Origin of the sequence: Streptomyces sp., from assembly GCF_031181705.1 — a bacterium.
Classification (GTDB): Bacteria; Actinomycetota; Actinomycetes; order Streptomycetales; family Streptomycetaceae; genus Streptomyces.
In genome coordinates this window covers 1-57,261 of sequence record NZ_JAPSKN010000009.1, presented here as the reverse complement: position 1 = coordinate 57,261, position 57,261 = coordinate 1, and the positions used below count along the sequence as shown (strand labels likewise).

Below are 57,261 nucleotides of genomic sequence, written 5' to 3'. Positions count from 1 at the left end.
CAGCGAGCGGGCGTCCCGCAGCGCGTCGAGCAGCGGGCCCTGCGCGGTGTCCAGCGTGAACGGCGGCACCTCGTCGCTCTTCGCCCCCGTGGCCAGGGCGTGGATCCGCTCCCGGTAGGCGCCCGCGTACACCCGCACCAGCTCGGTGATCTGCTCGTCGCTGAGCGCCTTGGCGTACCCGATCAGCGCGATGGACGCGGCCAGGCGCGCCAGGTCCCATGTGAAGGGGCCCACGTAGGCCTCGTCGAAGTCGTTGACGTTGAAGATCAGGCGGCCGTTCGCGTCCATGTACGTGCCGAAGTTCTCCGCGTGCAGGTCGCCGTGGATCCACACGCGCGAGGTGCGCTCGTCCAGGTACGGGCCGCTCAGCAGGCCCTCGCGGTCGAGGTCGTGGTAGAAGAGGCACGCCGTGCCCCGGTAGAAGGCGAAGGCCGAGGCCGCCATCTTCCGGAACTTCACGCGGAACGCGGCCGGGTCGGCGGCCAGGAGCTCGCCGAAGGCGGTGTCGAAGACGGCGAGGATCTCCTCACCGCGGTGCTCGCCGTCGAGCTGCGGGAACGACATCGCTGGGTGCCTCCTGGTGCATGCGTCTCAGGGCGGCAGGTCCGCCCTCTGCCTAACGTGCGGGGGTACGCGCGAGTGCCCACGGCCCCCGCACGAAGGTACGCGGGTCAGGCCCCCGCGTGTCACTGCCGAGGCATAGACTTCGACGCTGTCCCCCAGACTGTCCGCAGCCTGTCGGACCCCATTCGACCCGTGTTCTTCCTGGAGGCCGCAGCCGTGTCAAAGCCGCCGTTCACGCACCTGCACGTCCACACCCAGTACTCGCTGCTGGACGGTGCCGCGCGGCTGAAGGACATGTTCGACGCGTGCAACGAGATGGGCATGACCCACATCGCCATGTCCGACCACGGCAACCTCCACGGGGCGTACGACTTCTACCACTCCGCGCAGAAGGCCGGGATCACCCCGATCATCGGGATCGAGGCCTATGTCGCGCCCGAGTCCCGCCGCAACAAGCGCAAGATCCAGTGGGGCCAGCCGCACCAGAAGCGGGACGACGTCTCCGGTTCCGGCGGTTACACGCACAAGACGATGTGGGCGGTGAACAAGACCGGTCTGCACAACCTCTTCCGGCTGTCCTCCGACGCCTACGCCGAGGGCTGGCTGCAGAAGTGGCCCCGGATGGACAAGGAGACCATCGCCAAGTGGTCCGAGGGCATCGTCGCCTCCACCGGCTGCCCCTCCGGCGAGGTCCAGACCCGGCTGCGCCTCGGCCATTTCGACGAGGCCCTCAAGGCCGCCGCCGACTACCAGGACATCTTCGGCAAGGACCGCTACTTCCTGGAGCTGATGGACCACGGCATCGAGATCGAGCACCGGGTCCGCGACGGCCTCCTGGAGATCGGCAGGAAGCTCGGCATCCCCCCGCTGGTCACCAACGACTCGCACTACACCTACGCGCACGAGGCGACCGCCCACGACGCGCTGCTGTGCATCCAGACCGGCAAGAACCTCTCCGACCCGGACCGCTTCAAGTTCGACGGCACCGGCTACTACCTGAAGTCCACGGACGAGATGTACGCCATCGACTCCTCGGACGCCTGGCAGGAGGGCTGCGCCAACACCCGGCTGATCGCCGAGATGGTCGACACCACGGGCATGTTCCAAAAGCGCGACCTCATGCCCAAGTTCGACATCCCCGAGGGGTACACGGAGGTCAGCTGGTTCCGCGAGGAGACCATGCGCGGCATGCACCGCCGCTTCCCGGACGGCATCCCGGACGACCGCATGAAGCAGGTCGAGTACGAGATGGACACCATCATCTCGATGGGCTTCCCGGGCTACTTCCTCGTGGTCGCCGACTTCATCATGTGGGCCAAGAAGCAGGGCATCGCGGTCGGCCCCGGCCGCGGCTCCGCGGCCGGCTCGATCGTCGCCTACGCCCTCGGCATCACCGACCTCGACCCCATCCCGCACGGCCTGATCTTCGAGCGGTTCCTCAACCCCGAGCGCATCTCCATGCCGGACGTCGACATCGACTTCGACGAGCGCCGGCGCGTCGAGGTGATCCGGTACGTGACGGAGAAGTACGGCGCCGACAAGGTCGCCATGATCGGCACGTACGGCACCATCAAGGCCAAGAACGCGATCAAGGACTCCGCGCGCGTGCTGGGCTACCCGTACGCGATGGGCGACCGCATCACCAAGGCCATGCCCGCCGACGTCCTCGGCAAGGGCATCAACCTGGACGGCATCACCGACCCGAACCACCCGCGCTACTCGGAGGCGGGCGAGGTCCGGGCGATGTACGAGAACGAACCGGACGTGAAGAAGGTCATCGACACCGCCAAGGGCGTCGAGGGCCTGGTGCGGCAGATGGGCGTGCACGCCGCCGGTGTGATCATGTCCAGCGAGACCATCACCGACCACGTGCCCGTCTGGGTCCGGCACACCGACGGCGTGACCATCACGCAGTGGGACTACCCGAGCTGTGAGTCGCTCGGCCTGCTGAAGATGGACTTCCTGGGCCTGCGCAACCTGACGATCATGGACGACGCCGTCAAGATGGTGAAGTCCAACAAGGGGATCGACATCGATCTCCTGAGCCTCCCGCTCGACGACCCGACGACCTTCGAACTGCTCCAGCGCGGAGACACCCTCGGCGTCTTCCAGTTCGACGGCGGGCCCATGCGCTCCCTGCTCCGGCTGATGAAGCCGGACAACTTCGAAGACATCTCCGCCGTGTCGGCCCTGTACCGCCCGGGCCCGATGGGCATGAACTCCCACACGAACTACGCGCTGCGCAAGAACGGCCAGCAGGAGATCACGCCCATCCACCCCGAGCTGGAGGAGCCGCTCAGGGAGGTCCTCGACGTCACCTACGGCCTGATCGTCTACCAGGAGCAGGTGCAGAAGGCCGCACAGATCATCGCCGGCTACTCGCTCGGCGAGGCCGACATCCTCCGCCGCGTGATGGGCAAGAAGAAGCCCGAGGAACTGGCGAAGAACTTCGTCCTCTTCCAGGAGGGCGCCCGCAAGAAGGGCTACAGCGACGAGGCCATCCAGGCCCTGTGGGACGTGCTGGTCCCCTTCGCCGGCTACGCCTTCAACAAGGCGCACTCCGCCGCGTACGGGCTCGTCTCGTACTGGACGGCCTACCTCAAGGCGAACCACCCCGCGGAGTACATGGCCGCGCTCCTGACGTCCGTGAAGGACGACAAGGACAAGTCGGCCGTCTACCTCAACGAGTGCCGCCGCATGGGCATCCGCGTGCTCCCGCCGAACGTCAACGAGTCGATGTCCAACTTCGCGGCCCAGGGCGACGACGTGATCCTCTTCGGCCTGTCCGCCGTCCGCAACGTCGGCACGAACGTGGTCGAGTCGATCATCCGCTGCCGCAAGGCCAAGGGGAAGTACACGTCCTTCCCGGACTACCTCGACAAGGTGGAGGCGGTGGTCTGCAACAAGCGCACCACCGAATCGCTGATCAAGGCCGGCGCCTTCGACTCCCTGGGTCACACCCGCAAGGGCCTCACCGCCCAGTACGAGCCGATGATCGACAACGTGGTCGCGGTCAAGCGCAAGGAGGCCGAGGGGCAGTTCGACCTCTTCGGCGGCATGGGCGAGGCCGAGACCAGCGAGCCGGGCTTCGGGCTCGACGTGGAGTTCTCCACCGACGAGTGGGACAAGACCTATCTGCTCGCCCAGGAGCGGGAGATGCTCGGTCTGTACGTCTCCGACCACCCGCTGTTCGGCCTGGAGCACATCCTGTCCGACAAGGCCGACGCGGGCATCTCCCAGCTGACCGGCGGTGAGCACGCGGACGGGGCGGTCGTCACCATCGGCGGCATCATCTCCGGCCTGCAGCGCAAGATGACCAAGCAGGGCAACGCCTGGGCCATCGCCACCGTCGAGGACCTCGCCGGCTCGATCGAGTGCATGTTCTTCCCCGCGACCTACCAGCTCGTCTCGACCCAACTCGTCGAGGACGCCGTGGTGTTCGTCAAGGGCCGCCTGGACAAGCGCGAGGACGTGCCGCGGCTGGTCGCGATGGAGCTGATGGTCCCGGACCTGTCCAACGCCGGCACCAACGCGCCCGTGGTCCTCACGATCCCGGCCACCCGGGTCACCCCGCCGCTGGTCAGCCGCCTCGGCGAGGTGCTCAGCCACCACAAGGGCGACAGCGAGGTCCGGATCAGGCTCCAGGGGCCGACCAAGACGACCGTGCTGCGCCTGGACCGGCACCGGGTCAAGCCCGACCCGGCGCTCTTCGGCGACCTGAAGGTGCTGCTCGGCCCGTCCTGCCTGGCGGGCTGACCGAGGCGCCGCGGACGGCTCTTGACGCGCGTGAGGGGCGTACCCGGTACCTGGTACGCCCCTCACGCATGTGCAGGGGTCCCAAAACCCGTCACACAGATGTCAGTTGTGGCCGAAGCTGCGCTTCCGCTTGCGGGAGGCCACATCGCCGGGGGTCAGCTCGACCTCGGTCTGGGGCTCCGCCTGAGCCGCGGGGCTGCGGTCCGCCCGCTGCCCGCGCTCGGTCGGACGCTGCTGCTTACGGTCACGGTTCTTGTTCTTGGCCATGGTGATGCCTCCTGTGGGGGATCTAGGGGCCAGGGCCGGGACCAGATTCACACAGGCCGACAACGATCGCATGTCGGACAATTACCCTGCGTGACAGGGGGAGTCGGAGCGGGGCGCGGCGAAACGCCACGCCGAAGATCGAGTTCCGGCCGTTAACCTCCGCGCCGTCGGGCAGACTCGAAGGAAGCCCGAAACGAACCTCCCGGGAAGAGGGTGAGTCGCGTGGACCGCTGCATCGTCCTGGTGGACGCCGGGTATCTGCTGGGAGCCGCGGCGAGTCTCCTCGCCGGGGAGCCCTCGCGGTCCCGCATCACGGTCGACCACACAGCCCTCATCCAGGGACTGCGTGAGCGTGCCGAATCCGACACACAGCAGCCGTTGCTGCGCATCTACTGGTTCGACGGCGCCCCCGACCGCGTGCCGCAGCCCGAACACCGCAGGTTGCGCGTGATGCCCCGGGTCACCGTCCGGCTCGGCGCGCTGACCCGCAGCGACGGCCGCTGGGCGCAGAAGGGCGTGGACGCCGCCATGCACGCCGAGCTGACCGAACTGGCCCGCAACCGCGCCTGCTCCGACGTCGTCCTGGTCACCGGCGACGGTGACCTGCTGCCGGGCATGATGGCCGCCAAGGAACACGGCGTCGCCGTCCACCTGTGGGCCGTCCAGGCCGCCGACGGCGACTACAACCAGTCCGAGGACCTGGTCGCCGAGGCCGACGAGCGCCGCGTCCTGGACCGCGCGTGGATCACCAAGGCCGTCCGCGCCAAGGACTACTCGGGGGTGTGCGCCCCGCAGCCCGCCCCCCGGCCCGAGATCGCCGCGATCCTCTCCGCGCCGCTGCCCGACTCCGCCCTCGCCGCCCCGGCCGAGCGGTCCGCCCCGCAGCCCCCGCACCCGGTGCCCGGGCCCGGCCAGAACGGCAGCGAGGAACGGGTGCCCGCCGCCAAAGGGGTCCCCACGCCCAAAGACCTGGCCGCCCTGCGCGCCCCCGGCACCCAGCCCGCCCAGCCCCCCGCCTCCGCCACCCTGCGCTGGTCCTCCGACAAAGGCTGGGTCGACCGGCCCGCGGCCGAGCCCCCCGAGGCCGCCTCGATGCCGACGCTCGCCCAGCTGACCACCGCCGAGCAGCGCTGGGCCGACCGCGAGGAGGACATCACCACGGTCGGCGGCGACCCCTTCGAGGTGGGCCAGGTCTTCGCCCGGCGCTGGGTGGAACGCCTCGGCGACCAGAGCCACCTGCAGAAACTGTCCGGGATGTACCCGCGCATCCCGCACCGGGTCGACGGCGAGCTGCTGCGCTACGCCGCCCGGTTCGGCCTGCTCGCCCACAAGGACGACCAGATCGACGAACGCGACCGTTACGCCATCCGGGCCGGCTTCTGGAAGGAGATCGGTGTGCGCACGGGTGTGGAGCACGCCCCGGCCGGCGACTGAGGCTCCGCCGGCGGATTTCCCGCTGCGGGCCGACCCGAGAGCGGACCGGGGCCGCCGACCCCGTAGTCTCGTCCCTTGTGAGTAAGCGCGCGGCACAGGCATTTCGGCACGATGGCGACATCGTGTGCGCGGTGCGCGGGCTGACCAAGACCTATCCGGCGGTCCGGGGCCGGCGCGGCGCGCCCGCGACCCCCGAGGTCCGGGCCACGGACGACGTACGGCTGGAGATCCGCCGCGGCGAGATCTTCGGCCTGCTCGGCCCGAACGGCGCCGGCAAGTCCACCCTCGTACGGCAGCTCACCGGGCTGATGCGGCCCGACACCGGCAGTGTGGAGATCCTCGGGCACGACATCGTGCGCCACCCGGAGCGGGCCGCGCGCATCCTCGCCTACCTCGGCCAGGAGTCGTCCGCCCTCGACGAACTGACCGTGTCGCTCGCCGCCGAGACCACCGGGCGGCTGCGCGGCCTGGATGTCCGGCGGGCGCGGGCCGAACGGGACGCCGTCCTCGACGAGCTCGGCCTCACGCCCCTCGCCGGACGCCCGCTGAAGAAACTCTCCGGCGGCCAGCGGCGGCTGGCGTGCTTCGCCGCGGCGCTGGTGGGGGAGCGGCCGCTGCTCGTGCTCGACGAGCCGACCACCGGCATGGACCCGGTGGCGCGGCGGGCCGTGTGGTCCGCGGTCGACCGGCGGCGGGCCGAGCACGGCACGACCGTGCTGCTCGTCACCCACAACGTCATCGAGGCCGAGACCGTGCTGGACCGGGTGGCCGTCCTGGACCGGGGGCGGGTGATCGCCTGCGACACGCCCGCCGGGCTCAAGGAACAGGTCGCCGGTGAGGTGCGGGTGGACCTGGTGTGGCGGGACAGGGCTCCGCTGCACGTGCCCGAGGTGGCCGCGCTGCGGGACCGGGCCGTGGAGTCGGGCCGCCGCTGGACGCTCCGGCTCGGGCCCGAGGAGGCCCGGACGGTCGTCGCGACCGTCACCGGAGGCGCCGCCTTCGCCGCCCTGGACGACTTCACGCTGGCCACGCCGAGCCTGGAGGACGTCTACCTGGCGCTGGGCGGTGCCGCGCAGCAGGGACTGGTGAAGGCGTGAGGGACGTGAGGAACACCGAGGCCCTGAGTGCGTGGGCCGCCGCGTACGTACCGAACAGGGCGACTGCCGCAGTGGACCCGACGAAGGGGAGCAGCGCGACGTGAGTGTCGTACCCGCCGATGTCCTGCCGGGCGGTGCCCTGGCCGTGGAGGAGCCCGCCGCGGGCGCGGCCGAGCTCGGGCCCCGGGCGCGGCTGTGGCCGTCGCTGGCCGCCGTGTACCGGGCGCAGCTCTCCCGGGCGAGGGTCGCGCGGATCCCGCTGCTGTTCGTGGCGACCTTCCAGTCGATCGGCATCATGATCCTGATGCGCGGGGTCGTGGACGACGCGGCCGAGGCGCAGGCGGTCGTCGCCGGCTCGTCGGTCCTCGTGGTCGCCTTCGTCGCGCTGAACCTGCTGGCGCAGTACTTCGGGCAGCTGCGCGCCAGCGGCGGGCTCGACCACTACGCGACCCTGCCGGTGCCGCCCGCGGCGGTGGTGCTCGGCGCGGCGGGCGCGTACGCGTCCTTCACCGTGCCCGGGACGGTCGTGACGGCGGTGTTCGGCTGTGTGCTGTTCGGGCTGCCGCTGGCCCATCTGTGGATCCTCATGGCCGTGATCCCGCTGGCGGGCGCCGCGCTCGCCGGGCTCGGGGCCGCGCTGGGGCTGCTCGCGCCGCGGCCGGAGCTGGCCACGCTGCTCGGGCAGCTGGGCATGTCGGCGGCGCTGCTGCTGGGCGTGCTGCCGGCGGACCGGATGCCCGGGGCCGTGCGCTTCGCGCGGGACCTGCTGCCGTCGACGTACGGCGTGGAGGCGTTCGCGCGCACGTTCGGGGCGGACCCCGACTGGGCGTTCGTGCTCGGTGACCTCGCCGTCTGCGGTGGGGTGGGTGTCGTCTCGCTGGCCGTGGCGACCTGGGCGTACCGGCGGGCGGCCGTCCGGTGAGCGGGGAGGGGTCGTCCGGTGACGCGGCGCACAGGCGGGCCTGGCACGATGGCAGGGTGACCGCACCACTGACTCCGCCACCGCCACCCCACGACCGTTCCGCTCAGGGACCGTGGCAGCCGCCGGCCGGGGCGTCCGGGGCGTCCGGAGCCCCGGCTCCCGGCGCTCAGCACGCCGAGTACGCCGAGTACACCGGGCACGGCTGGCACGGACAGGACGGCCCCGGGATGAGGACCGAAGTGCGCGAGGCCGGGCTGGTCGCCCTGACCGTGGCGCTCGGCGGGGTGCTGCTGGGCGTGCTGTGGTGGTGGCTCGCGCCGCACGTGCCGCTGGTCGGGGACGTGACGGACGGGACCTGGGTCGTCTACCTCAAGGACACCGAGGGGGAGCAGGCCGTCGGAGTGGACGGGACGTTCACGCTGCTCGGGCTGGGTTTCGGCCTCGTGAGCGCGCTGGCGGTGTTCCTGCTGCGGCGGCGCGGGGGTGTGCCGCTGGTGGTGGGCCTGGCCGTCGGCGGGCTGCTCGGGTCGCTGCTGGCCTGGCGGGTCGGGGTGTGGCTCGGACCCGCGGAGGACGTCGTCGCGCATGCGCGTGAGGTGGGGCGGGGCGTGACGTTCTCCGCGCCGCTGAAGCTGGGGGCGAAGGGGGCGCTGCTGGCGTGGCCGCTCGCCGCGCTGGTCGTCCATCTGGGACTCACGGCGTTGTTCGGGCCCCGCGACCCCGAGCCGGAGTTCGAGCACGGGGCTTATCCGCCGCAGTCGGCCGGCTAGTGCTCGGCGTGGTGCCGCGCTCGGGGGCGTTGCCGAGCCCGGCGTGGCGGGGCGCCCCCCCCCGCGCCCGGACCGACCGCGGGCTAGACGCGGCCGATCGGCGCCAGCACCGCGCCCGTCAGTTTCGCCAGGGTCTGCGGGGCCAGTTCCACCTCCAGGCCTCTCCGGCCCGCCGACACGCAGATGGTGGCGTGGGCCGACGCCGACGCGTCCAGGACCGTCGGGAGCTTCTTGCGCTGGCCCAGCGGTGAGATACCGCCCCGGACGTAGCCCGTCGTGCGTTCCGCCAGGGTCGGGTCGGCCATCGTCGCGCGTTTGCCGCCGACCGCCGCCGCCAGGGCCTTCAGGTCCAGCTGGCCCGCCACCGGCACCACGGCGACCGTCAGGGCGCCGTCGACGTCCGCGACCAGGGTCTTGAAGACGCGGTCGGGGGAGACGCCCATCGCCTCGGCCGCCTCCTCGCCGTAGGAGGGGTGCGCGGGGTCGTGGTCGTAGGAGTGGACCGTGTACTCCGCTCCCGCCGCCGTGAGGGCCACCGTCGCGGGGGTGCCGCCGGACTGCTGCTTCTTCGACTTCTTCGCCATCCCGGTCCGCTTCAGTTGAGACTCGTCGGGCTCCGCGTCAGGTCCGACGCGGGCAACGACGGCAGACTACGGATGATCGCCGTCTCGGAGCGAAGGAGTTTCAGCTCGTCGCGCAGCCGGGAGGCCGTGTCGGGGGCCTGGAGCAGGCGCTGCTTGGTCGGGGTGTCCAGCATCATCGCCGCCGCCACCAGGTACGACACCACGCCCGGCTCGTCGGGCAGGTCGGCGCCGGTCGTCAGGGAGCGTTCCCGCGCCCCGGCCAGTCGCTTCTGGTACTGGCGGAAGGACCGCAGCACCCCTTCCGCCAGGGGGGCCGCCTCGTCGCCGGGCTGCTCGGTGAGCGTCTCCAGCTCGGCCGTCAGGAACGGGCCGGACGCCTCGACCGACAGCAGCTTCACCCGGGTCGTGCCCGTCGCCAGCACCTCGAAGGAGCCGTCGGTGCGCTCCCGGATCGTCGCCGCGTCCGCGATGCAGCCCACCTTGTGGAAGGCATGGGCCGGGTCCGTGCCGAAGCCGGCCGCGGGTCCCCGCTCGGGCAGGGCCGTCGGGTCGGGCATGCCGGGCGCGCTCGGGGCCACCTCGTGGCCGTCGCGGATCGCCACGACGGCGAACCGGCGCGGCTCGTCCTCCGGGGTCTTCAGCAGTTCGCGCATCATGGCGCGGTACCGCTCCTCGAAGACGCTGAGCGGGAGCACGAGCCCCGGGAACAGTACCGAGTTCAGGGGGAAGAGGGGGAGCCGGACGGTGGTCACGACGCAAAAGCCTAATGGTCGCCGGTGCGGTCTCGTCCGCCGCGTTCACTCCGTGGATGCCCGGACGGCTGCCCGGCCGCCGCGGACCGGATCTCGTCCCGCACCGCCAGGAAGTGCCCGAGCGGGTCGTCCGACCCCTCCTCCCAGGGGAACGAGGTGGCGTACGGGCCGTTCAGGCGCAGCTGCTCGGCGGCGTCCGGCCAGCGCTCCAGGCGCACCAGGACGTAGATGAGCAGGTTCCGCATCCGGGCGGGCCAAGGGTCGGCCGCCGGGAGCAGCGGGGACAGCGCGATCGCCCGGTCGGCGGCCGCGTCCAGCCGCTCGCGTGGCACCTCGGGCCCGCAGTCGCCGGGTCCGCAGTCGTCGGTGAGGTAGCCGAAGGCCGCCCGCAGCGGGAGCGCCTGGACGAGCGCGTCGGCGGGGGCGTCCTGCGCGGCCCGGTCGGCGAAGTCGAAGCACTCGCGGTGGGAGCCGTGCCAGGAGGTGGCCAGGTAGCGCAGGGCCGCCACATGGCAGCCGTGGTGGTGCGGGGCGCGCCGGACGGCCGCCGCCCACAGCTCCTCGAAGTACTTGTGCCCGGCCTGGGCGCCCCGCGCGTGGTCGAGCGCGAGCCGCCACGGCACCGGGTCCCGCTGGTCGCCCCGCGCCGCGGCCGTGATCAGCGGGCTCACCTCGCGCAGCAGCTCGGCCCGGGCCGGGGACCGCCAGGCCCGGTCCACCGCCAGCTGGGCACCGACCAGCAGCGCGTCCGGGTCCTGCGGGGCGGTGGCGAGCCAGGCGTCCAGCCACTCGGGGCGCGAGCGCGCGAAGGCGGCCAGGCGGGTCACGTACCCGTCGCGCCGCTCCCACTCGGCGGCCGCGCGCGTGGCCAGGAGCAGGCCGGCGGCGGGCCCGTGATCGCCGCGGGCGGCGGCGACCAGCGCCGGGCTCAGCCGGGCGTCGGGCGCGTCGAGCAGCACCTCGTCGTCGGGGCCGAGTCCGCCGACGGGGTGGGGGGCGGTCCTTGTCATCCGGCTCGGGCGGATGAACGGCAGCTGTATGGCCATGGTGCCGACCATTGAAAGTCCGCTGGTCATGACAGCGCCAGATCGTTCCGGGAAGTCGCGGAAAGTTGTACGACGCCGGGTCAAGAGAAGGTAAAGACGCGGCAGTTCGGCAACGCCGGTCACATCCGCACCATCAGTTGCGCCGCAGCAGCCGGGTCGCCCCCGCCGCGACCGTCGTCGCCAGGACCCAGCCCAGCAGGATCATCGCCGTCGCGAGCCACTGCCAGCCCCCGCGCAACTGCCAGAAGCCCACCTGGCCCAGGTCGATGACCGGCAGCAGCAGATCGAGGCTGAACAGGACGGGGTCCCACTCGGGGTGCTCGCCGCGCTTCATGGGCGGATGGCCCGCTCGGGAGAAGGCGAACGAGCCCGCCGCCCACAGCACCCCCATCCACACCGCGGCCCGGCCCGGCCGGTACCCGTAGGCCACCGTCCAGTCCTGCGCGTACCCCCACAGCTTGGCGGCGAGCGGCAGGCTCTCGCGGTGCCGGCGCTGCTTGGCGAGCAGCACCTCGCGGGCGTCCTCGTCCTCCCCGCCGGCCCGCAGCACGGCGGCGAGCCGCTCGTAGGGCTCCGGGTTGTACTCGGCGGTCGCCGCCGCCACCCAGTCCAGCCGCTCGGCCAGCGGGAACGGCCCGCGCGGCACGAGGTTCTCGTAGGTGAAGCCGCCCATGTGCAGCCGTCCCGGGCCGGGCCAGGCGTCGGCCCGGTCCATCAGGTTGACGATCCTCGCCCCGGAGAGCACCACCCGGCCGCGCGCCGGCTGCTCCCCGAGGAACCGCAGCTCCGGTGTCTGCACCCGGCGCAGCGACAGCTCCTGGTCGTCGCCGAGGGTGAACCTGGCCTGCTCGAAGTCGACGGCGTCACCGAACCGCCCGTCGTCCAGCCGGATCCCGCCCTCGCACGCGAACCGCTGGATCCGCGTGCCCTGGGCCGGGGTCATCCCGCTCATCGCCTGCGCGCCGACACCCGCGGGGGTCAGGTACAGGCTGCGCTCGACGGTCAGCTGCGGGGCGTTCAGCGCGAGCCGCGCGTACGGGTTGGCCAGCCGCGCGCCGCGCAGGCTCAGCGACACGCCGATGGTGGCGGCGCGCAGGCTCAGCTCGCCGTGCGACTCCAGCAGCTCCGCCTGCAAGTCCTGGCCGACGGTCAGGCCGTCCGCGGCGACCGACCGGCCGCTGCGGTCCCGGTGCACGATCGCCTGGTTGAGCATCAGGTCCGTGCCGATCTGCGCGTCGGTCAGCCGGACGCCGCGGTGGAAGCGGCAGCGCGGCAGGTGCAGGTCGCCCTCGGTCTGCACCCGGGCCGCCTCCAGCCGGGGCACCGAGCAGTCCACCAGCCGCATGGTCGTGAAGCGGGCCTCCGGCAGCAGCACGTCCTGCTCGAACCGGCACCGGCGCATCTCGACGTACGGCGTCACCGTGCCGCCCGCGAGGTCCAGGGAGCCGCTGACGTGCACGCCGGCCAGCTTCAGCGAGGCCACGCGGCCGGCCAGGGCGGGCGGGCCGTCGAGCAGCAGCCAGCACACGATCCGGGCCCGCACGGTCCGCTCCTCGCCCCACGGGTGGCCGCCGTGCGGGTCGTCGACCACGGTGTCGCCGCTGCTCAGGTCGTACACGCTGCCGTTGCGGAAGGCCTGCCACATGCCGGCCTCGGCCGCGGTCAGGTCGTCGGGCAGCTCTCCGGCGCGCGGGCCGGCCCCCTCGGTCACAGTGCTTCCCTTCCTCCCCGGGTACTCGCCGGTTGGGTTCTTCGTACAACTGTTCATGCCCGCTGCGTGACACGCCGAAAGCACTCCGTGACGGAGATCTTCCGTCTTCCTGCGGCGTTCTGTATCAGCCACTGATACGCGCGGACGGCGCCTCACCCGGGTCTGAGAGAATTGAGCACGTGATCTCCCGAATCGATCTGCGCGGCGACGCCCTCCCCGAGGGCCCCGCCCTGCGTGACCTGCTGCCCCGAGCCGACTTCGACGTACAGGCCGCCCTGGAGAAGGTGCGTCCGATCTGCGAGGACGTGCATCATCGGGGCGACGCGGCGCTGATCGACGCCGCCGAGCGGTTCGACGGGGTCAGGCTCGACCAGGTGCGGGTCCCGGCCGCCGCGCTCACGCGCGCGCTGGCGGAGCTGGACCCGGCCGTGCGCGCGGCCCTGGAGGAGTCCGTCCGCCGCGCCCGCGCCGTCCACCGCGCGCAGCGCCGCAGCACCCACACCACCCAGGTCGTGCCCGGCGGCACGGTGACCGAGAAGTGGGTTCCGGTCGAGCGCGTCGGGCTGTACGCGCCCGGCGGCCGGTCGGTGTACCCGTCGTCCGTGATCATGAACGTGGTGCCCGCGCAGGAGGCCGGTGTCGAGTCCATCGCGCTCGCCTCGCCCGCGCAGGCCGACTTCGGGGGCCTGCCGCACCCGACCATCCTGGCCGCCTGCGCCCTGCTCGGCGTCGACGAGGTCTACGCGGCCGGCGGCGCCACGGCCGTCGCGATGTTCGCCTACGGCACCGAGTCCTGCGCGCCCGCGAACATGGTCACCGGACCCGGCAACATCTGGGTGGCCGCCGCCAAGCGCTACTTCACCGGGAAGATCGGCATCGACGCCGAGGCCGGCCCGACCGAGATCGCGGTCCTCGCCGACGACACGGCCGACCCGGTGCACGTCGCCTCCGACCTGATCAGCCAGGCCGAGCACGACCCGCTGGCCGCCGCCGTCCTGGTCACCGACTCCGTCGACCTCGCCGACGCCGTCGAGAAGGAGCTGGAGCCGCAGGTCGCCGCGACCCGGCACGTCGAGGACCGGATCGTGCCCGCCCTCAAGGGCAGGCAGTCCGCGATCGTCCTGGTCGACGGCATCGACGAGGGCCTGAGGGTGGTCGACGCCTACGGCGCCGAGCACCTGGAGATCCAGACCGCCGACGCCGCCGCGGTGGCCGACCGGGTCAGGAACGCCGGGGCGATCTTCGTCGGGCCCTGGGCGCCGGTGTCGCTCGGCGACTACGCGGCCGGGTCCAACCACGTCCTGCCCACCGGCGGCTGCGCCTGCCACTCCTCGGGCCTGTCGGTCCAGTCCTTCCTGCGCGGCATCCACATCGTGGACTACACGCGCGAGGCGCTGGCCGACGTCGCGCACCACGTGGTCACGCTGGCCGAGGCGGAGGACCTGCCGGCCCACGGCGCGGCGATCAAGGCGAGGTTCGACTGGAAGGTTCCGCAGGGCAAGTGAGCGACGTACGCATCGACGATCTCCCCGTACGGGACGAGCTGCGCGGCAAGTCCCCCTACGGCGCGCCCCAGCTGGACGTGCCCGTACGGCTGAACACCAACGAGAACCCCTACCCGCTGCCCGAGCCGCTCGTCGAGCGGATCGCCGAGCGGGTCCGTGACGTGGCCCGCGACCTCAACCGCTACCCGGACCGGGACGCGGTCGAACTGCGCACGCAGCTGGCGCAGTACCTCACGGACACCTCCGGCCACGAGGTCGGGGTGGCCAACGTCTGGGCGGCCAACGGCTCCAACGAGGTCATCCAGCAGCTGCTGCAGACCTTCGGCGGACCGGGCCGCACCGCGATCGGCTTCGAGCCGTCGTACTCGATGCACGCGCTCATCGCGCGCGGCACGGGCACGGGCTGGATCTCCGGTCCGCGCGGCGAGGACTTCACGATCGACCTCGCCGCCGCCGAGAAGGCGATCGCCGAGCACAAGCCGGACGTCGTCTTCATCACCACCCCCAACAACCCCACGGGCAACGCGGTCCCGCGCGAGACGGTCCTCGCGCTGTACGAGGCCGCGCAGGCGGCGAAGCCGTCGATGGTGGTCGTGGACGAGGCGTACATCGAGTTCAGCCACGGCGACTCGCTGCTGCCGCTGCTCGACGGGCGCCCCCACCTCGTCATCTCCCGCACGATGTCGAAGGCGTTCGGCGCGGCGGGCCTGCGCCTGGGCTACCTCGCCGCACACCCGGCCGTCGTCGACGCCGTGCAGCTCGTGCGGCTGCCGTACCACCTGTCGGCCGTCACCCAGGCGACCGCCCTGGCCGCCCTGGAGCACACCGACACGCTGCTCGGCTACGTCGAGCAGCTCAAGGCCGAGCGCGACCGCCTGGTCGCCGAGCTGCGCGCGATGGGCTACGAGGTCGTCGAGTCCGACGCCAACTTCGTGCAGTTCGGGCGGTTCGACGGCGAGGGCGGCGCGCACGCGGCCTGGCGGAAGATCCTCGACCGGGGTGTCCTGGTCCGGGACAACGGCATCCCCGGATGGCTGCGGGTGTCCGCCGGAACCCCCGAAGAGAACGACGCGTTCCTCGACGCGGTCCGTGAACTGAAGAAGGAGCAGAGCACATGAGCCGCGTGGGACGCGTGGAGCGAGTCACCAAGGAGACGTCGGTGCTCGTCGAGATAGACCTCGACGGGTCCGGAAAGGTCGACGTGTCGACAGGCGTCGGCTTCTACGACCACATGCTCGACCAGCTCGGCCGGCACGGTCTGTTCGACCTCACCGTGAAGACCGAGGGCGATCTGCACATCGACTCGCACCACACCATCGAGGACACCGCCCTCGCCCTCGGCGCCGCCTTCAAGCAGGCCCTCGGCGACAAGGTCGGCATCTACCGCTTCGGCAACTGCACGGTCCCGCTGGACGAGTCGCTCGCCCAGGTCACCGTCGACCTGTCGGGCCGCCCGTACCTGGTGCACACCGAGCCGGAGAACATGGCGCCGATGATCGGCGAGTACGACACCACCATGACCCGGCACATCCTGGAGTCCTTCGTGGCCCAGGCGCAGATCGCCCTGCACGTGCACGTGCCCTACGGGCGCAACGCGCACCACATCGTGGAGTGCCAGTTCAAGGCGCTCGCCCGGGCCCTGCGCTACGCCTCCGAGCGCGACCCGCGCGCGGCGGGCATCCTCCCCTCCACGAAGGGCGCCCTGTGAACGGCATCTCGACCCTGCTGATCGTCGTCGGCCTGTTCCTCGTCGGCGGGATCTACTCCTTCGTCAAGCAGAAGATGCCCAAGGGCCTGATCGTCCTGCTGTCGATCGGCGCGGCCATGTGCCTGGTGGCCGGTGTCGTCAGGCTGGAGGTGTGGAATTGAGCGCCCCCCGCAAGAACGTGGTCGTCTTCGACTACGGCTTCGGCAACGTCCGCTCCGCCGAGCGCGCCCTCGCCCGCGCCGGAGCCGACGTCGAGATCACGCGTGACTACGACAAGGCCCTGAACGCCGACGGCCTGCTCGTGCCCGGCGTCGGCGCCTTCGCCTCCTGCATGACGGGCCTGCGCGAGGCGCGCGGCGACTGGATCGTGGACCGCCGGCTGTCCGGCGGCCGCCCGGTGATGGGCATCTGCGTCGGCATGCAGATCCTCTTCGCGCGCGGCATCGAGCACGGCGTGGAGAGCGAGGGCCTCGACGAGTGGCCCGGCTCGGTCGAGCCCCTGCAGGCCGAGGTCGTGCCCCACATGGGCTGGAACACCGTGGACGCGGCGCCCGGCTCGCGGCTCTTCGCCGGCCTCGACCCCGACGCGCGCTTCTACTTCGTGCACTCCTACGCCGTCCACGACTGGTCGCTGGAGACACACAACCCGGCCATCGAGGCACCCAAGGTCACCTGGTCCACCCACGGCAAGCCGTTCGTCGCGGCCGTCGAGAACGGCGCCCTGTGGGCCACGCAGTTCCACCCCGAGAAGTCCGGCGACGCCGGAGCCCAGCTCCTCACCAACTGGATCGGAACCCTGTGAGCAAGCTCGAACTCCTCCCCGCCGTCGACGTCCGCGACGGCCAGGCGGTGCGCCTGGTGCACGGCGAGTCCGGCACGGAGACCTCCTACGGCTCCCCCCTGGAGGCCGCCCTGGCCTGGCAGCGCTCCGGCGCCGAGTGGCTGCACCTGGTCGACCTGGACGCCGCGTTCGGCACCGGCGACAACCGCGAGCTGATCGCCGAGGTCGCGGGGGCGATGGACATCAAGGTCGAACTGTCCGGCGGCATCCGCGACGACGACACCCTCGCCGCCGCCCTCGCCACCGGCTGCACCCGCGTGAACCTGGGCACGGCCGCCCTGGAGACCCCCGAGTGGGTCGCCAGGGTCATCGCCGAGCACGGCGACAAGATCGCCGTCGGCCTGGACGTGCGGGGCACCACCCTGCGCGGCCGCGGCTGGACCCGCGACGGCGGCGACCTCTACGAGACGCTGGAGCGCCTCAACAAGGAGGGCTGCGCCCGCTACGTCGTCACCGACATCGCCAAGGACGGCACGCTCCAGGGGCCCAACCTGGAGCTGCTGAAGAACGTCTGCGCGGCCACCGACCGCCCGGTCGTGGCCTCCGGCGGCGTCTCCTCGCTCGACGACCTGCGCGCGATCGCCGAGCTGGTCCCGCTCGGTGTCGAGGGCGCGATCGTAGGGAAGGCGCTGTACGCAAAGGCGTTCACCCTGGAAGAGGCCTTGGAGGCTGTGTCGTCATGAGCGGTGCCGTACGGCGGGTGCAGAGCGGAAGTCCCTGGGAAGAGTCCTTCGGTTTTGCACGCGCCGTGGCGGCGGGCGACCGCGTGCTCGTCGCGGGCACGACCGCCTTCAAGGGCGATGTGCTCTACGGCGACGGCGACCCGTACGAGCAGGCCAAGGTGGCCTTCACCACCGCCCTGGAGGCGATCGGCGAGTTCGGGCTCTCCGTCGACTCCGTGGTGCGCACCCGGGTGTACCTGGCCCACGCCCGGGACGTGGACGCGGTGGGACGGGCCCACCAGGAGATGTTCGACGCCGTACGCCCGGTCACCACCCTGCTGGTCGTGCAGGGCTTCATGGACTCCCGGGTCCTGGTGTCGGTGGAAGTGGAAGCATTCAGAGGCACCCCCTCACAGGAACACTAGAGGAGCACGATTCATGACCCTGGCGGTCCGAGTCATCCCCTGCCTGGACGTGGACAACGGCCGGGTCGTCAAGGGCGTCAACTTCCAGAACCTGCGCGACGCGGGCGACCCCGTCGAGATGGCCAAGGTGTACGACACCGAGGGCGCCGACGAGCTGACGTTCCTGGACATCACCGCCTCGTCGGGCAACCGCGAGACGACCTACGACGTGGTGCGCCGCACGGCCGAGCAGGTGTTCATCCCGCTCACCGTCGGCGGCGGCGTGCGCACCGCCGAGGACGTCGACAAGCTGCTGCGGGCGGGCGCGGACAAGGTCGGCGTCAACACGGCCGCCATCGCCCGCCCCGAGCTGATCCGCGAGATCGCCGAGCGCTTCGGCCGCCAGGTCCTGGTGCTGTCCGTGGACGCCCGCCGCACCGAGTCCGGCTCCTTCGAGGTGACCACCCACGGCGGCCGCCGCGGCACCGGCATCGACGCCGTCGAATGGGCCCACCGGGCCGCCGAGCTCGGCGCCGGCGAGATCCTGCTCAACTCCATGGACGCCGACGGCACCAAGGACGGCTACGACCTGGAGATGATCCGCGCCGTGCGCAAGCACGTCACCGTCCCGGTCATCGCCTCGGGCGGCGCGGGCACGCTGGCCCACTTCCCGCCGGCCGTCGAGGCGGGCGCGGACGCGGTCCTGGCCGCCTCGGTGTTCCACTTCGGCGACCTGCGCGTCGGCGAGGTCAAGCAGACCCTGCGGGAGGCGGGCCACCCGGTGCGGTGACGCCCGACGCGCACAGCCCCGGCCGCCCCGCGCGTCCGGGGCCCGCGCCCGTTCAGATGCCGAGCTGCTTGGTCTCGTGCAGCTTCGCGATCGCGTTCTCGTCGCCGTCCAGGTCGACCTTGGCCGCGCTCTGCCGGCCGTAGCAGAACAGCACCAGTTCCGACGGCTCGCCCGTCACCGTCACGACCGGGGTGCCGCGGTGGGCGACCGCCGTCTGGCCGTCGGGGCGGCGCAGCACCAGGCCCGTCGGCACGCCGCGGCCCATCAGGCGGGCCGTGCGCTCCAGACGGGACCACAGGGCGTCCTGGAAGACCGGGTCGAGCTCCCGCGGGGACCAGTCGGGCTGGGCGCGGCGCACGTCCTCGGTGTGGACGTAGAACTCGACGATGTTCGACGCCTCGTCGACCGGCTTGAGCGAGAAGGGCGAGAACCGCGGCGGGCCGGTACGGATCAGCTGGATCAGCTCCTCGTACGGCTTGTCCGTGTACTCCGCCATCACCCGGTCCAGGCGCGAGGCGAGCTGTTTGATCAGTATCCCGCCGGCCGCGTCCGGGCGGCGCTCGCGCACCACCACGTGCGCGGCGAGGTCCCGGGTGGTCCAGCCCTCGCACAGAGTGGGCGCGTCCGGGCCCGCGGTCTCCAACAGGTCGGCGAGGAGAAGTCGTTCACGCTTGGCATGGGTCGACATGCGGCCAGCCTACGGCCGCCCGCCGGGTCCGCCCAGTGGACACTCCACCTGCGCCGCCGCCGGCGCGCGGCACAATGGTCGCCATGACCAGCAAGCCCAGCCGCCTCGATCCGGAGATCGCCGCCCGCCTCAAGCGCAGCGCCGACGGCCTCCTGCCCGCCATCGCCCAGCAGTACGACACCGGTGAGGTGCTCATGCTGGGCTGGATGGACGACGAGGCGCTGCATCGCACCCTCACCACCGGCCGCTGCACCTACTGGTCCCGCAGCCGCCGGGAGTACTGGGTCAAGGGCGACACCTCCGGCCACGTCCAGTGGGTGAAGTCCGTGGCGCTGGACTGCGACGCCGACACCGTGCTCGTCAAGGTCGACCAGGTCGGCGCCGCCTGCCACACCGGCGCCCGCACGTGTTTCGACGAGGACGTGCTGATCGAGGACGCCGGTTCCGCCGCCCCCGCCGCGGATCAGTAAGGTCGGCCGCCATGGACCTCGAGACGTTCCGCAAGCTCGCCACCGACCGGCGGGTCATCCCGGTCACCCGCAAGCTCCTCGCCGACGGCGACACCCCGGTCGCGCTCTACCGCAAGCTCGCCGCCGAGCGCACCGGCACCTTCCTGCTGGAGTCCGCCGAGAACGGCCGCTCCTGGTCCCGGTACTCCTTCGTGGGCGTCCGCTCGGCGGCCACCCTGACCGAGCGCGACGGCCAGGCCCACTGGCTCGGCGTCCCGCCCGTCGGCGTCCCCACGGACGGCGATCCGCTCGCCGCGCTGCGCGCCACCATCGAGGCCCTGCACACCCCCCACCAGGAGGGCCTGCCGCCGTTCACCGGCGGCATGGTCGGCTACCTGGGCTACGACATCGTCCGCCGCCTGGAGAAGATCGGCCCCGGCGAGCGCGACGACCTTCAGCTGCCCGAGCTGACCATGCTCCTCACCAGCGACCTGGCCGTCATGGACCACTGGGAGGGCTCGGTCCTGCTGATCGCCAACGCGATCAACCACAACGACCTGGAGACCGGCGTCGACGAGGCCTACGCCGACGCCGTGGCCCGCCTCGACGCCATGCAGGCCGACCTGACCCGCCCGGTCGCCCAGCCCCCGGCCGTGCTCCCGCCCTCCGAACTGCCCGAGTACACCGCGCTGTGGGGCGGCCCCGACTTCCAGGAGGCCGTGGAGGACATCAAGGAGCGCATCCGGGCCGGCGAGGCCTTCCAGGTGGTGCCCTCCCAGCGCTTCGAGACGCCGTGTACGGCGAGCGCGCTGGACGTCTACCGGGTCCTGCGCACGACCAACCCGTCGCCGTACATGTACCTGTTCCGCTTCGAGGGCTTCGACGTCGTCGGTTCCTCCCCGGAGGCCCTGGTCAAGGTCGAGGACGGCCGGGCCATGGTGCACCCCATCGCCGGCACCCGCTGGCGCGGCGCCACCCCGCAGGAGGACCAGGCCCTCGCCGACGAACTCCTCGCCGATCCCAAGGAACGCGCCGAGCACCTCATGCTCGTCGACCTCGGCCGCAACGACCTCGGGCGGGTCTGCGAACCCGGCTCGGTCGAGGTCGTGGACTTCATGTCCATCGAGCGCTACTCGCACGTGATGCACATCGTCTCGACGGTGACCGGCCGCGTGGCCGCCGGGCGCACGGCCTTCGACGTCCTCACCGCCTGCTTCCCGGCCGGCACCCTCTCCGGCGCCCCGAAGCCCCGCGCCCTGCAGATCATCGACGAACTCGAACCGTCCCGGCGCGGCCTGTACGGCGGCTGCGTCGGCTACCTCGACTTCGCCGGCGACTCCGACACGGCCATCGCCATCCGTACCGCCCTGCTGCGCGACGGCACCGCGTACGTGCAGGCCGGAGCGGGGATCGTCGCCGACTCCGACCCGGTCGCCGAGGACACCGAGTGCCGCAACAAGGCGGCCGCCGTCCTGCGGGCGGTGCACTCGGCGAACCGGCTGGGAAAGGCCTGAGATGACCCCCGGGTGACGGTTCGCCCGGGGTTCAGGCGATAGTGGGGTACGTGACAGCTGTACCTCACCCCCGTTCCCGAGCCGCCGGATCCGCCCGGGCCGGCCGCCTGAGCCTCGCCGTCGCGCTGCTGTGCGGCGCGCTCGGCGCGGCCGTCGCGCTCCTCGCCACCCGGCAGCAGTGGGCGGAGGGCACCGCGACGGTGGCCGGCGGCGCCTTCCCGCTGACCGCCAGCGGCAGCGACGTCACGGGCGTCCCCGCGGCGCTCGCCATAGTGGGCCTCGCCGCGCTCGTCGCCGTGTTCGCCGTCCGCCGCGCCGGCCGCGTCGTCGTGGCCGCGCTGCTGGCGCTCTCCGGTGCCGGCACCGTCGCCGCCGCCCTGCTCGGCGCCTCCGACAGCTCCGCGCTCGACGAGAAGGCCGCCCGGGCCTCCGGCGACACCTCCGCCTCCGTCGCCGCCCTCAGCCACACCGCCTGGCCGTACGCCGCGGCCGCCGGCGGTGTCCTGCTCCTGCTGGCCGGGCTGCTCGCGCTGCGCTACGGACGGCTGTGGCCCGCGATGTCCGGCCGCTACGAGCGCGGCGCCACGCCCCAGCCGCGCCGCCCGGCGCCCGCCGCCGACCCCGACCGGCCCGAGGACCTGTGGAAGGCGCTCGACCGGGGCGAGGACCCGACCGGGGCCTGAGCCGCCCGGGTGAGCCCGGGGAGCACCCCCGGTCACCGTCCACGCGCGCGTGCGGGACAATGGCCCCGAGCGTCCTGCTCAGACACGCACACAGCAACGAGGAGCAAGCAATGGCGGGCAGCAGCCACGGTCACACCCCGGCCGCCTGGACCGGTGTCATCATCGCCTTCATCGGTTTCTGCGTCGCGGGCGCCTTCATGGTGATGGACCAGCCGGTGGGTTTCTGGGCCGGCATGGTGGTCGTGCTGCTCGGCGGTGTCGTCGGCGGCATCATGCGGATGATGGGCCTGGGCCAGCCCAAGGATCTGCACCGGCCGCACCAGATGACGGGCGACCGCGAGCCGGCGCGCGCCGAGGGCTGATCCCCGGCGGAACACGCGTTCTCGGGTGAGGGGCGGCCGGCACACGGGTGCCGGGACCGCCCTTCACGCGCGCACGGGGCACAATGCGTACCGTGAACGCCGACAGCCGAAGGGTGACGCAGGGACTCCCGGGACGCCTGGCCGTCCCCGCCGGACTCCTGGCGGGTGCCGTCGCCGCCTTCGCCTACGTGGGCGCGGTGGACCCGGGCGAACCCGGCCACTACCCCGTCTGCCCCCTGTTGCGCTACACGGGCCTGTACTGCCCCGGCTGCGGCGGACTGCGCAGCGCCCACGCGTTCGTCCACGGCGACCTGCCGGCCGCCCTGCACGCCAACGCGCTCGCCGTGCTCGGCTATCTGGCCTGCGCCGTGCTGTGGACCGTATGGGTGGTCCACGCCGTACGCGGACGCCCGCTGCGGATCGACCCCCGCCCCGGCCTGGTGTGGAGCCTCGGCGCGTTGCTGCTGGTCTTCACCGTTGTCCGGAACCTGCCCTTCGGTGGCTGGCTGCACCCTTGATCATCCGGCGGATGTCCAGGTACTGGGACCGGCGTCAACCGGATGCGAGGCCTACGCCCCCCTGCGGATACCATCGCAGTGACCATCGGTTTTCCGGCCGGTCGCCGGAACTGTCAAGAGTCTGGAAGGGGGCCGCTCGCGTGAGTGTGCTCGACGAGATCATCGACGGAGTCCGAGCCGACCTCGCGGAGCGGCAGGCGCGCGTGAGCCTCGACGAGCTCAAGGAGCGCGCGGCGAAGGCTCCCGCGGCCAAGGACGGCGCGGCCGCCCTGCGCGGCGACGGCGTCAAGGTCATCTGCGAGGTCAAGCGCTCCAGCCCCTCCAAGGGCGCGCTGGCCGCCATCGCCGACCCGGCCGGACTCGCCGCCGACTACGAGGCGGGCGGCGCGGCCGTCATCTCCGTCCTCACCGAGCAGCGGCGCTTCGGCGGCTCGCTGGCCGACCTGGAGGCGGTCCGCGCCCGGGTGGACATCCCCGTCCTGCGCAAGGACTTCATCGTCACGTCGTACCAGCTGTGGGAGGCCCGCGCCTACGGCGCCGACGTCGCCCTGCTGATCGTCGCCGCCCTCGACCAGCCCGCCCTGGAGTCCCTCATCGAGCGGGCCGAGTCCATCGGGCTCACGCCGCTGGTCGAGGTGCACGACGAGGACGAGGTCGAGCGCGCGGTCGACGCCGGCGCCCGTGTGATCGGCGTCAACGCCCGCAACCTCAAGACCCTCGAAGTCGACCGCAACACCTTCGAGCGGGTGGCCCCGGAGATCCCCGACCACATCATCAAGATCGCCGAGTCCGGCGTCCGCGGCCCGCACGACCTCATCGCCTACGCCAACGCCGGCGCGGACGCGGTCCTGGTCGGCGAGTCCCTCGTCACCGGCAAGGACCCGAGGACCGCGGTCTCCGACCTGGTGGCGGCGGGCGAGCACCCCGCACTCCGGCACGGCCGGGGCTGATCACCCGCTAGGCTTGGCCCGATGAATCCCACCATGACGACCGTGGACCGGTACGCCCGCCTCGCGCGCGGCTGCCGCCCCCGCGGCTGCCGTGCGCCCGCGCGCCGCGTCCACGGCCGCCGCGTCCGGTACGTCATCGGTGACGAGCCGGGCCAGGTCAACGGCATGCGATGGCAGCGCGCCCGTTAGGGGCGCGGGGCATCATCTGATGTGCGGCTGCCGCCGCGCGGGCGCGACAAGCCACACGGCCCGCGGCCGGCAGCAAAACCCCGCCCCACGGCGATCAGTGCATCTCCACACACTCACCGTGAAGGTTTCCGCATGCCCAGCCAGTTCTTCATCCCCGACTCCGAGGGACAGACGCCGAACCCCGAAGGCTACTTCGGGGCCTTCGGCGGGAAATTCATCCCCGAGGCCCTCGTCGCCGCCGTCGACGAGGTCGCCGTCGAGTACGACAAGGCCAAGCAGGACCCGGAGTTCGCGAAGGAGCTCGACGACCTCCTGGCCCACTACACCGGCCGCCCCTCGGCGCTGACCGAGGTGCCCCGGTTCGCCGAGCACGCCGGCGGCGCCCGCGTCTTCCTGAAGCGGGAAGACCTCAACCACACCGGCTCCCACAAGATCAACAACGTCCTCGGTCAGGCCCTGCTCACCAGGCGCATGGGCAAGACCCGGGTCATCGCCGAGACCGGCGCCGGCCAGCACGGCGTCGCCACGGCCACCGCCTGCGCCCTGTTCGGCCTCGACTGCACCATCTACATGGGCGAGATCGACACGCAGCGCCAGGCGCTCAACGTGGCCCGCATGCGCATGCTCGGCGCCGAGGTCATCGCCGTGAAGTCCGGCAGCCGCACCCTGAAGGACGCCATCAACGAGGCGTTCCGCGACTGGGTCGCCAACGTCGACCACACGCACTACCTCTTCGGCACGGTCGCCGGGCCCCACCCCTTCCCGGCCATGGTCCGCGACTTCCACCGGGTCATCGGCGTCGAGGCCCGCCGCCAGCTCCTGGAGCGCGCCGGCCGGCTGCCCGACGCCGCGATCGCCTGCGTCGGCGGCGGCTCCAACGCCATCGGCCTCTTCCACGCCTTCATCCCCGACGAGGGCGTCCGCCTCATCGGCTGCGAGCCCGCCGGCCACGGCGTCGACACCGGCGAGCACGCCGCGACCCTGACCGCGGGCGAGCCCGGCATCCTGCACGGCTCCCGCTCCTACGTCCTGCAGGACGAGGAGGGCCAGATCACCGAGCCGTACTCCATCTCGGCCGGCCTGGACTACCCGGGCATCGGTCCGGAGCACTCCTACCTGAAGGACTCCGGCCGCGGCGAGTACCGCGCGGTCACCGACGACGCGGCCATGCAGGCCCTGCGCCTGCTGTCGCGCACCGAGGGCATCATCCCGGCCATCGAGAGCGCCCACGCGCTGGCCGGCGCCCTGGAGGTCGGCAAGGAGCTGGGCAGGGACGGGCTGATCGTGGTCAACCTCTCCGGCCGCGGCGACAAGGACATGGACACCGCCGCCCGCTACTTCGGCCTGTACGACACCGACGCCGAGGTCGCCGAGGACGCCTCCGGCACCGCCGAGATCGAGGGGGACGCCAAGTGAGCGGCAACCTGCAGCTGTTGAGCGACACCCTCGCCGCGGCCAAGGCCGAAGGGCGCTCGGCCCTCATCGCCTACCTGCCGGCCGGCTTCCCGACCGTGGACGGCGGCATCGAGGCGATCAAGGCCGTCATCGACGGCGGCGCCGACGTCGTCGAGGTCGGCCTGCCGCACAGCGACCCCGTCCTCGACGGCCCCGTCATCCAGACCGCCGACGACATCGCCCTGCGCGGCGGCGTGAAGATCGCCGACGTGATGCGCACCGTCCGCGAGGCGCACACCGCCACCGGCAAGCCCATCCTCGTCATGACGTACTGGAACCCCATCGACCGCTACGGCGTCGAGCGGTTCACAGCCGAGCTGGCCGAGGCGGGGGGCGCGGGCTGCATCCTGCCCGACCTGCCCGTGCAGGAGTCGGCGCTGTGGCGGGAGCACGCCGACAAGCACGGCCTCGCGACCGTCTTCGTCGTCGCCCCCAGCAGCAAGGACGAACGGCTCGCGCGGATCACCGCGGCGGGCAGCGGCTTCGTCTACGCCGCCTCCCTCATGGGTGTCACCGGCACCCGCGCCACCGTCAGCTCGCAGGCCCAGGACCTGGTGGAACGCACCCGGGCCACCGGCACCGGTCTGCCGGTCTGCGTCGGGCTCGGCGTCTCCAACGCCACCCAGGCCGCCGAGGTCTCCCGCTTCGCCGACGGCGTGATCGTCGGCTCGGCCTTCGTCAAGGCGATGCTCGACGCCCCGGACGACGCGGCCGGCGTCGAGGCCGTGCGCGCGCTCGCCGGTGACCTCGCCCAGGGCGTGCGCCGGCAGGCGTAGAAAAGCCGGAAGTCATACAGGTCCCTCGTACGGGTGGACCTGGGGCCGGGGAGGCGCGGTGCGCCTCCCCGGTTCGTTTCCGGGGTGTGAGCGACAAGAACCGTGAGGGAAAGCGCACCGCCCGGGAGAAGCTGGCGGTCGAGCGTGAGAAGCACAAGTCCGCCGAGAAGCGCCGGCGCGCTCTGCTGGTGGGCGGCGCGGTCGTCGCCGTCCTGGGCCTCGCGGCGGTGATCGGCGTCGTCGCGGCCAACGCCGGCAAGGACGACGGCGGCGAGGCCGCGGGCCCGGTCGTGGCCCCCTCGGGCGCGCAGGGCAAGGACGGCCTGGCGATCCCGGTCGGCAAGGACAGCGCCAGGTCCACGCTCACGGTGTGGGAGGACTTCCGCTGCCCGGCCTGCAAGTCCTTCGAGACGGCGTACCGGCCGGTGATCCACGAGCTGACCGAGGCCGGCCAGCTGAAGACCGAGTACCACCTGGTCACGCTCATCGACGGCAACATGGGCGGCAAGGGCTCGCGCAACGCGGCCAACGCCGCCGCCTGCGCCCAGGACGCCGGCAAGTTCCCCGCGTACCACGACGTGCTCTTCGACAACCAGCCCCAGGAAGTCGACGACGCCTACGCGGACAACGGCAGGCTGATCGAGCTCGCCGGCAAGGTCGACGGCCTGGACACCCCGGCCTTCCGCACGTGCGTCGAGGACGGCACGCACAACGCGTGGGTCGCCAAGTCCCACCAGGCCTTCGACAAGGGCGACTTCTCGGGCACGCCGACCGTGCTGTTCGACGGCAAGAACATCTACCAGGACCGGACGATGACCCCGGCGAAGCTGAAGCAGATGGTGCAGCAGGCGAACCAGGGGTGAGGGGCATGCGCCCGTCCCTGTTATGGACCCGTAGCCGGGCCGCCTGCCCCGGGCCCGGTCCGGCACGGTAGCGTCGACCCTGCCATGGAACTTGCCTTCATTCCCAGCCCGTCGCGCGGGGTGCTGTACCTCGGCCCCATTCCGCTGCGCGGCTACGCGTTCTGCATCATCATCGGCGTCTTCGTCGCGGTCTGGCTCGGCAACAAGCGCTGGATCGCCCGGGGCGGGCGGGCCGGCACGGTGGCCGACATCGCTGTCTGGGCCGTGCCCTTCGGCCTGGTCGGCGGCCGCCTCTACCACGTGGTCACGGACTACGAGCTGTACTTCAGCGAGGGCCGCGACTGGGTGGACGCCTTCAAGATCTGGGAGGGCGGCCTCGGCATCTGGGGCGCGATCGCGCTCGGCGCTCTGGGCGCCTGGATCGGCTGCCGTCGCCGGGGCATCCCGCTGCCCGCGTACGCGGACGCCGTCGCGCCGGGCATCGCCTTCGCGCAGGCCGTCGGGCGCTGGGGCAACTGGTTCAACCAGGAGCTCTACGGCAAGCCCACCGATCTGCCGTGGGCCCTGGAGATCACGTCCTCGGCGGACGGGCGGGTGCCGGGCACGTACCACCCGACGTTCCTGTACGAGTCGCTGTGGTGCGTCGGCGTCGCGGTCCTGGTCATCTGGGCCGACCGCCGCTTCCGCCTCGGGCACGGCCGGGCCTTCGCGCTGTACGTCGCCGCGTACTGCGCGGGCCGGGCGTGGATCGAGTACATGCGGGTCGACGACGCCCACCACATCCTGGGCCTGAGGCTGAACGTCTGGACCGCGATCCTGGTGTTCCTGCTCGCGGTGACCTACTTCGTGCTGTCGGCGAGGAAGCGGCCCGGACGCGAAGAGGTCGTGGAGCCGGGTGCGGCGTCCTCCGGTGGTGACGCCGGCGGTGACGAGAAGGCCGTCGACCTGGACGAGGACGGCGAGGACGGCAAGGACGGCAAGGAGACCGAGGACGGCAAGGGCGAGGCCGCGGACGAAGCCGAGGCCGACGGCGCCAGGAACGAGGCCGGGTCGGGGAAGAAGGCCTGACGGCCTGCCGCCGTAGCGACGCATCCGAGGGCGCCCGGGCCGACCGGGCGCCCTCGGCGTGTCAGCGGCGGCCCGCCAGGGACAGGGTGCGCCGGGCCGCCGTCACCACCGCCGCGTCGACGAAACGGCCGTCGGGAAGGGCCTGGGCACCCTGCTGCGTCGCCGCCGCCTTGAGGACCGTCTCGGCCTGTTCGATCTCCTCGCCGGTGGGCAGATAGGCCCGCTCGATGACCGGGAGCTGGCGCGGATGGATCGCCGCGCGGCCGAGGAAACCCAGGGCACGGCCCCGGGCGCAGGAGGCGGCCAGTCCCTCGAGATCGCGGATGTCCGGGTGGACCGACTGCGCCGGCGGGGGCAGCCCCGCCGCCCGGGCCGCCACGACCACCCGGGAGCGCGCCCAGTCGAGGCCGGTGTCGTCCCGGACCCCCAGGTCGGCGCGGAGGTCGGCCTCGCCGAGCGCGATGCCCCGCAGGTTCGGGTGGGCCATGGCGACGGCATAGGCCTGTTCCACGGCGAGGGCCGACTCCAGCAGGGCGTACAGAGCGGCCGGCGTGCGGTGGGCGATGTGGGTGATCCCGGCGGCCGAGGTCACCTTGGGCAGGCGCAGGCCGGACAGGCCCGGGGCCTCGGCGAGCGTGCCGATGTCCTGCTCGGCCCAGGGGCTGTCCAGGGCGTTGACGCGGACGTGGACCGGGACCGGTGGCGTCCGGCCGAGCAGGTCGGCGGTGGCGTCACGGGCGTAGGCCTTGCGGTCGGGGGCGACCGCGTCCTCCAGGTCGACGATGACGACGTCGGCGCCGCAGGAGAGGGCCTTCGCCACCACGTGCGGGCGGTCGCCCGGGGCGTAGAGCCAGGTGAGCGGCGGGGCCGGCGTCATACGACGCCCTCCGCGCGCAGTTCGTCGAGGTCGGTGCCGGTCAGGCCGAGTTCGGTCAGGACCTCGTCGGTGTCGGCGCCGTGGGGGCGGCCCGCCCAGCGGATCGCGCCGGGCGTGGCGGACAGGCGGAAGAGGACGTTCTGCATGCGCAGCGGGCCCAGTTCCGGGTCGTCGACGGTGGTGATGGTGTTCAGGGCCTGGTACTGCGGGTCCGCCATCACGTCCCGGACGTCCTGGACCGGGGCCACCGCCGCCTCCGCCTTCTCGAAGGCCGCCAGGACGTCGGCGCGGGTGCGCTCGGCGATCCAGGAGCCGACGGCCTCGTCCAGGACGTCGGCGTGGCGGGCGCGGTCGGCGCCGGTGGCGAACCACGGCTCGTCGATCAGTTCGGGGCGTCCGACCAGGCGCATCACGCGTTCCGCGACCGACTGGGCGGAGGTGGAGACGGCGACCCAGGTGCCGTCCGCGGTGCGGTAGACGCCGCGCGGGGCGTTGTTCGGGGAGCGGTTGCCGGTGCGGGGCTGGACGTGGCCGAGCTGGTCGTACCAGAGGGGCTGGGGGCCGAGGGCGGCCAGGATCGGCTCGATCAGGGCCAGGTCGACGACCTGGCCCTCGCCCGTCCGGTCCCGGGCGGCGAGCGCCGTCATCACCGCGTACGCCGTCGTCAGGCCGGCGATGGCGTCGGCCAGGCCGAACGGCGGGAGGGTCGGGGGCGCGTCCGGTTCGCCGGTGATCGCGGCGAAGCCGCTCATCGCCTCGGCGAGGGTGCCGAAGCCGGGGCGGTGCGCGGAGGGGCCGAACTGGCCGAAGCCGGTGACGCGGGCCAGGACCAGGCGGGGATTGACGGCCGACAGTTCCGGCCAGCCCAGGTCCCACTTCTCCAGGGTGCCGGGGCGGAAGTTCTCGACGATCACGTCGGCGGTGGCGGCGAGACGCAGCAGGGTGGCGCGGCCGCCGGGCCTGGACAGGTCGAGCGTGACGGTCCGCTTGTTGCGGCCGAGCGTCTTCCACCACAGGCCGACCCCGTCCTTCGACGGGCCGTGGCCGCGGGAGGGGTCCGGCTTCCTCGGGTGCTCGATCTTGACGACCTCCGCGCCGAAATCACCCAGCAGGGTGGCGGCCATCGGCCCGGCGAAGAGGGTGGCGAGGTCGAGGACGCGCAGGCCGGTGAGGGGCGCGGGCTGGGGAGCGGTCATGAGCGGTGGGTCTCCCGGTGGGTGAGGTGGGCGAGGGTGTCGAAGCCGATGCCGTTGAAGTCGCCGACGGAGGTGGACAGACGGTTCTTCAGCGGGGCCGTCCAGCGGTCGGGGAGCGCCGCGGGGTGCCCGGCCAGCAGGCCGGCGATGCCGCCCGCCGTGGCGCCGTTGGAGTCGGTGTCCCAACCGCCGCTCACCGCGCGGCAGACGGAGCCGGTGAAGTCGCCGTCGGCGTGGGTGAGGGCGGCGGCGATCAACGCGGTGTTGGGAACGGCGTGCACCCAGTGGTGGGTGGCGGCGTAGGTGGCGTGGAGTTCGTCGACGACCGTGTCGAAGTCGGCGTGTTCGTGGGCCAGTTCGATGCCCTGGCGGACCGCTCGGGCCAGGCGGGAGCGGGGCGGGACGACCGTGAGGCCGGTGCGCAGGCAGGTGTGGACGTCGGCGGTGCCGGTCGCGGCCGTCGCGATGGTGGCCGCCGCGAACATCGCCGCGTAGACGCCGTTGGCCGTGTGGGTGAGGGTGGCGTCGCGGTGGGCCTGTTCGGCCGCCGCCGCCGGGTCGCCGGGGTTGGTCCAGCCGTGGACGTCGGCGCGGATCAGGGCGCCGATCCACTCCCGGAAGGGGTTGCGGTGCCGGGCGGTGTACGGGGGCTCCAGGCCGCTGAGGAGGTTGCGGTAGGCGACGCGTTCGGCGGTGAAGGTGCGGCCGGCGGGGAGTTCGTCGAGCCAGACGCGGGCCACGTCCGTGGTGGTGAAGGCCTTGCCGTGGCGTCGCAGGAGGATCAGGCCGAGGAGGGGGTAGTTGAGGTCGTCGTCCTCGGGCATGCCGTCGATGTTCTCGGCGAGGGAGGTGGCCGCCGAGCGGCGGTTCCAGGGGTGTGCGGTGAGCAGCTCGTCCGGGACGCCTCGTGCGGTGAACCAGGTGGACAGGGGCCAGTTGCCGGTGGACCGGGCCAGGCGGCGGATGCCTTCGAGGGGGAGTTTCTCGACCGGTTTGCCCAGCAGGCAGCCGGCGGCCCGGCCGAGCCAGGCGGCTTCGAGGCGCTGGTGGGACGGGGCCGGGGTGAGCAGGGGTTCCGGCCAGTCGGCGCAGACGGCCCTGATCTTCCGCAGATCCGTCGGTTCGTCGTCGGCCGACGTGCTGGGGAGGTCCGCCAGCTCGTCCAGGAGGTCTTCCGCCAGTTGGCGGAGGTAGCGGGACGTGGGGGCGGGGGAGGCGCCCGCGGTGGCCGGGGCCTCGGGGCCGCCCGCCGCTCGCCAGCGCGCCGCGATCGCCTTCGGCTCGCGGCCGTCCTGGGCCGCCTGGCGGAGTTCGTGGCCGAGCAGGTCCTCCGGCTGGATCCAGGTCAGTCGGAGCATTCCCGGCCTCCGAGGGATGCGAAGTCCTGTTCGTGAGCGCGGCGGCGGGAGACGTCCCGGGCGAAGATCTCGCGGGTCACCCGGGTGAGCGTGACGGCCGGTTCCCACAGGTCCAGGCGGCTGGCCTCGGCGACCGTCTTGGCCCAGTCCTCCGGGACCGGCGCTCCCAGGGCTCCCGCCAGGGCGCCCGCCATCGTGGCGATGGAGTCGCAGTCCCGGCCGTAGTTCACGGCGCCGAGGACCGCGTGGCGGTAGTCGCCCCGGGCGACGAGCAGCAGGCCCAGGGCCACGGGGAGTTCCTCGATCGCGTGGAGGCGGGACGGGCGGCGGGCGCCCAGGGACGGGGCGCGGTAGTCGGGGCCGACCGTGTCGTAGGGGGAGACCGCGTCGCGCAGCGGCCCGAGTGCCGACTCGAAGTCCGTGTGGCGGGAGGCCTCCTCGCAGACCCGTTCGATCGCCGTGCGTGTGCCGTCCTTGGCCAGGGCCAGGCAGGTCGAGACGACCGAGTCCGGGGTCGCCCCGGGGGTGCAGGCCGCGGCCACCGCCGCCGCCAGGACGCCCGCCGCCTCACGGCCGTACGACGACTGGTGCGCGCCGGCGACGTCCAGGGCCTCGGCGTACGCCGCGCGCGGATCGGCCGCGTTGACCAGGCCGACCGGGGCCATGTACATCGCCGCACCGCAGTTGACGATGTTGCCGGTGCCTGCCTCACGCGGGTCGGCATGGCCGTAGTGGATCCTCGTGACCAGCCACTTCTCCGCGAGGAAGATCCGCTGGAGGGGGAGTGCCTCGGTCTGCAGTTCCGGGATCCAGCGGGGCTCGGTCATCAGGTCGGGGACCAGGTGGTCGGCGACGGCGTACGCGTCGAGGTGGTCGCGGACCCGGGCGTAGACCCGGACCAGGGCGTGGGTCATCAGGGTGTCGTCGGTGACGTGGCCGTCGCCCTTGTGGTACGGGGCGAGAGGGCGGGCCGTGCGCCAGTCGTCGCCGTGCCAGGGACCGACGATGCCGTGGACGCGGCCGCCGTGGCGCTCGAGGATCTGCTCGGGCGAGTAACCCTCGACGGGGCCGCCGAGGGCGTCACCGACGGCAGCGCCGACCAGGGCGCCGGTGATCCGCTCGTCCAATGTGGCGTTTTGGTGGGATGTGGGCCTCATGGCCGCATCATCCACCGGGGCGGGCCGGTTGTACGGCTTCCAGGAGTTCGGCGAGTTCGACGAGGTCGGTGCCGGTGAGGCGGGGCAGGACGCAGCCGGAGAGGGTGCGGCAGGCGTCCCGCCAGGAGGCGGGGATCGACGCGCCGCCGCCGAGGGCGCCGGTGAGGGCGCCCACCAGGGCCGGGGCGGAGTCCGCCACCCGGGACAGGCAGGCCGCCGCCGGGACCGCCTCGGTGATGCGGCCGCGGGCGGCGGTGGCCAGGGCCAGGGCGACCGGGACGGTTTCGGCGGCGGCGATGCCGTAGCTGTAGACGTGGTCGACGATCTGGTGCTCCAGGGGCGGGACGAGGGCGAAGGCGCCGTCCGCTGCGGCGGCGAGCCGCAGGGCGTGCCGGGCGTTGCGGCCGATCTCCGTCTCCTCGGGGAGCTCGGCGAGGGCGGCGGTGACGCAGGCGTCGACGCCGGCGCCGGCCAGGGCGAGGGCGAGGGCCGCCGCCATGGCGCGGGCGCCGTGGACGCCGTCGCCGTCCTGGGTGTAGCGGGCGTCGAACTCGGCGAGGTCGGCGGCGCGCCGGGGTTCGCCGGGGTGGGCGACGGCCAGGACGCAGGCGCGGAGGCAGGCGGCGTCGTCGAAGTAGTGCGGGTTGTCGTGGCCGGTGGCGGGCGGGCGCAGGCCGGTGGCGAGGTTGCCGAGGCCGGCGCGGACGGAGATGCGGGCGCGCAGGGGGAGGACGGCGGACTCGATCTCGGGGGCGCGGTCCGCCGCGGCGGCGACCTCGCAGGCGATGGCGTTCCAGGTCAGGTCGATGGCGGCGCGGGTGCGGCGGTCTCGGCTCAGGTCGTTCAGGACGGTGTCGTCGCCTGCGCGCAGGAGGGCTTCCGCGGCGAAGGCCGCCCATTCCGCGTCGTCGGAGGGGCCCAGGCGGAGGGGTTCCGGGGGCTGGTTGAGGGCGATGGGGACGGGGAGGGTCGTCGTCGCGTTGTGCTCGGCGAAGGTGTCCAGTTCGCGGGTGAGGCGGCGGGTCCAGTCGGGCATGCGGGCGGCTCTGTGGCGGGCGGCGGGCCATCCCGCGGCGTCACCGGCGGCCAGTCCGAGCAGGAGGCCTTCAACCCTTTTGTCTCCCACCCGCGCACTGCCCGTAACTGTCACCCGAGGGGTCCTGGCCTCCCGTGGGGCGACTTCGCCGTCGGCGGCCGCGGGGGGTTCTTGTGTGGCGGGAGGGGCGCCGTCGTCCGCCGCCGGTTCGAGGTCCAGGGCCGTCGTCGGGCCCGGGGCCGTCGTCGGGTCCAGGGTCGTCGTCGGGTCCAGGGTCGTCATGCGAGGGGTTCCGTTCTGTCGGGCGCCAGGGTGAAGGCCGTCGGGTTCGGCTTCGCGGTGGGTGGCGCCGGGGTCAGCAGGTCCGCCACGGTCAGGACGTGGTGGCCCGCCATCGCCGGCAGGCAGGAGCCCCTGGCCGGGGTGATGGCCGCCGCCCAGGCCGCCGGGATGGCCGAGACGCCCCGGGTCGCGCCCGCCAGCGCGCCCGCGACCGCCGCCGTCGTGTCCGCGTCGCGGCCCATGTTCACGGCCGTCAGGACGGACTGCTCGAAGTCGCCGTCGGCCGCCGCGTACGCGCCGAAGGCGAGGGCGACCGCCTCGGGGGCCAGGTCGGTCCAGGGGTAGCCGCCGATGACGACCGCGGAGCGGACCGCGCGTTCGCCGCGGTGGGCGACCGCCACCGCGCGGCGCAGGCTGCGGGCCGTCCAGGAGTCGTCGGGCACGACCGCGAGGGCCGCGGCCACCACCGCGACCGGCGGAGCGCCGGCCATGGCCGCGGCGACGCCCGCCGCCACCGCCTGGCCGCCGTAGATGCCCTCGCCGTCGTGGCTCACCGAGCCGTCGATCGCGACGAGCCGGGCCGCCTCCGCCGGGCGGCCCGCCGCGAACACCCCGAAGGGGGCCGCGCGCATGGCCAGGCCGTCGCTCCAGGCGTGCCGGTGCTGGGCGGAGATGGGTGCGGCCAGGCCCCGGCGCAGGTTCTCCAGCGTGCCGCGTTCGCTGAAGCCGGCGCCCCGGAAGGGGCCCTCGTCGCGGTCGGCGATCAGTTCGTGCCAGGCCGCCTCGACGTGCGCCGGGGTGAGCGCGGAGCCGTGCCGGGCCAGCAGCAGGGCCGAGAAGAGCGCGTACTCGGTGTCGTCCGTGCCGGACGGCTTCTCGGCCACGTAGCCCGTGATGCGGCCCCACCGCGCGCGGATCTCGGACGGCTTCATGTTCTCGGCCGGCGCCCCGAGGGCGTCACCGACGGCCAGACCCAGCAGCGCGCCGCGGGCCCGGGCGCGGAGTCCGGCGGCGTCCCCGGGTGCCGGGACGGAGGGGATGCAGGCGGTCGATGCCATACGGCATGTGTCCCACTGCGACGACTCCGGAGAGCCTCACGAGCCCCAGCATCACCCGGTCGACATCTGGGCGAGGTAATGATCAAGTGAGCGGAAAACGGTGAACCCGCAGGTTAGAGCAGCCTTTCCTTGCTGGCGAGGACGGAATTCGAGGCGTAATTTTGGCGTTGTAAAACTCTGGAACTTGTCCAAAGTAGCTGGTTCGACGCAGGGGAGCGGGGTTCTTCCATGGCCATCATCGAGACCGAGGCGGCGCTGCACGAGGCGCACCGGGACAACCACACGCACCGGGACGTGAACGGCGGCTGGCTGCGTCCCGCCGTCTTCGGTGCGATGGACGGCCTCGTCTCCAACCTGGCCCTGATGACCGGCGTCGCGGGCGGGTCGGTCAGCCAGCACACCGTCGTCCTCAGCGGACTGGCCGGTCTGGCCGCCGGCGCGTTCTCCATGGCCGCCGGTGAGTACACCTCCGTGGCGTCGCAGCGCGAGCTGGTCGAGGCCGAGCTGGACGTGGAGCGGCGCGAGCTGCGCAAGCACCCCAAGGACGAGGAGGCCGAGCTGGCCGCCCTCTACGAGGCGCGCGGGGTCGAACCGCGGCTGGCCCGCGAGGTGGCCCGGCAACTGTCGAAGGATCCCGAGCAGGCGCTGGAGATCCACGCCCGGGAGGAACTGGGCATCGACCCGGGTGACCTGCCCTCGCCCACCGTGGCCGCGGTGTCGAGTTTCGGCTCCTTCGCGCTGGGCGCGCTCGTGCCCGTGCTGCCGTATCTGCTGGGGGCGAGCAGTATGTGGCCGGTCGTGCTGCTGGCGCTGCTGGGACTCTTCCTGTGCGGCGCTGTGGTGGCGAAGGTGACGGCGCGCACCTGGTGGTACAGCGGTCTGCGCCAGCTGCTCCTGGGCGGCGCGGCGGCCGGTGTGACGTACGCCCTGGGCACTCTGTTCGGAACGGCCGTAGGATAGCGCGGCTCGGACTTATGCGAGGGGCCGCATAAGTAACCGTTACCCGCTGGTTTCGAGCGCGCAACCACCGGGCATGAGCCCCAAGCGCTGTGGGCAATGAGGCCCACCGCGCGCCTCAGCGGGCCGGGCGAAGACGCCTGTCCCGCCGTCGGGCCCGACGGACATCGATCTCACCCGGTCGTTCCGTAGCGGCCCCCCACAGCTTCCACCGTCGGCGCGGAACCCCCGCCGCGAGACCGCGGTGTCCGCATGGTGGAACGGGTTATCCCGGTTCCCGAGAACCGCTCCATCATGTAACCTGCACGAAATTTTGCGATCACGCAGAGGGCCAACGTCGTCCCTCGGCACTTGCACATGCCAGATGACGACGACGGGAGAGCCGATGCGTACGCCGCGCCAGCCGTCCCAGCACTCCGCGAATGGCCAGAACTGGTCGTTCATGGATGCTCGCCCTGCTGCGCAGGGTATGTACGACCCCCGCAACGAGCACGACGCCTGCGGCGTCGGCTTCGTCGCCACCCTTACCGGCGAGGCGTCCCACACCCTGGTCGAGCAGGCTCTGACCGTCCTGCGCAACCTCGAACACCGCGGTGCCACCGGCTCCGAGCCCGACTCGGGCGACGGCGCCGGCATCCTGTCGCAGGTCCCGGACGCCTTCTTCCGCGAGGTGGCCGGATTCGAACTCCCCGAGGCCGGTGCCTACGCGGTGGGCATCGCCTTCCTGCCGGAGCACGCCGCCGCCGAGGCCGTCTCACAGATCGAGACGATCGCCGCCGACGAGGGCCTGACCGTCCTCGGCTGGCGCGAGGTCCCCGTCGCTCCCCAGCTGCTCGGCGCCACCGCCCGGTCGACCATGCCGCTCTTCCGCCAGATCTTCGTCACCGACGGCGCGGCCGTGCCCGCCACGGGCATCGACCTCGACCGCAAGGCCTTCGTGCTGCGCAAGCGCGCCGAGCGCGAGGCCGGTGTCTACTTCCCGTCGCTGTCGGCCCGCACGATCGTCTACAAGGGCATGCTGACCACCGGCCAGCTGGAGCCCTTCTTCCCCGACCTGTCCGACCGCCGCTTCGCCTCCGCGATCGCGCTCGTGCACTCCCGGTTCTCGACGAACACCTTCCCGTCGTGGCCGCTCGCACACCCGTACCGCTTCGTCGCGCACAACGGTGAGATCAACACCGTCAAGGGCAACCGCAACTGGATGGTCGCCCGCGAGTCGCAGCTCGTGTCGGACCTGTTCGGCTCCGACGACAGGACGATCGAGCGGATCTTCCCGATCTGTACGCCCGACGCCTCCGACTCCGCCTCCTTCGACGAGGTCCTGGAGCTGCTGCACCTGGGCGGCCGCTCCCTGCCGCACTCGGTGCTGATGATGATCCCGGAGGCGTGGGAGAACCACGACTCCATGGACCCGGCCCGGCGCGCCTTCTACCAGTTCCACTCCACGATGATGGAGCCCTGGGACGGCCCCGCCTGCGTCACCTTCACCGACGGCACCCAGGTCGGCGCCGTCCTCGACCGCAACGGCCTGCGCCCCGGCCGCTACTGGGTCACCGACGACGGCCTCGTCGTCCTCGGCTCCGAGGTCGGCGTCCTGGACATCGACCCGGCCAAGGTCGTCCGCAAGGGCCGCCTGCAGCCCGGCCGCATGTTCCTCGTCGACACCGCCGAGCACCGCATCATCGAGGACGACGAGATCAAGGCCCAGCTCGCCGCCGAGCACCCCTACCAGGAGTGGGTGGAAGCGGGCGAGATCGAGCTGTCCGACCTGCCCGAGCGCGAGCACATCGTCCACACCCACGCCTCGGTCACCCGCCGCCAGCAGACCTTCGGCTACACCGAGGAGGAGCTGCGCGTCATCCTCGCGCCGATGGCCAAGGCCGGTGCCGAGCCGATCGGCTCGATGGGCACCGACTCGCCGATCGCCGCGCTGTCGGACCGCCCGCGCCTGCTCTTCGACTACTTCACGCAGCTGTTCGCGCAGGTCACCAACCCGCCGCTGGACGCCATCCGCGAGGAACTGGTCACCTCTTTGCGCAGCTCCCTCGGCCCGCAGGGCAACCTGCTGGAGCCGAACGCGGCCTCCTGTCGCAGCGTCCTGCTGCCCTTCCCGGTCATCGACAACGACGAGCTGGCCAAGCTCATCCACATCAACGCCGACGGCGACATGCCCGGCTTCAAGGCCGCGACCCTGTCCGGCCTGTACCGGGTGCACGGCGGCGGTGACGCGCTCGCCGCGCGGATCGAGGAGATCTGCGCCGAGGCCGACGCCGCCATCGAGAACGGCGCCCGCCTGATCGTCCTGTCGGACCGCCACTCCGACGCCGAGCACGCGCCGATCCCGTCGCTGCTGCTCACCGCGGCCGTCCACCACCACCTCATCCGCACCAAGCAGCGCACCCAGGTGGGCCTGCTGGTCGAGGCCGGCGACGTCCGCGAGGTCCACCACGTCGCCCTGCTCATCGGCTACGGCGCCGCCGCCGTCAACCCCTACCTGGCGATGGAGTCCGTCGAGGACCTGGTCCGCGCCGGCACCTTCCTGCCCGGCATCGAGCCCGAGCAGGCCATCCGCAACCTCATCTACGCCCTCGGCAAGGGCGTGCTGAAGGTCATGTCCAAGATGGGCATCTCGACCGTCGCCTCCTACCGCGGCGCCCAGGTCTTCGAGGCCGTCGGTCTCGACGAGGCCTTCGTCGACAAGTACTTCAACGGCACGGCCACCAAGATCGGCGGCGTCGGCATCGACGTCATCGCCAAGGAGGTCGCCGCCCGGCACGCCAAGGCCTATCCGGCCTCCGGCATCGCCCCGGCGCACCGCGCGCTGGACATAGGCGGTGAGTACCAGTGGCGCCGCGAGGGCGAGCCGCACCTGTTCGACCCGGAGACGGTCTTCCGCCTGCAGCACTCCACGCGCTCCGGCCGCTACGACATCTTCAAGAAGTACACCGCGCGCGTGAACGAGCAGTCCGAGCGGCTGATGACGCTGCGCGGCCTGTTCGGCTTCAAGTCCGACCGGGAGCCCATCCCGATCGACGAGGTCGAGCCGGTCTCCGAGATCGTCAAGCGGTTCTCCACGGGCGCCATGTCGTACGGCTCCATCTCGCAGGAGGCGCACGAGACCCTCGCCATCGCCATGAACCAGCTGGGCGGCAAGTCCAACACCGGTGAGGGCGGCGAGGACCCGGAGCGCCTGTACGACCCGGCCCGCCGGTCGTCCATCAAGCAGGTCGCCTCCGGCCGCTTCGGCGTGACCTCCGAGTACCTGGTCAACTCCGACGACATCCAGATCAAGATGGCCCAGGGCGCCAAGCCCGGCGAGGGCGGCCAGCTGCCCGGCCACAAGGTCTACCCGTGGGTCGCCAAGACGCGGCACTCGACGCCCGGCGTGGGCCTGATCTCCCCGCCGCCGCACCACGACATCTACTCCATCGAGGACCTGGCCCAGCTGATCCACGACCTGAAGAACGCCAACCCCCAGGCGCGCATCCACGTCAAGCTGGTCTCCGAGGTCGGCGTCGGCACCGTCGCGGCGGGTGTGTCGAAGGCGCACGCGGACGTGGTGCTGATCTCCGGTCACGACGGTGGTACGGGTGCCTCCCCGCTCACCTCGCTGAAGCACGCCGGTGGCCCCTGGGAGCTGGGCCTGGCGGAGACCCAGCAGACGCTGCTGCTCAACGGCCTGCGCGACCGCATCGTCGTGCAGACCGACGGCCAGCTGAAGACCGGCCGTGACGTCGTCATCGCCGCGCTCCTCGGCGCCGAGGAGTTCGGTTTCGCGACCGCGCCGCTCGTGGTCTCCGGCTGCGTCATGATGCGCGTCTGCCACCTGGACACCTGCCCGGTCGGCATCGCCACGCAGAACCCGGTGCTGCGCGAGCGGTACAACGGCAAGGCCGAGTACGTCGTCAACTTCTTCCAGTACATCGCCCAGGAGGTCCGCGAGCTCCTGGCCGAGCTGGGCTTCCGCTCCATCCAGGAGGCCGTCGGTCACGCCGAGGCCCTCGACGTCACCCGCGCGGTCGACCACTGGAAGGCGCGGGGCCTGAACCTGGAGCCGCTGTTCCACGTGCCCGAGCTGCCCGAGGGCGCGGTGCGCCACCAGCTCATCGCGCAGGACCACGGCCTGGAGAAGGCGCTCGACAACCAGCTGATCAAGCTCGCCGCCGACGCCCTGGCCGCCTCCGACGCCACCGAGGCCCAGCCGGTCCGCGCCCAGGTGCAGATCCGCAACATCAACCGCACGGTCGGCACCATGCTCGGCCACGAGGTGACGAAGAAGTTCGGTGGCGCGGGCCTGCCCGACGACACCATCGACATCACCTTCACCGGCTCCGCCGGCCAGTCCTTCGGCGCCTTCGTGCCGCGCGGTGTCACGCTGCGCCTGGAGGGCGACGCCAACGACTACGTCGGCAAGGGCCTGTCCGGCGGCCGGATCATCGTCCGCCCGGACCGCGCGGCCGACCACCTCGCCGAGTACAGCGTCATCGCCGGCAACACCATCGGCTACGGCGCCACCGGCGGCGAGATGTTCCTGCGCGGCAAGACCGGTGAGCGGTTCTGCGTCCGCAACTCCGGCGCGACGGTCGTCTCCGAGGGCGTGGGCGACCACGGCTGCGAGTACATGACCGGCGGTCACGCGGTGGTGCTCGGCGAGACGGGCCGCAACTTCGCGGCCGGCATGTCCGGCGGTATCGCCTACGTGATCGACCTCGACCGGGACAACGTCAACGCCGGCAACCTGGACGCGATCGAGGCGCTTAACGACACCGACCGGCAGTGGCTGCACGACGTGGTCCGCCGCCACCGGGAGGAGACCGGCTCCACCGTCGCCGAGAAGCTCCTGGCCGAGTGGGACACCGCCGTCGAGCGCTTCAGCAAGATCATCCCCAGCACGTACAAGGCAGTGCTCGCCGCCAAGGACGCCGCCGAGCGAGCCGGTCTCTCCGAGACCGAGACCCACGAGAAGATGATGGAGGCGGCGATCAATGGCTGACCCGAAGGGCTTCCTGAACCACGGGCGCGAGGTCGCCAAGTCCCGCCCCGTCGAGGAGCGCGTCAAGGACTGGAACGAGGTCTACGTCCCCGGCTCCCTGCTGCCGATCATCAGCAAGCAGGCCAGCCGGTGCATGGACTGCGGCATCCCGTTCTGCCACAACGGCTGCCCGCTCGGGAACCTCATCCCCGAGTGGAACGACTACGCCTACCGCGAGGACTGGTCGGCCGCGCAGGAGCGCCTGCACGCCACCAACAACTTCCCGGAGTTCACCGGCCGCCTGTGCCCCGCTCCCTGCGAGTCGGCGTGTGTGCTCGGCATCAACCAGCCGCCGGTCACCATCAAGAACGTCGAGGTCTCGATCATCGACAAGGCGTGGGAGACCGGGGACGTCGCCCCGCAGATCCCGGAGCGCCTCTCGGGCAAGACCGTCGCGGTCGTCGGCTCGGGCCCGGCCGGTCTCGCCGCCGCCCAGCAGCTGACCCGCGCCGGGCACACCGTCGCCGTCTACGAGCGCGCGGACCGCATCGGCGGCCTCCTGCGCTACGGCATCCCCGAGTTCAAGATGGAGAAGCGGCACATCAACCGCCGCATCGAGCAGATGCGCGCGGAGGGCACCCGCTTCCGCACCGGTGTCGAGATCGGCCGCGACCTCAAGGCGACCGACCTGAAGAAGCGGTACGACGCCGTGGTCCTGGCCGTGGGCGCGACGACCGCCCGTGACCTGCCGGTGCCCGGCCGCGAGCTCAAGGGCATCCACCAGGCCATGGAGTACCTGCCCCTGGCGAACAAGGTGCAGGAGGGCGACTTCGTGGCGCCCCCGATCTCGGCCGAGGGCAAGCACGTCGTGGTCATCGGCGGCGGCGACACCGGCGCGGACTGTGTCGGCACCGCCCACCGCCAGGGCGCGGCCTCGGTCACGCAGCTGGAGATCATGCCCCGCCCGAACGACGAGCGGCACCCGGTCAACCAGCCCTGGCCCACCTTCCCCATGCTGTACAAGGTCACCTCGGCCCACGAGGAGGGCGGCGAGCGCGTCTACTCGGTCTCGACGACTCACTTCGAGGGCGACGAGGACGGCAACGTCCAGTGGCTGCACCTCACCGAGGTGGAGTTCGTCGACGGCAGGCTGACGCCGAAGCCGGGCACGGAGCGCAAGATCCCCGCCCAGCTGGTCACGCTCGCCATGGGCTTCACGGGCACCGACCGGGAGAACGGCCTGGTCGAGCAGTTCGGCCTGGAGCTCGACGAGCGCGGCAACATCGCCCGCGACGCCGACTGGCAGACCAACGTGCCGGGCGTGTTCGTCGCCGGTGACGCCGGCCGCGGCCAGTCGCTCATCGTCTGGGCGATCGCGGAGGGCCGCTCGGCCGCGAGGGGCGTCGACCGCTTCCTGACCGGCGCCAGCGACCTGCCGGCCCCGATCCGCCCGACGGACCGTGCGCTGATGGTCTGACGCGCGCCCCCACCACGTCCCGTACAAAGGCGTACGGAACACCGACGGCGCCTGCCCCACTGTCCCCGACCGGACGACCGGGCAGGCGCCGTCGCACGTCCCCAGCCGTTTTCCGTGCTCAGTCGTTCCCGCTCTCAGCCGTCCCCGTCCCCGGTCCCGTTCCCGTCGGGCCACACCTGGACGTGGTCCTCCTCCAGCTCCAGCAGCACCCGGTCCCGCATGCCCAGGGCCGCCGTGTACTCGGCGGGGAGCTGCAGGCGGCCCGCGCGGTCGAGCATCGCGTACTCGCGCGCCACCAGCGACTCCCGGCCCGTCGCGTCGACCTCCGTGCGGCGCAGGACCTCCGTGGAGGTGCGGCCGTCACGGATCGCGACCGTGCGGCGGACCTCGCCGGCGACCCCCTGGTCGTGCGTGACGACGACGATCGTCGTGCCCAGCTCCTCATTGGCCCGGCGGAACGCCGCGAAGACCTGCTGCCCGGTCGCCGAGTCCAGCTCTCCGGTCGGCTCGTCCGCGAGCAGCACGGCCGGGTCGTTGGCCAGGGCGACGGCGATCGCCACGCGCTGCTGCTGGCCGCCGGACATCTGCCGCGGGCGCCGGTCGGCGCAGTCGGCGACGCCCAGCAGGGACAGCAGCTCACCGGCCCGCGCGGCCCGCTTCCGCCGCGCCCGGCCCGCCAGCTCCATCGGCAGGGCGACGTTCTGCGCCGCCGTCAGATACGGCAGCAGGTTGCGGGCCGTCTGCTGCCAGACGAAGCCGACCACCTCCCGCCGGTAGCGCAGCCGCGCCTTGGCGTCCATCGTCAGCAGATCGCGGCCCGCGACCCTCGCGGAGCCCGCGGTCGGGACGTCCAGGCCCGCGAGGATGTTCATCAGGGTCGACTTGCCGCTGCCGGACGCCCCCACCAGGGCCATCAACTCGCCCTCGCGCACCAGCAGATCGAGCCCTTGCAGCGCCTGCACCTCCACGGCGTCCCCGCCGCCGCGCCTGGCGAAGATCCGCACCAGCCGGTCGCAGGCGATCAGGGCGTCGTGCCCGTACGCGGGCCGGTCACGGTGGCGCGTCGCCCGCCGCTCCAGCTCCGCGAGCGACTCCGTCGTAGGGCTCATCGCATGTCTCCCGCTCTGAGGTGAGTGATCGGTGTCCGGCGCCCCGCCCACCAGGCCTGCGCGACGGCCACCGCCCCCGCCAGCAGCACCGTGACAGCGGCCGGCAGGACCAGCGACCAGGGGTCGGCCCGCAGCACGGCACCACCCGGCACCGTGGCCCCGGGCGTTCCGGACAGGGCCAGCCGGCCCAGGTCGACGCCGGGGGCGAGCAGCCGTACCGCGGCCCAGCCGGCGGCCACGCCCCCGCCGGCCGCCAGCAGGGCCTGCGGCAGCGCCTCCAGGCCGAGCAGCCGCCGCCCTTGGCCCGTCGTCAGGCCCAGGGTGCGCAGCAGGGCCAGCAGCGCGGCCCGCTCCGGCGCGGTCCGCAGCAGGCCGAGGACCAGGGCGAGGACGGCGTAGCCCGCGCCCGCGACGACGGCCCAGACGTAGACGCGCTCGGCACCCGTCTGCAGCGGGGAGTCGGCCAGCGCCGCGCGCTCCTCGGCACGCACGGTCACCGAGAGGCCGGCCCCGGCGCCGCGCACGGCAGCCCGCAGCGCCTTCGCGTCGAGCCCGGCACCGGCCGCCAGCAGGGTCGTGGGACCGGCGAAGCGCTCGACTCCCGCCGCGTCGACGAGCAGGAACTCTCCCTCCGGGGCCGCCGGGGTGCGAGGGTTCACCGCGGTGATCCGCACGGTGACCACCCCACTGTCGGTCGCGAGCCGGCGCGGTCCCCGCCCGAACCGCTCGGCGACCCCGGGCGAGGCGACGGCGCCCAGCACCCCGTCCGCCGATCCCAACCGGTCCGCCGGGAAGCCCCCGAGCCCCGTCTGCCGGGCGACCCGGGCGTAGGTGTCCGGCTCCACGCCGATCACCGGAAGCGAACGCGTCCGGTCGGACGCGCCGTCCGCCGCGTACGCGAAACCCACCGCCGTGACCTGCCGTACGCCCGGCACCCCCCGGACCGCCCGGGCCAGCCCCGCAGGGAGCGGCGAGCCGTCGGCCGTGTCCAGCCGCGCGTCCGCGCCGGTGGCCAGCAGCGCGGCCCGCTCCCGCGCGTCCGCCACGCCCGTCAGCACCGACCCGCCGAAGGCGGCCGTCGTCAGCGCGATCAGCAGGGCGAGCAGCGGCAGGACGGCGACCGCCGCCGGGGAGCGGCCCGAGCGGGCCAGCGACAGGAACCCGACCACCCCGCGCAGCCGCCCGGCCGGGCCGGCGGCCCACCGCGGCGGCAGCGGGTACAGCCGTACCAGGACCAGCGCGGCCACCACCCCGACGAGCACCGGCGCGGCGCTCACCAGCAGATCGCCCGGCCCTTCCGTACCGCGGCGGCGCAGCGCCGCCACCGAGCCGACGGCCAGCACCAGCACGGTCAGTTCGGCGACCGCGCGGCGCCCGCCCGGCCTGGCGTGGGCGAGGTCGTCGCGTTCCCGGTGCGCCCGCGGCCTGCGCTGCGCCACGACCGCGCGCACCGGCAGCGCGGCACCGGCGAGCAGGGCCACGGCGCCCGCCCCGAGCAGGGCGGGCAGCAGCCGGGCCCCGTCCACCACGAGCAGCGCGAGCAGCAGGCCGCAGACCGCCGCGGGCACCACCGGCACCGCGGTCTCGGCCAGCAGCCGCCCGGCGATGCCGCGCAGCGAGGCGCCCCGGGCGCGCAGCAGGGCGAGCTCGGCGTCCCGGCGGGCGGCGGCCAGGCCCCCGCTCATCAGCAGTACGACGACGGCGACCGCGGCGATCCCGAAGACCGCCACGCCGACCACGGGCGTGATCGCCTCCCGGGTCCGCGTGTGGGCGCCGATCACCTGCTCCAGACCGGTGAACAACTGCGCGGTCGGGCCGGCCGCCCCGCGCATCCGCACCAGAGCGGGCCCGTCCTCCAGGGACGCGACCGCCGCGACCAGCGCCGGGGCGTCCGAACCGGTGAGCCGCCCGGTGGCCGGCGCGAACCGCCAGTACCGCTCCGGCTCGCCCTGCCCGCCGAGCAGCGCGGGCGCCGCCCCGGGCGCGAGCAGAACACCCGCCTCCCAGTAGAACTGCGGCGGACGGCCCGAGCTGACGGCCAGGGTCGGGCTGCGCAGGACCGGCTCCGCCGACCAGTAACTGCGCTGCGGCTGCCGGGGTTCGAGGACGCCGGTGATCCGCACGGTCAGCGGCCGGTCCGGGTACTCGGCCAGGGTGAGCGTGGAGCCGACCCGCAACCGCAGCGCGCGGGCGGTCTCGCGGGTCACGGCACCCTCCACCGCCCTGGTGTCCACCCCCACCCGGCCGGCCGCGGGCAGCCGGCCCTCCCGGACGGTGGCGTGACCGGCCGCCCCCGACTGCGCGAGCAGGGTGAAGCGGGGCGGCAGCCCGTCCGGCCGGGGCAGCCAACGGTCCAGCGCCTGCAGGCTCTTCGCGGTCCGCACCCCGTACGCCGACTGCGCCGGGTCCGCCCGCAGCGGCTCGGGCAGCAGGGCCCGCGCCTGGGCTTCGACCGCCGCGAGCGCCTCCGGGCGGACCGCGTCCGCACGGGCCCCGTCCGTCCGTTCGAGCCCGGGCTGGGGCGTCTTGAGCTCCAGCACGGTCGACTCGGGCGAGGCCCCGGCGACGGCCGCGCGCAGCCCGTCCGTCTCGTACACCTCGACGGCCCGGGGCAGTACGGCCGCGAGGAACGCCGTGACCAGCACCAGCACCCCGAGCGCGACGGCGGACCAGGGCGCGGTCCGCAGCCGGGTCCGCACCCAGGGCGCCCCCTGCGCGTGCGACGGCATCTCAGTCATCCCCCTGGTGGCGGAGCACGACCGCCGGTTCGGCCCGGCGCAGCGCCGACGCGGCGGTGATCAGCAGCAGCGGCGCGGCCACCCCCGCGAGGAGCAGGGCCAGCCGGGCCGGCGGCAGTTCGACGAGCACCGGCGGCACCGGTCGCGCGGCGCCGGAGGTCAGCACGATCAGCGGCACGACGGCCCGGGCCAGCACCGCGCCGAGGCCGAGCCCGGCGAGCAGCCCGGCGCCGACGAGCAGGCTCTGCTCCGTGGCGACGAGCCGGGCCAGGTCACGGCGTGGTGCGCCCAGCGCGCGCAGTACCGCGAACTCCGCGGACCGCTCGCGCCGCGCCCCGGCGGCACTCACCGCGAAGCCCCCGGCGGCGAGGAGCACGGCGGCCACCGCCACCGCCGTCAGCGCCGAGCGCGGCCCGGCGCCCAGCGGATCGCGCAGCAGTTCGGCCGCCGTCTCGTCCCGCACCAGCACCTGCCGGGCCGTGAGGTCGGGACGTGCCCGCAGCCCGGCGGCGACCTCGGCGGCCCTGCCGGGAGCGGTGCTCACCCACCACTCGGTGGGGACGAGCGGCGCGCTGGCCCGGTGCGCCAGCACGGCGTCGACGGCCCGCAGATCGAGCAGCAGCGCCCCGCCGTCCGTGTCGTCCCCGCCGAGGCCGGTGCCCGTGGTCGGCAGCGCCTCGACCGACCGGACGATCCGCACGCGCAGCCGCTCCCCGGCCAGCGGCACATCGACGGTGTCGCCGGGCGCGGCCCCCGCCGCCCGCAGGAAGTCCTCGGTGGCGACGGCGGACAGGCGCGGCGGCGCCGCCTCCCCGGCGGTCGAGAGACGGACGGTGTACACCGGCGGATCGCCGGTGGCGTCGTCGGCGTCCGCGGCGGACCCGGTGCCGTACGACACCGTCAGGGGCGCGGTCCCCGGCCCCGCTGCCCCCGGCCCGGCGGGCCGCACCGCCGACCGGGCGAGGACCTCGCCGTTCTGCGTGACGGACCGCTCGCCGCGCCAGCGGGTCCCGGCGGCCACCGGGACGGTCCGCTCGGGGCCGCCGGGGCCGCTGGCCAGCAGCCGTTCGACGGTGAGCCGGTGGGTCTCGGGGCGGCCGGGGGGCGCGGTGTCGTCGAGTTGCATCCCGGTGAGCCGCAACGGTCCGGCCGGGGCGGCACGGCGGCCCGCCGCCGTCCCGTCCAGGTCCAGCGTGAGCCGGTGCACCCGGCCGTCCACCGGAACGGTCCCGGCGCCCAGCCGGTACCCGATGCCGTACCGGTCCTCGACGACCGCCGTGAGCGCGGGCGCCCGCCGCGAGGGGGAGCGTCCGGTCCGGGCCCGCGTGTCGCCGATCCGCACGTCGAGGGCGAGCCGCCGGGTGCCGTCGGGGAGCCGCACGGCCCGGTCCTGCTCCGGCGCGGGCGGCGCCAGGTGGCGCAGCAGCCGCTCCGGGGGCTCGTCGGCGAGGTCGCCGCGCATCAGCATCCCGTCCCTCGCGTGCGCGGTGTCGAGGACGAGGACCGTCGCCTCCCGGTCGCCGGACAGGGACAGGGCGGCGCGGTGCGCGGGAGCCGCTGCCCGGGCCCCGGGCAGCGCGGCGTAGAGGCCGGTCTGGCCTGGGCTGCCCGGCCGGTGGTCGAGGACGCGTACGTCGGCGCCCGTGCGGAAGTCGGCCTGGTCGTCCTGCGAGCGGTCCCAGGAGGCGCCGTGCCCGATCGCCAGCATGCCGGTCGCCACGGCGACGACCAGCAGCAGCACCGGACCCGCCCCGCGCAGCGGCCGCCGGCTGAACTGCCAGCCCGCCAGCGCCGCCGGCAGCCCGCGCCCCCGGGCGGACCGCCGCTCCGCCAGCCGGGCCGCGAGCGGCAGCAGACGCAGCGTCAGCACCGTGCCCGCCAGCAGCGCCAGCGCGGGCGCCGCGACGAGCAGCGGATCGATGTCCAGTTCGCCGGCGCGGTCCCGGCTGAGTGCCCCACCGCCGCTCGCGTCGGTCTGCCGCTCCAGCTGCCAGTACGCCACCCCGGCGATCAGCAGCAGCCCCACGTCGGCTCCCGCCCGCACGGGTGCGGCCGTCGTCGCGGCACGGACCCGCCGCAGCCGCACCGCCGTTCCGGCCGTCGCCGCCAGCGCGGGCGCCACGACCGCCGCCGCGCACGCCAGGGCCACCGCGCCCGCGACCAGCCACACCCCGCCCGACGGGGCGGTGCCCAGCCGCAGCCCGATCCCGTCGAGCGCGGACCACCGGGCCAGCAGCCGGGCCAGCGGGCCGGACAGCAGCGCGGCACAGACCGCGGCGGGCACCGCCAGCAGCAGCGCCTCCAGCGCGGCCAGCCCCGCGATCCGGCCGCGCGAGGCGCCCCTGGCCCGCAGCAGCCCGGTCTCGCCCGCCCGTTCGCCGCCCAGCAGCCGCGCCACCAGCAGCAGCGCGTACCCGGCGAGCAGCACCAGCTGCACGGAGACGATCAGCAGCGTGGAGCGGGACACCAGCAGCGCCCGCTCGGTCCGGTCGAGCACCTCGGGCAGTTCGGTGCGCACGTCCGCCCGGCCCCCGAGCGCCGGCTCCCGGCGCAGCGCCGCGGCCCCGCGGACGGTCGCCGCGCGGAGCGCGCCGATGCCGTCGGTGGTGAGTCTCCGGTAGTCGGCCGTCGCCACCCAGCCGGTGCCGTCAGCGGAGGTGCGGCCGGAGGCGAGCGCCGACGCGTCCGCGAGCAGCGGCCCGAAGGTCGTGAAGGCGACGGTGCGCACGCCCTGGCCGCCGAGCGTGTCCACCTGCCAGTACGGATCCGAGCCGTCGGCCGGCCGGTACACGCCGGTCACCCGGATCCGCAGCGGCGCGCCGTCCAGCCGGTCGGTGAGCGTGAGCCGCGCGCCGGCCCGCAGCCCCAGCCGCTCGGCGGCCGACTCGGGCAGGGCGACCGGGACGGCGGCGCCGCGGGAGGCGGGCACCGGGCCCGGGAAAGCCCCCGACACCAACCTGATCCGTGACCGGTCCAGGGCGGCGAGGAGCGTCAGGTCGGGATCCCCGGCACGCGCGTCGGCGTCCTGGAGGGAACGGGGCAGCGCGTACGGACCCGTCCGCTCCAGCCGCCGCACGGTCACCGGCAGCCCGCCGAACGCCTCCCGCGCCCCGCGCACCACGGCCCGCTGCGCCGCCTCGCGCCGCGGGCCAGGGACGTCCGCCTCCACGACGAGGGAGGCGGAGACCGCGGACCGGCCGCCCAGGGTGCCGCGCAGCGCCGCGTCCCCGACGGAGTCGGAGAAGGCCGTGAGGGCGGCGAGGACCGAGGTGGTCAGCACCACGGCGAGCAGGGCGGCCGAGAGAAGCAGCCGATGCGCCCGCAGACGCAGCAGCAGCAAGCCCGTCACGCTTCCCCCACCCCATGGCCGAGCCGTCGTCACCCCAACTCGGCATGCATATCACGGACGTGGCAGCCGAGCACATGCGTTCGAAGCCGGGTTGTTCAGCTCTTGACCGTCCGGACCGGTTCCGTATGGGATGCGGTGATGACCGAGAACACCAGCCCGGGGTCCGCCGCCGCCCTCGCCGGCGACACCTCCGGCGAGCCGATGCTGCGGGTGGAGGACCTGCACCACTCCTACGGCACCGGGGCCGCGGCCGTGCACGCGCTGCGCGGCGCCTCCTTCGCCGTCCGGCGCGGTGAACTGGTCGCCCTCAAGGGCCGCTCCGGCTCCGGCAAGTCGACACTGCTGCACGTGATCGGGGGCCTCGACGCCCCGCAGCGCGGTCGCGTCGTCCTGGACGGCACCGACCTGTCGGCGCTGAGCGAGAGCGAACTGCTGCTCCTGCGCCGCGACCGGATCGGTTTCGTCTTCCAGTCCTTCGGGCTCATCCCGATCCTCACCGCCGCGGAGAACGTGGGCGTACCGCTGCGGCTGCGCCGGGCCGAGCCGCGCGAGCGTGAGGAACGGGTGGCGCTGCTGCTGGCGCTGGTGGGTCTCACCGGCCACGAGGCACAGCGGCCCGCCGAACTCTCCGGCGGTCAGCAGCAGCGGGTCGCCATCGCCCGGGCCCTCGCCAACCGTCCGGCGCTGCTGCTCGCCGACGAGCCGACCGGGCAGCTCGACGCCGCCACCGGCCTGGCGGTGATGGAACTGCTGCGGGCGGTGGTCCGCAGCGAGGGCGTCACGGCCCTCGTCGCCACCCACGACCCCCAACTCCTCGGACTGGCCGACCGGGTGCTGGAGCTGAGCGACGGAGTGGTCGCCGAGGAGTGAGAGAGTGAGGCCATGACCGCGATCAGTCTGACCAAGGTGCAGGAGACCGCTCCCGCGCTGGTGGACCTGTACAAGAGCGCCGGGGTCTCCCTCACGAAACACGGACTGGACGGACTGCGCGCCGCGGTCTACCTCGTGGTCGACTACTCCGGCTCGATGAAGCCCTACTACAAGGACGGCAGCGTGCAGGCGCTGGCCGACCGGGTGCTCGGGCTGTCGGCGCACCTCGACGACGACGGCACCGTGCCCGTGGTGTTCTTCTCCACCGACGTCGACGCCGAGACGGAGATCGCCCTGGCCGGTCACCAGGGGCGCATCGAGCGGATCGTGGCCGGGCTCGGGCACATGGGCAAGACCAGCTACCACCTGGCCATGGACGCCGTGATCGACCACTACCTCGACAGCGGGACGGCAGAGCCCGCCCTGGTCGTCTTCCAGACCGACGGCGGGCCGATCAACAAGCTCGCCGCGGAACGGTATCTGTGCAAGGCGGCGCGGCTCCCGCTGTTCTGGCAGTTCATCGGCTTCGGCGACCCGCGCAGCAAGCAGTTCGACTTCCTGCGCAAGCTCGACGAGCTGGCCGTGCCCGGCAAGCGGGTCGTGGACAACGCCGGGTTCTTCCACGCGGGCGAGGACCCCGGCCGGGTGCCGGACGGCGAGCTGTACGACCGGCTGGTGGGGGAGTTCCCGAAGTGGCTGGTGGCCGCCAGGGCCGCGGGCATCGTGCGGGAGCCCGGCAGGCGCTGAGCGGCGCGCTCGCCCCCTTGGCGTAGCAACCCCCTCGCCCCGTTGGCGCCGCCGGGCAGCCGTGCCACGCTGGGAGGGATCCGACGGGGAGGCGACGACGCATGGGCGACGACGGCGCACGACGGGTGTACGGGGCGGCCCCTGCCCGCAGGGAAGCCCCCGCGGGCAAGGGAGAGAAGCTCGCCGACTGGGCGGACGGCCGGCTGGGGCTCTACGCGCTGGCCAAGGCCAACATGCGCAAGGTGTTCCCGGACCACTGGTCCTTCATGCTCGGCGAGGTCACCCTCTACAGCTTCGTCGTGCTGATCCTCACCGGCGTCTACCTCACCCTGTTCTTCGAGCCGAGCATGCAGGAGGTCGTCTACAACGGCTCCTACACAGAGCTCAACGGCGTCCTGATGTCCAGGGCGTTCGAATCCACCCTGGACATCAGCTTCGACGTGCGCGGCGGGCTGCTGATCCGGCAGATCCACCACTGGGCGGCGCTGGTCTTCATCACCGGCATGCTGGTCCACATGATGCGGGTGTTCTTCACGGGCGCCTTCCGCAAGCCGCGCGAGCTCAACTGGGTCTTCGGCTGGACCCTGCTGATGCTCGGCATCATCACCGGCCTGACCGGCTACTCCCTCCCCGACGACCTGCTGTCCGGCACCGGCCTGCGCTTCGCGCACGGGGCGATCCTGTCCATCCCGATCGTCGGCACGTACGTGGCGTTCTTCCTCTTCGGCGGCGAGTTCCCGGGCGACGACATCATCTCGCGCCTCTTCCCGGTCCATGTGCTGCTGCTGCCGGGGATCATGCTGGGCCTGGTGGCCGCCCATCTGATCCTGGTCTTCTACCACAAGCACACCCAGTTCCCGGGGCCCGGACGCCAGGAGCGGTCGGTCGTCGGGATGCCCTTCCTGCCCGTCTACCTGGCCAAGGCGGGCGGTTTCTTCTTCCTCGTCTTCGGTGTGCTGACGGTGATGGGCGCCATCGCCCAGATCAACCCCGTGTGGGCCTTCGGCCCCTACCGGCCCGACCTGGTCACCACCGGCGCCCAGCCCGACTGGTACCTCGGCTTCTCCGAGGGACTGATCCGGGTGATGCCGGGATGGGAGATCAACCTCTGGGGCCACACGCTCGTCCTCGGCGTGTTCATCCCCTTCTCGCTGTTCCCGCTGATCCTGCTCGCCCTCGGGGTCTACCCCTTCGTCGAGGCGTGGATCACCGGCGACAAGCGCGAGCACCACATCCTGGACCGGCCGCGCAACGTGCCCGTCCGCACCGGCCTGGGCGTGGCCTGGCTGACCCTGTACGCGGTGCTGCTGATCGGCGGCGGCAACGACATCGTCGCCACCCATCTGCACCTGTCCATCAACGCCATCACCTGGTTCGTGCGGATCGGCGTCTTCGTGCTGCCGGTCGTCGCCTTCCTCGTCACCAAGAAGATCTGCATGGGCCTGCAGCGCCGCGACCGCGCCAAGGTCCTGCACGGCAGGGAGACCGGCACCGTCAAACGGCTGCCCACCGGCGAGTACATCGAGGTGCACGAACCGCTCGCGCAGGCGGACCTGTTCACCCTCACCCAGCACGAGCAGCACCCGCCGTACACGGTCGGGCCCGAGGTCGACGCCGGGGGAGTGCGGCGCAGGGTCAAGCGGTCCCAGCGGGTGCGGGCCCGGCTCGCCCACGCCATGTTCGGGCCGGACGCGCGGATCGAGAAGCCGACGGTGGAGGAGTACCGGGAGATCACCAGCGGCGATCACGGGCACTGAACGCGGGCCTGAGCCCGCCCCCGCCCGTGGGTGATCGTTCCGGGCCGCCGGACGCGCCCAGGGCCCAGCGGGGGCCTACGTGTCGCACTCCAGCACGCTCCCGCACAGCGCGCACCGTGCCCGGACCCGTCCCTTCACCGGCACCCTGATCCGCTGGTGACAGGTGGGACAGGGGAACGACACCCGCAGCCGTCCGCCCGCGTCGGGCGAGAACGCGTACCGCACCCCCGGCTGCGGCCCCTCCAACGCGTGCCGCCGGTCCCGGGCGTACCGTCGCCGCCCCGCCCAACCCGCCGCGGTCAGCGGCGGCTGCTGCTCGTCCCGCCGGGCCAGCTCCCTGCCCCGCTCGTACGCCCGGTACGCCTGCGCACTGGTGAACCACACCGACGGGTCCTCGCCGAACACCAGCGCCCGCTTCGCCAGCACGTACCCGAACTCCTCCGGCGTCAGGTACCCCAGCTTCTGCGACGACGCCCCGTCCTCCCGGTAGGCGTCCAGCAGCAGCCACCCCGCGCCCAGGTACGTCGTCGCCGTGTCCGTGAGGATCTCGTTGTCCCGCACGCCGGGGAAGGACAGGTCCAGGCGGTGCAGGTACACATGCGTCACCTCATGCGCCAGGGCCGCCCCGATGTCCCGCCGATGCGTACGGAACCGGTCGTTCAGCTCCACGAAGTACTCCGGCCCCGCCGCCAGCTCGACGTTCGCCGCCTGCCGCATCTGCCGGAAGCTCACGATCAGCCGCGCGTCCGGCAGCCGGTAGTGCCGCACCAGCTCGTGCGCGACCCGCTGCGCCCCCAGATACAGGTCGTCGGTGTCGCAGAACGCCACGTCGGCGGGGAGCACGCTGGCCGCGAAGGTCTGGATCGTGTCGTACGACAGGCGCCTGTACAGCGCCGTGATGGCGGCCCGCACCGTCTCCAGATGCGGGTAGCCGTGCTCGACCGGCCCGTCGTTCGCCACGCCTCACCCCCAAGACGCCGGAACCCGGTTCCACTGTACGAGGGCCGGGCGCGCCACGGAGGGGCGCGGCCGCGACGAAAACCGGTCGTCCTCACCCCCGGGGCCCCGGCACAATCCGGGCCATGACCAGCGACCAGCGCTCCGTCGCCGCCGCGCTCAGCGTGGGCGGCCGGGACGACGACCTCGAAAAGCGGCTCGACGAGGAGCTCACCGCCTTCAACACCGCCGCCGCGGGGGCCACCACCGAGCCCCTCTCCGTCCGCGTCACCGACGAGACCGGCGAACTGGCCGGCGGGCTCACCGCCTGGACCTGGGGCAGCCTGTGCTCCGTCGACATGCTCTGGGTGCGCGACGACCTGCGGCACGCCGGCTGGGGCAGCCGGCTGATGCGCGCGGCGGAGACCGAGGCGGCCCGGCGCGGCTGCACCGACATGATCGTCTCCACCTACACCTTCCAGGCCCCCGGCTTCTACCCCCGCCTCGGCTACCGGGAACGGGGCCGGATCGAGGGCGTACCCGGCGGCCACGAGGACGTCTGCTTCCACAAGCGGCTCACTCCGGCCGAAGGGTGAGACGACCCGCTGCGGTCCCGCCCGGCCCCCGTAGGCTGACGCCCCATGACCACCAGCAACACCCGTCCCGACGACGTCGACCCGGCCGTCCGCGAGGAGCTCGGCCGGCTGCGCGACAGCATCGACAACATCGACGCGGCCGTCGTGCACATGCTCGCCGAGCGCTTCAAGTGCACCCAGCAGGTCGGCCACCTCAAGGCCGAACACCAGCTGCCGCCCGCCGACCCGGCGCGCGAGGCCCGCCAGATCGCCCGGCTGCGCGCCCTCGCCGAGAACGCCAAACTGGACCCGGCCTTCGCCGAGAAGTTCCTCAACTTCATCGTCGCCGAGGTCATTCGCCACCACGAGCGCATCGCGGACGAGACGCTCAACGTCACGGCCGCCAACGTCACCACCGCCAACGGCACGGCCGCCACCGGAGACTGACCCGGACACCGCACCGCGACCGCCGGTAACCGGCCACGGGGGAGTGACAGGGCGGCCCGCACGGGGCATGCTGCGCTGTGCACAGCATGTCAGCTGACGAGCACGGCCCGTCAGCGTCCCGCACTACTCTGGTCCTCCACGAGGAAGGGGCGTCGGGCCATGCCGTCGGATACCAGGGTCCTCATCGTCGACGACCACGAGGACACGCTGTACGCGCTGGAGAGCGCCCTGGCCCCGCTGGGCTACCAGCTCGGCCGGGCCACCAGCGGCGACGAGGCACTCAAGCAGGTCCTGCGCGGCCAGGTCGGCCTGCTGCTGCTCGACGTGCGCATGCCCGGCGTGAGCGGCCTGGAGGTCGTGCGCTACATGCGGCGCGTCGAACAGACCCAGCACATCCCGGTCATCCTGCTCACCGGCTTCGGCGTCGACCAGGAACTGACCACCGCCGCCTTCGGCCTCGGCGTCGCCGACCTGGTCCTGAAACCCGTGGACCCCTGGGCCCTGCGCACCAAGGTCCGCTACCTCTACGACACCCACCAGCGCCACCTCGCCCTGCAGCGCGAGGTACACCGGTTGCGCACCCTCGTCCGGGAGCACACCGACGCCACCCCCCGCCCACCGCGCCTGCCGCACCCCGACGCGCGCGTGCCGTCCCAGCGGCCCGTGGGGGCGCACGCCGGGGAGCTGGAAAAGGACCGCACGTAGACCGGACATTGCGCACGTACCGATCCGCCCCTGTGCCTTGCCGGTGCCATCAGGCAGCATGTCACGCATGTCCGTACTGACGCGCGACGAAGCGCAGACCCGAGCAGAGCTCCTCGACGTCCACCGCTACACCATCGAACTGGACCTGACCGGCGGGGACGAGACCTTCGACTCCCACACCCGGATCGCGTTCAGTGCCCGCGCGGACGGTGACACCTTCGTCGAGATCAAGCCCGCCGAGCTGCGCTCCGTCACCCTCGACGGACACCCCCTGGACCCGGAAGCCCTGGACGGCAACCGGCTGCCGCTGAAGAACCTCACCGCCGGCGAGCACGAACTGCGCATGCACGCGGCCATGCGCTACTCCCGCACCGGCGAGGGCATGCACCGCTTCACCGACCCCACCGACGACGCGACCTACGTCTACACGCAGCTGTTCCTGGACGACGTCCAGCGGGTCTTCGCCGCCTTCGACCAGCCCGACCTCAAGGCCGTCTTCGAGCTGTCGGTGCGGGCCCCGCAGGAGTGGACCGTCCTCGCCAACGGCATCACCGAGCACACCGGCGACGGCCACTGGCGGGCCGCCCCCACCCCGCCGATCTCCACCTACCTCGTCGCGGTCGCCGCCGGCCCCTGGCACTCGGTGCGCACCGAGCACCGCGGCCTGCCCTTCGGCCTGCACTGCCGGCGCTCCCTCGCCCCCTACCTGGACGCCGACGCCGACGAACTCCTCGACATCACGCGCGCGTGCTACGACCGCTACCACGAGAAGTTCGACGAGCCCTACCCCTTCGACTCCTACGACCAGGCCTTCGTCCCCGAGTTCAACGCGGGCGCCATGGAGAACCCCGGACTGGTCACCTTCCGCGACGAGTTCGTCTACCGCTCCGCCGTCACCGACACCGAGCGCCAGACCCGCGCGATGGTCGTCGCCCACGAGATGGCCCACATGTGGTTCGGCGACCTCGTCACCCTCAAGTGGTGGGACGACATCTGGCTGAACGAGTCGTTCGCCGAATACATGGGCTACCAGACCCTCACCGAGGCCACCCGCTTCACCGACACCTGGACCGACTTCGGCGTCACCCGCAAGTCCTGGGGCTACGACGCCGACCAGCGCCCCTCCACCCACCCCGTCGCCCCCGAGGCCGTCGACGACACCGCCTCCGCGCTGCTCAACTTCGACGGCATCTCCTACGCCAAGGGCGCCGGCGCCCTGCGGCAGCTCGTCGCCTGGCTCGGCGAGAAGGACTTCCTCGCCGGCATCAACACCCACTTCGCCCGGCACCGGTTCGCCAACGCCACCCTCGCCGACTTCATCGACTCCCTC

The 57,261-nt window shown here is 73.0% G+C and carries 51 protein-coding genes (1 of these 51 only partly in view); 34 read left to right on the top strand and 17 right to left on the bottom strand.

Translation table 11 applies throughout. The features are described from left to right. Window positions 1-564, bottom strand: the start of a protein-coding gene (locus tag RIN80_RS03790) for a DUF2252 domain-containing protein (protein ID WP_309094023.1). It extends 765 nt beyond the left edge of the window; only the first 564 of its 1,329 coding nucleotides appear in the window; it begins with the start codon at window positions 562-564; its stop codon lies beyond the left edge, outside the window. 216 nt (window positions 565-780) lie between these two features. Here RIN80_RS03790 and dnaE point away from each other — a divergent pair, with 216 nt between their 5' ends. After that, entirely contained in the window at window positions 781-4,320 is a 3,540-nt protein-coding gene (dnaE, locus tag RIN80_RS03785; RefSeq protein ID WP_309094040.1) for a DNA polymerase III subunit alpha, read from the top strand. A gap of 102 nt (window positions 4,321-4,422) precedes the next feature. On the opposite strand, the gene RIN80_RS03780 is transcribed toward dnaE, so the two are convergent. Then, window positions 4,423-4,587, bottom strand: coding sequence for a hypothetical protein (locus RIN80_RS03780; protein ID WP_309094022.1), 165 nt, complete (start codon window positions 4,585-4,587; stop codon window positions 4,423-4,425). A 222-nt stretch (window positions 4,588-4,809) separates the two neighbouring features. Between RIN80_RS03780 and RIN80_RS03775 the strand changes: the two genes are divergently transcribed. The 4 genes from RIN80_RS03775 (at window position 4,810) to RIN80_RS03760 (ending at window position 8,810) form a co-directional block, all read left to right on the top strand. Further along, entirely contained in the window at window positions 4,810-6,021 is a 1,212-nt protein-coding gene (locus RIN80_RS03775) for an NYN domain-containing protein (protein WP_309094021.1), read from the top strand. Window positions 6,022-6,143: 122 nt separating this feature from the next. After that, on the top strand, window positions 6,144-7,118 hold the full coding sequence (locus RIN80_RS03770; protein ID WP_309094039.1) for an ABC transporter ATP-binding protein: 975 nt from the start codon (window positions 6,144-6,146) through the stop codon (window positions 7,116-7,118). A gap of 100 nt (window positions 7,119-7,218) precedes the next feature. Beyond that, window positions 7,219-8,040 (top strand): ABC transporter permease, encoded by an 822-nt coding sequence (locus RIN80_RS03765; protein ID WP_309094020.1) that lies wholly within the window; start codon window positions 7,219-7,221, stop codon window positions 8,038-8,040. 56 nt (window positions 8,041-8,096) lie between these two features. Further along, entirely contained in the window at window positions 8,097-8,810 is a 714-nt protein-coding gene (locus RIN80_RS03760) for an AAA family ATPase (RefSeq protein ID WP_309094019.1), read from the top strand. A gap of 83 nt (window positions 8,811-8,893) precedes the next feature. On the opposite strand, the gene ybaK is transcribed toward RIN80_RS03760, so the two are convergent. From ybaK to RIN80_RS03740, 4 genes are all read right to left on the bottom strand, one after another. Then, window positions 8,894-9,394 (bottom strand): Cys-tRNA(Pro) deacylase, encoded by a 501-nt coding sequence (gene ybaK, locus RIN80_RS03755; protein ID WP_309094018.1) that lies wholly within the window; start codon window positions 9,392-9,394, stop codon window positions 8,894-8,896. 11 nt (window positions 9,395-9,405) lie between these two features. Continuing rightward, the gene (locus RIN80_RS03750) at window positions 9,406-10,146 is read right to left on the bottom strand and encodes an LON peptidase substrate-binding domain-containing protein (RefSeq protein WP_309094017.1); all 741 of its coding nucleotides are present in this window, start codon (window positions 10,144-10,146) and stop codon (window positions 9,406-9,408) included. 11 nt (window positions 10,147-10,157) lie between these two features. Beyond that, on the bottom strand, window positions 10,158-11,204 hold the full coding sequence (locus RIN80_RS03745; RefSeq protein WP_309094038.1) for a hypothetical protein: 1,047 nt from the start codon (window positions 11,202-11,204) through the stop codon (window positions 10,158-10,160). 121 nt (window positions 11,205-11,325) lie between these two features. Next, the gene (locus tag RIN80_RS03740) at window positions 11,326-12,903 is read right to left on the bottom strand and encodes an oxidoreductase (RefSeq protein WP_309094016.1); all 1,578 of its coding nucleotides are present in this window, start codon (window positions 12,901-12,903) and stop codon (window positions 11,326-11,328) included. A 179-nt stretch (window positions 12,904-13,082) separates the two neighbouring features. Between RIN80_RS03740 and hisD the strand changes: the two genes are divergently transcribed. The 8 genes from hisD to hisF are packed head-to-tail and all read left to right on the top strand — an operon-like array spanning window position 13,083 to window position 18,813. Beyond that, window positions 13,083-14,408, top strand: coding sequence for a histidinol dehydrogenase (hisD, locus tag RIN80_RS03735; RefSeq protein ID WP_309094015.1), 1,326 nt, complete (start codon window positions 13,083-13,085; stop codon window positions 14,406-14,408). Beyond that, a complete protein-coding gene (locus RIN80_RS03730) occupies window positions 14,405-15,526 on the top strand; it encodes a histidinol-phosphate transaminase (RefSeq protein ID WP_309094014.1) in 1,122 nt (373 codons plus the stop codon). Before hisD ends, RIN80_RS03730 begins: the two co-directional genes overlap by 4 nt. Then, a complete protein-coding gene (gene hisB, locus RIN80_RS03725) occupies window positions 15,523-16,116 on the top strand; it encodes an imidazoleglycerol-phosphate dehydratase HisB (RefSeq protein WP_030932889.1) in 594 nt (197 codons plus the stop codon). Before RIN80_RS03730 ends, hisB begins: the two co-directional genes overlap by 4 nt. Continuing rightward, a complete protein-coding gene (locus RIN80_RS03720) occupies window positions 16,113-16,277 on the top strand; it encodes a hypothetical protein (protein WP_189729006.1) in 165 nt (54 codons plus the stop codon). Before hisB ends, RIN80_RS03720 begins: the two co-directional genes overlap by 4 nt. Further along, window positions 16,274-16,918 carry an imidazole glycerol phosphate synthase subunit HisH gene (gene hisH / locus RIN80_RS03715; protein ID WP_375141600.1) on the top strand — a complete coding sequence of 215 codons (645 nt, stop codon included), beginning with the start codon at window positions 16,274-16,276 and terminating at the stop codon, window positions 16,916-16,918. The genes RIN80_RS03720 and hisH overlap by 4 nt, the downstream gene beginning before the upstream one ends. Next, window positions 16,915-17,640, top strand: a complete 726-nt coding sequence (gene priA, locus RIN80_RS03710; RefSeq protein ID WP_309094012.1) for a bifunctional 1-(5-phosphoribosyl)-5-((5-phosphoribosylamino)methylideneamino)imidazole-4-carboxamide isomerase/phosphoribosylanthranilate isomerase PriA — start codon at window positions 16,915-16,917, stop codon at window positions 17,638-17,640. Before hisH ends, priA begins: the two co-directional genes overlap by 4 nt. Next, a complete protein-coding gene (locus RIN80_RS03705) occupies window positions 17,637-18,044 on the top strand; it encodes a RidA family protein (protein WP_309094011.1) in 408 nt (135 codons plus the stop codon). The genes priA and RIN80_RS03705 overlap by 4 nt, the downstream gene beginning before the upstream one ends. 13 nt (window positions 18,045-18,057) lie before the next feature. Further along, complete coding sequence (gene hisF, locus RIN80_RS03700; protein ID WP_309094010.1) at window positions 18,058-18,813, top strand: imidazole glycerol phosphate synthase subunit HisF; 756 nt, start codon at window positions 18,058-18,060, stop codon at window positions 18,811-18,813. A gap of 52 nt (window positions 18,814-18,865) precedes the next feature. Here the strand turns inward: hisF and RIN80_RS03695 are convergent, their stop codons facing one another. After that, window positions 18,866-19,501 (bottom strand): TIGR03085 family metal-binding protein, encoded by a 636-nt coding sequence (locus tag RIN80_RS03695; RefSeq protein ID WP_309094009.1) that lies wholly within the window; start codon window positions 19,499-19,501, stop codon window positions 18,866-18,868. An 83-nt stretch (window positions 19,502-19,584) separates the two neighbouring features. Between RIN80_RS03695 and hisI the strand changes: the two genes are divergently transcribed. The 11 genes from hisI (at window position 19,585) to lgt (ending at window position 28,328) form a co-directional block, all read left to right on the top strand. Continuing rightward, on the top strand, window positions 19,585-19,971 hold the full coding sequence (gene hisI / locus RIN80_RS03690; protein ID WP_309094008.1) for a phosphoribosyl-AMP cyclohydrolase: 387 nt from the start codon (window positions 19,585-19,587) through the stop codon (window positions 19,969-19,971). 11 nt (window positions 19,972-19,982) lie between these two features. Next, window positions 19,983-21,464, top strand: a complete 1,482-nt coding sequence (locus RIN80_RS03685; protein WP_309094007.1) for an anthranilate synthase component I — start codon at window positions 19,983-19,985, stop codon at window positions 21,462-21,464. A 41-nt stretch (window positions 21,465-21,505) separates the two neighbouring features. Then, a complete protein-coding gene (locus RIN80_RS03680) occupies window positions 21,506-22,147 on the top strand; it encodes a TIGR02234 family membrane protein (RefSeq protein WP_309094006.1) in 642 nt (213 codons plus the stop codon). 110 nt (window positions 22,148-22,257) lie between these two features. Then, on the top strand, window positions 22,258-22,509 hold the full coding sequence (locus tag RIN80_RS03675) for an HGxxPAAW family protein (protein ID WP_309094005.1): 252 nt from the start codon (window positions 22,258-22,260) through the stop codon (window positions 22,507-22,509). Between the two features lie 83 nt (window positions 22,510-22,592). Further along, on the top strand, window positions 22,593-23,027 hold the full coding sequence (locus RIN80_RS03670; RefSeq protein ID WP_309094004.1) for a DUF2752 domain-containing protein: 435 nt from the start codon (window positions 22,593-22,595) through the stop codon (window positions 23,025-23,027). 140 nt (window positions 23,028-23,167) lie between these two features. Next, window positions 23,168-23,977 (top strand): indole-3-glycerol phosphate synthase TrpC, encoded by an 810-nt coding sequence (gene trpC, locus RIN80_RS03665; protein WP_309094003.1) that lies wholly within the window; start codon window positions 23,168-23,170, stop codon window positions 23,975-23,977. Window positions 23,978-23,998: 21 nt separating this feature from the next. Beyond that, on the top strand, window positions 23,999-24,166 hold the full coding sequence (gene trpM, locus RIN80_RS03660; RefSeq protein WP_309094002.1) for a tryptophan biosynthesis modulator TrpM: 168 nt from the start codon (window positions 23,999-24,001) through the stop codon (window positions 24,164-24,166). 132 nt (window positions 24,167-24,298) lie between these two features. Next, window positions 24,299-25,582 carry a tryptophan synthase subunit beta gene (trpB, locus tag RIN80_RS03655; RefSeq protein ID WP_309094001.1) on the top strand — a complete coding sequence of 428 codons (1,284 nt, stop codon included), beginning with the start codon at window positions 24,299-24,301 and terminating at the stop codon, window positions 25,580-25,582. Continuing rightward, the gene (gene trpA / locus RIN80_RS03650; protein ID WP_309094000.1) at window positions 25,579-26,397 is read left to right on the top strand and encodes a tryptophan synthase subunit alpha; all 819 of its coding nucleotides are present in this window, start codon (window positions 25,579-25,581) and stop codon (window positions 26,395-26,397) included. Before trpB ends, trpA begins: the two co-directional genes overlap by 4 nt. A gap of 86 nt (window positions 26,398-26,483) precedes the next feature. Beyond that, window positions 26,484-27,260, top strand: coding sequence for a thioredoxin domain-containing protein (locus RIN80_RS03645; RefSeq protein ID WP_309093999.1), 777 nt, complete (start codon window positions 26,484-26,486; stop codon window positions 27,258-27,260). Window positions 27,261-27,344: 84 nt separating this feature from the next. Continuing rightward, window positions 27,345-28,328: a prolipoprotein diacylglyceryl transferase gene (gene lgt / locus RIN80_RS03640; protein WP_309093998.1), complete on the top strand. Its 984-nt coding sequence runs from the start codon at window positions 27,345-27,347 to the stop codon at window positions 28,326-28,328. 61 nt (window positions 28,329-28,389) lie between these two features. Here lgt and RIN80_RS03635 read toward each other — a convergent pair whose 3' ends face one another. From RIN80_RS03635 to RIN80_RS03610, 6 genes are read right to left on the bottom strand one after another with little or no spacing between them, the layout of a single operon-like run. Then, the gene (locus tag RIN80_RS03635) at window positions 28,390-29,205 is read right to left on the bottom strand and encodes a CoA ester lyase (RefSeq protein ID WP_309093997.1); all 816 of its coding nucleotides are present in this window, start codon (window positions 29,203-29,205) and stop codon (window positions 28,390-28,392) included. Further along, a complete protein-coding gene (locus RIN80_RS03630) occupies window positions 29,202-30,401 on the bottom strand; it encodes a CoA transferase (protein ID WP_309093996.1) in 1,200 nt (399 codons plus the stop codon). The genes RIN80_RS03635 and RIN80_RS03630 overlap by 4 nt, the downstream gene beginning before the upstream one ends. Then, window positions 30,398-31,759, bottom strand: a complete 1,362-nt coding sequence (locus RIN80_RS03625) for an ADP-ribosylglycohydrolase family protein (protein WP_309093995.1) — start codon at window positions 31,757-31,759, stop codon at window positions 30,398-30,400. Before RIN80_RS03625 ends, RIN80_RS03630 begins: the two co-directional genes overlap by 4 nt. Next, window positions 31,747-32,916: an ADP-ribosylglycohydrolase family protein gene (locus RIN80_RS03620; RefSeq protein WP_309093994.1), complete on the bottom strand. Its 1,170-nt coding sequence runs from the start codon at window positions 32,914-32,916 to the stop codon at window positions 31,747-31,749. The genes RIN80_RS03625 and RIN80_RS03620 overlap by 13 nt, the downstream gene beginning before the upstream one ends. A 7-nt stretch (window positions 32,917-32,923) precedes the next feature. Then, on the bottom strand, window positions 32,924-34,234 hold the full coding sequence (locus tag RIN80_RS03615; protein WP_309093993.1) for an ADP-ribosylglycohydrolase family protein: 1,311 nt from the start codon (window positions 34,232-34,234) through the stop codon (window positions 32,924-32,926). Then, complete coding sequence (locus RIN80_RS03610) at window positions 34,231-35,292, bottom strand: ADP-ribosylglycohydrolase family protein (RefSeq protein WP_309093992.1); 1,062 nt, start codon at window positions 35,290-35,292, stop codon at window positions 34,231-34,233. The genes RIN80_RS03615 and RIN80_RS03610 overlap by 4 nt, the downstream gene beginning before the upstream one ends. A gap of 228 nt (window positions 35,293-35,520) precedes the next feature. On the opposite strand from RIN80_RS03610, the gene RIN80_RS03605 reads away from it, so the two are divergent. From RIN80_RS03605 to RIN80_RS03595, 3 genes are all read left to right on the top strand, one after another. Next, the gene (locus tag RIN80_RS03605; RefSeq protein WP_309093991.1) at window positions 35,521-36,252 is read left to right on the top strand and encodes a VIT1/CCC1 transporter family protein; all 732 of its coding nucleotides are present in this window, start codon (window positions 35,521-35,523) and stop codon (window positions 36,250-36,252) included. A gap of 382 nt (window positions 36,253-36,634) precedes the next feature. Further along, window positions 36,635-41,242, top strand: a complete 4,608-nt coding sequence (gene gltB, locus RIN80_RS03600; protein ID WP_309094037.1) for a glutamate synthase large subunit — start codon at window positions 36,635-36,637, stop codon at window positions 41,240-41,242. Next, complete coding sequence (locus tag RIN80_RS03595) at window positions 41,235-42,698, top strand: glutamate synthase subunit beta (protein ID WP_309093990.1); 1,464 nt, start codon at window positions 41,235-41,237, stop codon at window positions 42,696-42,698. Before gltB ends, RIN80_RS03595 begins: the two co-directional genes overlap by 8 nt. 134 nt (window positions 42,699-42,832) lie before the next feature. Here the strand turns inward: RIN80_RS03595 and RIN80_RS03590 are convergent, their stop codons facing one another. From RIN80_RS03590 to RIN80_RS03580, 3 genes are read right to left on the bottom strand one after another with little or no spacing between them, the layout of a single operon-like run. Then, on the bottom strand, window positions 42,833-43,807 hold the full coding sequence (locus tag RIN80_RS03590) for an ABC transporter ATP-binding protein (RefSeq protein WP_309093989.1): 975 nt from the start codon (window positions 43,805-43,807) through the stop codon (window positions 42,833-42,835). Further along, on the bottom strand, window positions 43,804-46,545 hold the full coding sequence (locus tag RIN80_RS03585) for an ABC transporter permease (protein ID WP_309093988.1): 2,742 nt from the start codon (window positions 46,543-46,545) through the stop codon (window positions 43,804-43,806). The genes RIN80_RS03590 and RIN80_RS03585 overlap by 4 nt, the downstream gene beginning before the upstream one ends. Beyond that, window positions 46,538-49,894: an FtsX-like permease family protein gene (locus RIN80_RS03580; protein ID WP_309093987.1), complete on the bottom strand. Its 3,357-nt coding sequence runs from the start codon at window positions 49,892-49,894 to the stop codon at window positions 46,538-46,540. Before RIN80_RS03580 ends, RIN80_RS03585 begins: the two co-directional genes overlap by 8 nt. 138 nt (window positions 49,895-50,032) lie before the next feature. On the opposite strand from RIN80_RS03580, the gene RIN80_RS03575 reads away from it, so the two are divergent. The 3 genes from RIN80_RS03575 (at window position 50,033) to RIN80_RS03565 (ending at window position 53,268) form a co-directional block, all read left to right on the top strand. Continuing rightward, entirely contained in the window at window positions 50,033-50,764 is a 732-nt protein-coding gene (locus tag RIN80_RS03575) for an ABC transporter ATP-binding protein (protein ID WP_309093986.1), read from the top strand. Between the two features lie 12 nt (window positions 50,765-50,776). Continuing rightward, entirely contained in the window at window positions 50,777-51,511 is a 735-nt protein-coding gene (locus RIN80_RS03570; RefSeq protein ID WP_309093985.1) for a VWA domain-containing protein, read from the top strand. A gap of 101 nt (window positions 51,512-51,612) precedes the next feature. Beyond that, a complete protein-coding gene (locus RIN80_RS03565; RefSeq protein ID WP_309093984.1) occupies window positions 51,613-53,268 on the top strand; it encodes a cytochrome bc complex cytochrome b subunit in 1,656 nt (551 codons plus the stop codon). Between the two features lie 75 nt (window positions 53,269-53,343). On the opposite strand, the gene RIN80_RS03560 is transcribed toward RIN80_RS03565, so the two are convergent. Beyond that, the gene (locus RIN80_RS03560) at window positions 53,344-54,228 is read right to left on the bottom strand and encodes a hypothetical protein (RefSeq protein ID WP_309093983.1); all 885 of its coding nucleotides are present in this window, start codon (window positions 54,226-54,228) and stop codon (window positions 53,344-53,346) included. Window positions 54,229-54,350: 122 nt separating this feature from the next. Here RIN80_RS03560 and RIN80_RS03555 point away from each other — a divergent pair, with 122 nt between their 5' ends. The 4 genes from RIN80_RS03555 to pepN all read left to right on the top strand — a co-directional run. Continuing rightward, window positions 54,351-54,800 carry a GNAT family N-acetyltransferase gene (locus RIN80_RS03555; RefSeq protein WP_309093982.1) on the top strand — a complete coding sequence of 150 codons (450 nt, stop codon included), beginning with the start codon at window positions 54,351-54,353 and terminating at the stop codon, window positions 54,798-54,800. A 45-nt stretch (window positions 54,801-54,845) separates the two neighbouring features. Beyond that, the gene (locus tag RIN80_RS03550) at window positions 54,846-55,226 is read left to right on the top strand and encodes a chorismate mutase (RefSeq protein WP_309093981.1); all 381 of its coding nucleotides are present in this window, start codon (window positions 54,846-54,848) and stop codon (window positions 55,224-55,226) included. A gap of 159 nt (window positions 55,227-55,385) precedes the next feature. Next, on the top strand, window positions 55,386-55,931 hold the full coding sequence (locus RIN80_RS03545; RefSeq protein ID WP_309093980.1) for a response regulator: 546 nt from the start codon (window positions 55,386-55,388) through the stop codon (window positions 55,929-55,931). Between the two features lie 58 nt (window positions 55,932-55,989). Continuing rightward, window positions 55,990-57,261, top strand: a 1,272-nt coding sequence (gene pepN / locus RIN80_RS03540; RefSeq protein WP_309093979.1) for an aminopeptidase N, incomplete at its 3' end; no start/stop codon positions are given.

What these genes read in the sequence shown, in the direction of transcription:
- RIN80_RS03780 (WP_309094022.1), bottom strand. Translation starts at nt 4,587, where the DNA reads ATGGCCAAGAACAAGAACCGTGACCGTAAGCAGCAGCGTCCGACCGAG.
- ybaK (WP_309094018.1), bottom strand. Translation starts at nt 9,394, where the DNA reads ATGGCGAAGAAGTCGAAGAAGCAGCAGTCCGGCGGCACCCCCGCGACG.
- RIN80_RS03745 (WP_309094038.1), bottom strand. Translation starts at nt 11,204, where the DNA reads ATGGTCGGCACCATGGCCATACAGCTGCCGTTCATCCGCCCGAGCCGG.
- hisB (WP_030932889.1), top strand. Translation starts at nt 15,523, where the DNA reads ATGAGCCGCGTGGGACGCGTGGAGCGAGTCACCAAGGAGACGTCGGTG.
- RIN80_RS03705 (WP_309094011.1), top strand. Translation starts at nt 17,637, where the DNA reads ATGAGCGGTGCCGTACGGCGGGTGCAGAGCGGAAGTCCCTGGGAAGAG.
- hisF (WP_309094010.1), top strand. Translation starts at nt 18,058, where the DNA reads ATGACCCTGGCGGTCCGAGTCATCCCCTGCCTGGACGTGGACAACGGC.
- RIN80_RS03695 (WP_309094009.1), bottom strand. Translation starts at nt 19,501, where the DNA reads ATGTCGACCCATGCCAAGCGTGAACGACTTCTCCTCGCCGACCTGTTG.
- hisI (WP_309094008.1), top strand. Translation starts at nt 19,585, where the DNA reads ATGACCAGCAAGCCCAGCCGCCTCGATCCGGAGATCGCCGCCCGCCTC.
- RIN80_RS03685 (WP_309094007.1), top strand. Translation starts at nt 19,983, where the DNA reads ATGGACCTCGAGACGTTCCGCAAGCTCGCCACCGACCGGCGGGTCATC.
- RIN80_RS03675 (WP_309094005.1), top strand. Translation starts at nt 22,258, where the DNA reads ATGGCGGGCAGCAGCCACGGTCACACCCCGGCCGCCTGGACCGGTGTC.
- RIN80_RS03670 (WP_309094004.1), top strand. Translation starts at nt 22,593, where the DNA reads ATGCGTACCGTGAACGCCGACAGCCGAAGGGTGACGCAGGGACTCCCG.
- trpM (WP_309094002.1), top strand. Translation starts at nt 23,999, where the DNA reads ATGAATCCCACCATGACGACCGTGGACCGGTACGCCCGCCTCGCGCGC.
- trpB (WP_309094001.1), top strand. Translation starts at nt 24,299, where the DNA reads ATGCCCAGCCAGTTCTTCATCCCCGACTCCGAGGGACAGACGCCGAAC.
- lgt (WP_309093998.1), top strand. Translation starts at nt 27,345, where the DNA reads ATGGAACTTGCCTTCATTCCCAGCCCGTCGCGCGGGGTGCTGTACCTC.
- RIN80_RS03635 (WP_309093997.1), bottom strand. Translation starts at nt 29,205, where the DNA reads ATGACGCCGGCCCCGCCGCTCACCTGGCTCTACGCCCCGGGCGACCGC.
- RIN80_RS03630 (WP_309093996.1), bottom strand. Translation starts at nt 30,401, where the DNA reads ATGACCGCTCCCCAGCCCGCGCCCCTCACCGGCCTGCGCGTCCTCGAC.
- RIN80_RS03625 (WP_309093995.1), bottom strand. Translation starts at nt 31,759, where the DNA reads ATGCTCCGACTGACCTGGATCCAGCCGGAGGACCTGCTCGGCCACGAA.
- RIN80_RS03620 (WP_309093994.1), bottom strand. Translation starts at nt 32,916, where the DNA reads ATGAGGCCCACATCCCACCAAAACGCCACATTGGACGAGCGGATCACC.
- RIN80_RS03615 (WP_309093993.1), bottom strand. Translation starts at nt 34,234, where the DNA reads ATGACGACCCTGGACCCGACGACGACCCTGGACCCGACGACGGCCCCG.
- RIN80_RS03610 (WP_309093992.1), bottom strand. Translation starts at nt 35,292, where the DNA reads ATGGCATCGACCGCCTGCATCCCCTCCGTCCCGGCACCCGGGGACGCC.
- RIN80_RS03605 (WP_309093991.1), top strand. Translation starts at nt 35,521, where the DNA reads ATGGCCATCATCGAGACCGAGGCGGCGCTGCACGAGGCGCACCGGGAC.
- gltB (WP_309094037.1), top strand. Translation starts at nt 36,635, where the DNA reads ATGCGTACGCCGCGCCAGCCGTCCCAGCACTCCGCGAATGGCCAGAAC.
- RIN80_RS03595 (WP_309093990.1), top strand. Translation starts at nt 41,235, where the DNA reads ATGGCTGACCCGAAGGGCTTCCTGAACCACGGGCGCGAGGTCGCCAAG.
- RIN80_RS03590 (WP_309093989.1), bottom strand. Translation starts at nt 43,807, where the DNA reads ATGAGCCCTACGACGGAGTCGCTCGCGGAGCTGGAGCGGCGGGCGACG.
- RIN80_RS03585 (WP_309093988.1), bottom strand. Translation starts at nt 46,545, where the DNA reads ATGACTGAGATGCCGTCGCACGCGCAGGGGGCGCCCTGGGTGCGGACC.
- RIN80_RS03575 (WP_309093986.1), top strand. Translation starts at nt 50,033, where the DNA reads ATGACCGAGAACACCAGCCCGGGGTCCGCCGCCGCCCTCGCCGGCGAC.
- RIN80_RS03570 (WP_309093985.1), top strand. Translation starts at nt 50,777, where the DNA reads ATGACCGCGATCAGTCTGACCAAGGTGCAGGAGACCGCTCCCGCGCTG.
- RIN80_RS03565 (WP_309093984.1), top strand. Translation starts at nt 51,613, where the DNA reads ATGGGCGACGACGGCGCACGACGGGTGTACGGGGCGGCCCCTGCCCGC.
- RIN80_RS03555 (WP_309093982.1), top strand. Translation starts at nt 54,351, where the DNA reads ATGACCAGCGACCAGCGCTCCGTCGCCGCCGCGCTCAGCGTGGGCGGC.
- RIN80_RS03550 (WP_309093981.1), top strand. Translation starts at nt 54,846, where the DNA reads ATGACCACCAGCAACACCCGTCCCGACGACGTCGACCCGGCCGTCCGC.
- RIN80_RS03545 (WP_309093980.1), top strand. Translation starts at nt 55,386, where the DNA reads ATGCCGTCGGATACCAGGGTCCTCATCGTCGACGACCACGAGGACACG.